Below are 57671 nucleotides of genomic sequence, written 5' to 3' on the forward strand. Positions count from 1 at the left end.
GAACGCGGGAATCGGCACCCTTTTTTGCGCCGGGGTCAGGAAATTTTTAACTTTGCCCTCCAAGGTTAAACTTTTTTGCGGCGGCATCCGTTACAGGAACAGAAGGTCGCCCGCGCGGAGCGATCCAACCTAACTCTGGCAGAAAGAGGAAGCTTATGATTCAGATCGATCATTTATCCAAAAAATATATGCGAGGCGGCTGGGCGCTTGACGACGTCACGCTGACGCTGCAGGAAGGCATGGTCGGCCTGCTCGGGCCGAACGGAGCCGGGAAATCGTCGCTGCTGCGGATATTGGCCGCGCTGACGGCCCCCACTTCCGGCGGAGCGGCCTTGTTTGGCGTTCCGCTGACCCGGGCGGAGGAGATTCGCCGCATGATCGGATATTTGCCGCAGCAGTTTCAGGCTTATCCCGGGCTGACCGGGGCGGAATTTCTCGATTTTGCCGGAGTCATGAAAGGGATCAAGGACAAAAAACGGAGGAAGGCGGAAATCGCTGCTTTGCTGGAACAGGTGAACCTGCAGAATCAAGCCGGAAAAAGAGTGCGGACCTACTCCGGCGGCATGAGGCGCCGCCTCGGCATCGCCCAGGCGCTGCTCGGTTCGCCGCGGGTGCTGATCGCCGACGAACCGACGGCCGGGCTCGACCCGGAAGAGCGCGTCCGCTTCCGCAATTTGCTGGCCCGGTTCAGCGTCGGAAGGATCGTGCTGCTGTCGACCCACATCGTCGCCGACATTGAAAGCAACTGCCGGCAAATCGCCGTCCTGAACAAAGGCCGGGTGCGCTTGTCCGGCGAGCTCGACGACCTGCAGGAGCGCGGGCGCGGCAAAGTATGGGAGGCACGCTTGTCCGAACGGGACTTCGCCCGGCTTGATCCGCTGTCCGTCGTTTGGGCCCGGCCGGCGGCGGACGGGCTGCGGTGCCGCATCGTCGGCGAGGCGCCTCCGGCTGCCGATGACGTAACGCCGGTTCAGCCGACGCTGGAAGACGGTTATTTGGCGCTGCTAAGGACGGGTCTCCCGGAAGGAGCGGCGGGACGATGAGCAGATGGCGGCGATTGTTGATGTTTGAACTGCGAATGATTTTTCGCAATCCGTGGTTTTTGGCCATGCCGGCGCTGTTCGTTTTGCTGCTGGTCTGGTTCGTCGGGCGGGTCGCGGTGCGGGAGGCTGATTTTTACCAGGAAGCCTATACGTATATGGCGCTTTTTCACACGATGACGTTAGGCCTCGTCATGCTGCTCGGCGTGCTCACGGTCCGCCGGGATATCCGGCGCCCTTCCTATGAATGGAGTACGGCATTGCCGGTGCCGTATGCGGCCAAAATTTCCGCGAAGTATGCCGCCGGCTTGCTCTATTTTTCGCTATTTACTTTACTGGCTGGGGCGGTTTACGCCTGGGCGTCCGCGCAAGTCGGCGCTGCTTCCGGGGTGACGCTGGAATTTACGGGCTATTTCGCCGCCAGCTACGAAGTGTCTTATATCGTCACACTGGCGCTGGCGATGCTGCTGGCGATTTGCATTCCGAATCGGGCCTGTTACCTGATTGCGTTTTGCGCCTGGATGTTCGGCACCTTTTTTATGGATATATTCCTGCTGGACCGGAATCACTGGTACGTGCTGCGCGCCTTTCATCTCAGTCAATTGGCGATGAACGGCGATTTGGGAATCGATACATGGGGCATGCGTTTGATCGCCGATGAGCAGGCCGCCTCCCGCCGCTTTGTGCTGGCTTTCGCGCTGCTGCTGTTAACGTCCGGAACGGTGATCCTCGACCGGCTGCGGCCGGCGGGGCGCCGGGCGTATTCCTGGATTGCGGCCGGTGTTGCGCTGCTGCTGGCGGCGGGCGCGTTCATTCCCTACGGATCGATCTGGCGGGAACGGTATGCCGAGTACGAGGCGAAGCAGCTCGACCCGAGCATCCCCACGGTTAACGAATTTCTGATCGCCCAAGCTTCCTCCGCTTCCCGGAGCGCCGGGTTTTTTGCAATTACCGGTTATGACATTGACCTAAAAAGAACTCCGGACGACCGTCTTCATTTCAATGTCCGGCTGCAAATCCCCGCGAAACGGCTGCATGGAAGCCCGGAGCTAACCTTTACCTTAAACCGGACTTTCCGCGTTGAGGACGTCCGGGTGGCCGGGGCTGCCGCAGCGTTTGTGCAGCAAGGGGAGCGGTTGACCGTTAAGCCTGCGGAACCCGCAACCGGGGAACTTCTTCGAGTGGAGATGAAATACAGCGGGGCGGTGATGGACTATATGCCCCGGAATCAGGCCCAGGAAGCTTACAACGCTTTTGTCCGGGGAAAAAACGTTGATTTGCCGTGGTACATGGCCTGGTATCCGCTGCCCGGCGACCGTCCGGTGTACCTGAAGAAGGGCGAGGCATCTACGCTGCGGCTGGCGGAAGAATTCAGGCTGATGAAAGAATCCGGGGAACACGGATTTTCGCCGATTCATGTCCGCCTGAACGTTTCCGGTTTTGAAACTCCGCTGTTTTCCAACCTGACGGAATCCGTGCGCCGCCGGGACGGGCAAACGTTTGAAAGCGACGTTTTGACCGGCGTTCGCCTAGTCGGCGGAGAATTTGTCGAGCTGGAGCATCCCGGGCTGCCGGTGCGGCTGGTCACGACTCCTTATGCCGTTCGCAGAGTGGAGAAGATGTTCGCAGAGTGTAACGAGATGTACCGATATTTTACTTCCTGGCTCCCCGATTTTCGGTCCAAGCTGGAACAAGTATTGGTGCTGCCCATGTACATTCCCAATAACCTTACGAACTTGGAAGAACGGACCCTGCTGATGAACTGGTTGAGCAGGGACCGGGAAGAAGATTCCGGAACGGATGCCGAAACTTTGATGTATCGGATGCTCCTGGGAACGGATGACGGCAAATTCGAAATTACGGATTCGTACACGGATGTGCGTCCGCAGATTCGCGCCTTGATATGGTATGTGTATTGCCGTGAACAGACGGATTATACGGAAGAGGATATGGAGAAAGGACCCCAGAGCAAAATCCTGTCCGATCTTTTTCAGAATAACGTGGGACTGCGGATGGTACGGGAGGTGGAAACCGCCCTGGATGAAGACAAATCCAAACAGGTCAAGGAAATGCTGAACTATTTCTACAGCCGGGGGTTGGAAATCCCGGACACGCAATTCAACGCGGACAAGGGCAGTATTACTTATAGGGAATGGCTGCGGAAATGGAAGAAGGCGATGCGGATGAAGGGGGAGGGATGACATGATTTCGGACCAGCTGCTGGTAGAGCGGATGGCGGCGGGGGACCGGGAAGCGTTCGAGCTGTTGGTCACGAGGTACCACGGACCGCTGCTCAGTTACGTAACCAACCGGCTCAAGGACCGAAGCAAGGCGGAGGACATCGTCCAGGAGACCTTTATCCGGCTGATCCGCCACCTGAAAAGGCACGGCGGGATGGAACATCTCCGCCCCTGGCTGTATACGGTGGCGCTGAATTTGTGCCGGGATTACTGGCGGAGCGCCTCCTACCGTTCAGAGCATGGCGGTGCGGACGAACTGCCGGACGATGTGGACCCTTCGCCGCAGGCGGAGGAATTGATCGAACGGCAAGAGACGGCGCAGCAGCTTGCCGAATCTTTGGCCCTGCTGCCGCAGGTGCAGCAGGAGGTTGTGCGCATGCGCTTTTTCCACGAACTGAAGCTGCAAGAAATTGCCGAAATGCTGGAAATGCCGCTGAGTTCGGTGAAATCGAACCTTTACAGCGCATTGCGGAAGCTGAAACGCGCACTATGCGGGCCAAAAGGCTCTTCCTCCGCCGGGTCCGGCGAGCGAATGGATACATTTACGGAAAGCGAGGTGCCGATTCATGGAACACTCCATTGATAAAGAACTGAAACGCTTGGAGCAGGAGCTGCGCGAACCGCTGCGGCAGGCTATGCAGAATGCTCCGGCACCGTCGGAAACGGCGGCGCTGATCGCGGCCCTGCAGCCGGAATTTGCCGAGCTTCAGGCGCAAAACGCCGCAAAAACGCTCGACTTCAACCCGCACGTCGAAGCGCCTTCGCTGCGCAGATTGCTGCTTAGCCAATTCCGTCTCAACCGCAAAGCGCTCGTTTTGGCCGGCGCGGCCGTATTTTTGATGCTGATTTTGCTGGTTGATCCAAACCGCCCGTTCTCCAATTATTTACTGGGCGATCGTATGCCAAGTTTATTCCCGATGATTACGCCCTTGATGCTAATCGCTTCTATGCTGTACAGCTACCGCTCCTGGGACCCGGGCATGCGTGCGGTCGAGAGCATTACGCCTTATCCTCCCGCTCTAGTCGTCTACAGCCGGATGCTTATGGTGATCGCTCTTGTGATCGGCTGGGCGCTGATCAGTTCCGTCGTTGTGGGCATTCGCGTGGAGGCGGCGGGCGAGGCAGGGATGCCCTTTGTGCCGTTTTTGCTGCAATGGCTGGGCATTTCGCTGCTGACCGGCGGGACAGCGATGTACGCATTGTTCCGTTACGGCATGAAACTGGCGCTGTTTTTCGCTTTTGCGGTTTACGTGCTTTGGTTTATGCTGGAAATCCAGGCCCAGGCGGGAGGATGGGCCGCCGGTACGCGGACGGCGCTCGACGCGCTGCTGCTGCTCATCGGGGCGCTGCTGCTGTTCCGCTCGTATTACCGCAGCCGAAGTCTGAAAATAGGTGGAGTGAGGACGGAGAATACGCATGATTACCGTTGAAAATATCGATGAGCCGTTGGACGGCTTCTCCCTGCATATCGATGCCTTGCGGCTGTATCCGGGCCTAACGCTGCTGGTCGGCGCCAACGGGGCGGGCAAAACGACGCTGCTTGAGCTGCTGGCGACCGTCAGGATGCCGCGCAGGGGGAGGATCCTGTACCGGCAGCGCTCCGTGCTTGACGATTTGCCGCTGGTGCGCAGTCAAATCGGTTATGTACCCGCGGAAATCGAATTGTACGAAGAAATGACGCCGTACAAGCTGCTGGCTTATTTGTCCGAACTTAAGGGCTTAACCGGCCCGGATCGGGCGAAGGAACTGCTGGGCGATTTTAATCTGGAATTCTGCCGGAACACCAAGATCAAACGGTTGTCGCTCGGTGTTCAGCGGCGGATTGCCCTTGCCCAATCCCTCTTGGGGGCCCCGAATTTCCTGTTTCTTGATGAGCCGTTAAACGCGATGGATTCCGCGGAGCGCAAGCTGGCGATCAACTATTTGAACCGGTACGCCGAAGGGCGGACCGTCATTGCGGCGGTGCATGAGATGAACGAATGGGCGGCCATGGCCGATTACGTGCTTTGGCTCGATCGGGGGGAAGTTCATTTTTACGACAGGAAATCGCTATGGACGGAAGACTTGCCTTGCCCGATTTGGGAAGGAGTCATTCCCCGTGAACGGTTAGGCGAGCTGCCGCCCGAGCGCCTGATCGAGATTCGGGAGGTCCGGGAGGGGGTATACGTTAAAATGGCGGCGAAATCTCCCCCGTTTCCCGGGCTCGCCGAAGGGGAACCGCTGCTGGAAGATGCCTATTTCGTACGGAAATTCAAGGGGAAGTAAATAAAATATATAATTCACATAAAAATTATCGGACTTCCTATTTTCAAACGGCTTGAGATGTGAGAGAATATGAAAAAACATCGTCATCCCATCACTTTCGAGCGATTTGAAGGAGGAATTATCCATGTCTGAAGAGCGTCAATACGCCCCCGAAACCCTGGCGATCCATGCCGGGCAGGAAATCGATCCGACTACGTATTCCCGGGCGGTCCCGTTGTACCAAACGACTTCCTACGGCTTCCGCGACACCGAGCACGCCGCCAATTTGTTCGGCCTGAAGGAATTCGGCAACATCTACACCCGCATTATGAACCCGACGACCGATGTGTTCGAGAAACGGCTGGCGGCGCTCGAGGGAGGCGTCGGCGCACTGGCAACGGCATCCGGCCAGGCGGCGATCACGTTCTCCATTTTGAATATCGCCGGGGCCGGGGATGAGATCGTGTCATCGTCCACGCTGTACGGCGGCACCTACAATTTGTTTTCAACGACGCTGCCGAAGCTTGGCATCAAGGTCAAATTCGTCGATTCCGCAAATCCCGACAACTTCCGCGCGGCCATCACGGACAAGACGAAAGCGCTTTATGCCGAAACGCTCGGCAACCCGAAGGGCGACGTGCTCGATATCGAGGCGGTGGCCGCGATCGCCCATGAGCACGGAATTCCGCTGATCGTCGACAATACGTTCCCGAGCCCGTACCTGCTGCGCCCGATCGATTTCGGCGCGGACATCGTCGTGCATTCGGCCACGAAGTTCATCGGCGGGCACGGCACGTCCATCGGCGGGATCATCGTCGACAGCGGCAAATTCGACTGGTCGGCGAGCGGGAAGTTCCCCGGCCTGACGGAGCCGGATCCGAGCTACCATGGCGTTGTCTATACGGACGCCGTCGGACCGCTGGCGTACATCATCAAGGCGCGCGTCCAATTGCAGCGCGACCTCGGCGCTCCGCTGTCGCCGTTTAACGCCTGGCTGCTGCTGCAGGGGCTGGAGACGCTGCATCTGCGCATCGAACGCCACAGCCAAAACGCGCTGAAGGTGGCGCAGTACTTGGAAGCCCACGACAAAGTGGAGTGGGTCAGCTACGCCGGGCTGCCGAGCCACGAATCCTACAAGCTGGCGCAAAAATATTTGCCGAAAGGGCAGGGCGCGATCCTTACCTTCGGCATTAAGGGCGGCGTAGAAGCCGGGCGCAAGCTGATCGAAAACGTGAAGCTGTTCTCGCACCTGGCCAATGTCGGGGATTCGAAGTCGCTCATTATCCATCCGGCGAGCACGACGCACCAGCAGCTGACGGAAGAGGAGCAATTGGCGGCCGGCGTCAATCCGGAACTGGTCCGCCTGTCCGTCGGCACCGAGTCGATCGACGACATCCTGTACGACCTGGAGCAGGCGATCGCCGCCAGCCAGGCATAATTCAACGTATTATCATTAAGCGAAAAGCCGCTGTTTCGGTGTCGGGATCACATCATCCGGCCGGACAGCGGTTTTTTGTGATCATAGAAGTGGTGGCTGGGGCCAGCTAAATGGAACGGCCAGGTCAAGATAAAGATAGCGCCTCGCTTCAAAAGCGCCCCCCTGCAAAAGCGTTTCCCTACAAAAGCGTTCCCCTGCAAAATAGCGGCACTATATGTACTTATTATCCGGAACCTAACATGTTTATCACCATTAGCAGCATTTCATGTACTTATTTTCCCACGAACAGTCCGGAACGCGGGTATTTCCTCAAGCCGAGGGAAAATAGCGACCTAGATTGACTCTATTTCTCTCAAATGGATGGATATCGCCGAAATAAAGACATTTTTTGTTCTTATTTTTTCGCCGGATTTTCTCAAGCAGCCTGGCTCCAGCAGGATGTTGCGGTTCGGTACAACACAAAAAAGTACCGCCGACTTATCGGCGGACTCCCGTTTTGAGGTTCGGCGGCGTTCTGCTCGCCTGGAGCCCAGGTGCAAGCACCATCATGCTGAAAGGCTGCACAGGTTAGGATGAAGATGAAACTATTGGCAGAGCGGCCGCGTTTAAGATTTAGACAGCGCAGAGATAACGAATCCTTAGGGTTGTTTATATACGTTTTTGAGGAGGTTGATTTTTTGAAAAAGATAAAATGGCTGCTCCCGGCTGCGGCTGCCGCCGGACTGCTGCTGGTGAGCTGCTCGCCGGCAAACCGTCCGGTTAACGGGGGAGAAAACGCTGCGCGGGACGCGTCCCAGCAGGAGTCAGGGAATGCGTCGTTGCCGGCTAGTCAGGGAGAGGCAACACGCGTAAAAGTAGCTGAGCAAGGTGGAGCACAGGAAAAGATGCCGGCGCAGAGCGTCAAGCTGGCAAAAGGTGAATTTAGCGCAAGCCGGAATGCGAAGGGAGAACTTGTCGCAGTTCCGGCCGGCCTGGCGGATTACAGCATCGACTACGAGGCGGTGGTTGAGCTGGAGGGACAAACGTTGGTGATGGCCAATGTATTTTATGGGGACGATGATGTGATCAAAGTTCTGCTGTCCCATAAAACGGGCGAAGACCAGGTGAAGACCGTCTGGAGCGAGGGGATCACGGACACGAACAACCGCTGGTATAATACGTTTATCGGGCAACTGCTCGTCAAAGCGGATGAGGAGCGGGTGCTGTTTTTGGAGCCGGAAATCATAGGGCAAGGCGGAAAGTATCATCTTTCCGAGTATAATGTGCGGACGGGGAAAATTGCACGGATCAGGGAAGATTTTTGGCCGTTGCCGGAAGGGTATGACTATATTTACCAATACCATTGGGACGGCGAGCGGATGAAAGTATTTTTGCAGAGCTACTTGGGTTTGGTGAGAGTGTTTGATTTGCAGGGCGGGAAAGATGATGCTCCGGACCGGTTGTTCCGGGTGATTCCGCACTCGACGACCGGGGCTCCGTCCTTGTTCCTGTCGCCTGATTTTGAACGGTTTGCTCATGACGATGAGAGCGGAAAGGTGACTTTCTATGATATAAAAGGCGCTGCGCTCGGGAAAATCAAGCTGTCTGAGGACAAGTATGTTCCGTCCGAAAAAATCAAGTGGAATCCGTCCGGTTCGATCGCTTGGATGGAGTCTTCTCCGGGAGAGCATAGCCGGATTAAAGACATCGATATCGACTTTTTAAGCATTGCCCCCCAGCGCATTGATTTCTACGGCAGAGACGGGGGCGCTTTGGGATCGATTAAGGCGGATGCGGGGGACGACCGCGCGCTCGATATCGCCGGCTGGCTTGATGACTCCACCGCGCTCGTCAAGTCCTACCGGTTCGAGCCGGACGGCAGCAATACTTATGGGATGGCAGAGAAGGAACCGGCCTATTTCTACTACGATGTTCACAAGAAAGAAAAACGGCCCGCGAGCGAGGCGGATCTGCCGGAAATGCTCCCGGCAAAGGCGCGCACGTCATGGTCGCGAATGGCAGAACCGCATACGTCAGAGCCGCAAACCGGGGTCGTTGTAGAACGGAAAGAAATCGTGTTTCCTAAAGAGCCCTAGTACGTACTTTTGAGGTTTCCCGTAACAGTGCAGGTTTCCGACAGGGAACACGCCTGCCGGAAATCTAACGGTTGCAGCAGCCGTTATTTGTCTTAATTTGGGCCCCAATAGCTGGTTTTTAGCGAAATAAGCGCTATGGCATCCGTTAGAGTTTGAAATCGGTGTTGTTGCAGCAAATAGCGGTTGTGGCATCCGTTAGAATGGGGGTGCCGGTTAACAAGAAGGGGCGATCTTATGCCTGACGCAGAGACAGACCGGCCCCGTCTTGTTCCTTGCCCCATTATTCCAATGTAAAATCGCCCGTTGTTGTGGCTGCCTTGACGCTATATTTACCGCTGCCGACTTTTCCCGCGATCCCCTGATCCGTCCGGCGGCTAAAATCCATGTCCGGGACATTCACCTCAGCTTCCCCGCCTACCGTGGTGAACTCCAGCGATAGCGGCTGATTCTTTTTCAAGACGATGTCGATATCCCCATGGATGGATTCGGCCGTGATGTCCCCGGCCAGATCGACCGTCTGCAAGCCGAGGTCCAGGTCTCCATTCACGGAACTGGCGGCAATTTCGCCTTTCAGGGCGGAGGCCTCGATGCTGCCGTTACCGCTGTTCAGTTCTATTTTGGCCGCTTTAGCGCGGTCTAACGTGATTTCCCCGTTTGTGGTCTCAAGCTTGATGGCCTGCTTCATCTCCAGATTGGAGGTTTCGATGTCCCCGCTGACCGTGCTAATGGACAACTTTTCAAAAGACTGCGCCGCCGGAATGGTCACGGTTAACGCCAGATCGGCGCGGAAGCTTTTGCCGTCTTTTTTCTCCCGTTCCGTTTGAATGTACAGCGTGTCGCCTTCCTTGTTTAACAAAGGGGTGAGCTCGTTGTCTTTAATGCCGCTTCTCACCTTCCCCGTCAGTTTGGCTTCAATGTCCGATGCAGCGGAGGCAGTGAGCTTTACGTCGGAGGCGGCGGTATCGATGACGATGTTGCGGATTCCTTGGGCGGCGAGATTTTCGGAGAGGGAGATGCGCCGGCTTTTGGCGTTATCGGGATCATCCGTGGAATCGCGGGACACGGCGTCGTCGACGATTTCGGAGACATTATCCAAAATTCCGCCCACCATATCGGTGGTTCCTTCCATCAAATCGGTTTGAAAATCCTCGATGATCCCGTCCGGGTCATTCGGCGTTGCCTGCCGGTCACGGTCCGGAGCGTTCCGGCTTCCGTCCTGCTCTGGGGCCGTTTCCTTGTCTTCCTGAAAAAGGCCAAACGCCTTAAGTGTATCCGCTTTGGGAAAGGTGACGATGGTTCCGGTCAGTCCGATGAGCAGCAAGCCTATGGCAAAATAGACGATTTTTTTCATAGCGAAACGCTCCCTTGAAATCCGGATTTATTTTTGACCAACCGTAAGATCACGCCGTACAGCCGCCCGGCAAGCTGTCTGAGGCCCACGGCAAGCAGGATTCCCAGGCTAAACAACGTCATGGTTGCGAACAGGTTGAAAAGAAACAACTCGAATCCGCGCTGGATCAAGGAGATGATGATCAACAGCGGACTAAGCAGCATAGCGGCGGCGATGATGCTGAGAGAGGCGGCTAGGAGCAGCAGGATCGCTACGGGCAAGGCGACGGCGAGCATATTGATAAAGCTCATTCCAGCGGCCCGCAGCACCGCGCGCATCACATTGGCTAAGCTTTTCTTGCGCTCGGCCACCGAAATACTGTAATCGAGCAGCAGTTCCTTGGCCAGCAGTGAAGGCGTCCCCAGCTTTTTAATGATTTCTTCCTCGCTTTTCCCGGCGGCTGCGCCTGCCTCGAAATGCTCCTCGTAATCGTACAAAATTTCTTTGCGCTCCTCCGGAGGTATGCCGATCAGCAACCCTTCCAGGGTGCGCATAAATTCAGTTCTCCCCATGGCTACTCGTCCCTTCTGCGATAAAGTCATCAACCGCCTTGGCAAATGGCATCCATTGCGCGATAAGCTCGGCAAGCTGCTCCCGTCCCGGCGCGGTGATCGAGTAGTATTTGCGCGGCGGCCCTTCCGAAGAATCGGACAAATAACAGGTCAGGTAGTTGTCTTTGGTCAACCTGCGCAGGATGGGGTACAGCGTTCCTTCCGCCAGTTCGATTTTTTCGCTGATTTTCTGCGCAAGCTCATAGCCGTAATAGTCCTTTTGGGAAATCAGAACGAGCACGCAGAGCTCCAGCGCTCCTTTTTTGAACTGTACATTCATTGGCAACACCTCGGTAGTTACGACAGGATGCGGATCGGATGATCCAACAAATAGATTTTGTTCAGTACTGGATATTATCGACTAGATGAGTTCAGTATAATACCCTGTACTGAATAATGCAATATAGCATTTACATACCGAAGAATTTAGTTTAAAATAAAAGCAAAGTTTCTCAAAACCAACATTATTGTACCAATACAAAAATGATTATCGTTCTCAATTGCATGCTGCTCCGGGAGATCCCGGGGCAGCATGTGCCATTTTTAGGGGGTTAACAATAGTATTCATTCTCAATTGAGGACGTTATCCGATCATGAAAGGGGATATTTTTATGAGTGCCACTCACCAAACCTTGCCTGCCGCCAAGCCATCGGCGGGCCTGCCCGATCCGGGGAAGCAGCGCCGTTTCCCGGCGCTTCGGCTGCTGCGGCACCGGGAAATGCTGCTGGCTCTGGCCAGTGGAGCGCTGATGTGTACCGCTTGGGGGCTGCACGCCTGGCTGCCTATGTTGTCGGTCGTTCTTTATATAACCGCTTATATTGTCGGCGGGTTCGTGAAAGCGCGGGAGGGGCTGGCTACTTTATTTAAGGATAGGGATTTGGACGTTAACCTGCTGATGATCGCCGCCGCGCTTGGAGCGGCATCGATCGGGTATTGGAACGAAGGCGCGATGCTTATCTTCATTTTCGCGTTAAGCGGTGCGCTGGAGTCGTTTGCCGGCGAGCAAAGCCGCAGGGACATCTCGGCGCTGGCCGCGATGAAACCGGAAACGGCCCTGCGGATCGATGCGGACGGAATGAAGGAGGTCGCGGCCGAAACGCTGCTGGTCGGGGATTTGGTCCTGGTAAAACCCGGCGAGGTGATCCCGGCGGACGGCATCGTGAGCAGCGGGGGCTCTTCCGTCAACCAATCCGCGATTACGGGCGAGTCGATGCCGGTGGACAAACGCGCCGGCGACGGCGTATACGCCGGAACGATCAACGGCGAAGGAGCGCTGTATGTGGAGGTGACCAGTCCGGCGGACGGTACGCTGTTTGCCAAAATCATCGCCCTGGTGGAGCAAGCCGAGCGGGAGGTGCCGAAGACGGAGCGCTTTATTAAGCGGCTTGAAGGCATTTATGCCAAGGCGGTGCTCCTGGTCACTGCGGCGCTTGTTCTGCTCGCCCCGCTGACTTTCGGATGGAGCTGGCCGGCGGCTTTCTATAAAGCGATGGTGTTTCTCGTCGTGGCTTCGCCCTGCGCGCTCGTATCCTCCGTGATGCCGGCGATGCTGTCGGCAATGTCCAAAAGCGCGCGAAACGGCGTGCTGTTCAAAGGCGCCGCTTATATGGACCTGCTCGGCGGCGCGCGCGTCGTCGCCTTCGACAAGACCGGCACGTTGACGGAGGGGATTCCGGAGGTTACCGAGCTGTACGTGGCCGAGGGATATGACCGGCTGCGGGTGCTGGCCGCTTGCGCGGCGGCGGAGAGTTTGTCCGAGCATCCGCTGGCCGAGGCGATCGTGCGCAAAGCCGAAGAAGAAGGCCTGACCATCCGGAGTGCGGATGAATTGCAGGCGCTGCCCGGCTGGGGCATTGAGGCCAAGATCGGCGGCGAGGTGTGGAGGGTCGGCAAGGCGGATGAAGATGATCCGAATTTGCCGCCCGAGTTCGCCGAACGGATGCGGGCCTGGATCGCGGAAGGGCATACGGTTTCCGCGATTCAGGCCAGCGGGGAATACGCCGGGCTGATCTCGCTGCGGGACCGGATTCGCCCTCAGGCCAAGGCGGCGATCGACCGCCTGCACCGGCTGGGGATCGCCGCCGCGATGCTGACCGGCGATCGCGGCGGCACCGCCCGCGCGGTCGCCAGGGAAGCGGGGATCGATCTTGTGTACGGGGACCTGCTGCCCCAGGACAAGGTGGAGCATGTGAAGGCGCTGCGCAGCCGTTACGGCAGCGTCGTCATGGTCGGCGACGGCGTCAATGACGCGCCGGCGTTGGCGGCGGCGACGGTCGGGGTGGCCATGGGCGGAGGCGGAAGCGCCGCGGCGCTGGAGGTTGCGGACGTTGTGCTGATGAACGACAGTCTGGAGCGGGTTGCCGAGGCGATCTCGCTCGCCCGCCGGGCCCGGAGAATCGTCAAGCAAAATCTTGTTTTTGCCGGCGCGGTCATCCTGCTGCTGATCGCGAGCAATTTTTTGCGCGGCATCCCTCTGCCGCTTGGTGTTGTGGGGCATGAGGGCAGCACGCTGCTCGTCATTTTGAACGGGCTGCGGCTGCTCAGGTAATTCGGGGCTGCGCAAAAAAAGCGGACGCCTCTTCATCATTCCTTCATTTAAACTTCACAGAACCGTTCCGGTACGCTTGTTGACACCATGCAGTCGTTTTAACATAATTGAAGTAGATCATAGATTTTCCATCTTGATATAAAAAAAAAACAGTGTGTCGAAGCCTTACTATATAAGTTGAACTAAAGAAAAACGAGAGTAAGGCAAGAGTGTGAAATGATTCTGAAGAAACGGCAGTGGTCGCCTTTGTGAGCGGATTTCTACCTTGTATGAATCTACGTAATCATAGAAATCTGGGGCGGGCAGCGATCGTAAGAACATTTCACACGGCTGCCCTGATCCGTATAATATTGTTCAACTTATATAGCAGATTGCCTGAAATAGAGTGCTTACTTTCTATCGATCACACTTTTAGGAGGATGCCATTATGTATAAATCGATTATTATCGGTACCGGTCCGGCCGGACTTACGGCGGCCATTTATCTGGCCCGCGCCAACTTGAACCCGCTGATCATCGAGGGACCGCAGCCGGGCGGACAACTGACGACGACGACGGAAGTGGAAAACTTCCCGGGGTTCCCGGAAGGAATCATGGGTCCGGAATTGATGGACAACATGCGCAAACAGGCCGAGCGTTTCGGCGCGGAATTCCGCACCGGCTGGGTCAACAGCGTTGATTTGAGCAAACGTCCGTTTAAGCTGCAAGTGGAAGGGATCGGCGAACTCGTTACCGAAACGCTCGTTTTGTCGACCGGCGCGACGGCCAAATATTTGGGAATCCCCGGCGAGCAGGATAACGTTGGACGCGGCGTAAGCACCTGCGCCACCTGCGACGGATTTTTCTTCCGCGGCAAGGAAATCGTCGTCGTTGGCGGCGGCGACTCCGCACTTGAGGAAGCCGGCTTCCTGACCCGCTTCGCGACGAAGGTGACGCTCGTCCATCGCCGCGATGAGCTGCGCGCTTCGAAGATCATGCAGGATCGCGCCCGCGCCAACGAGAAGATCGAAATGGCGCTGAACCGCACGCCGCTGGAAGTCATCGCCGGCGAAAACGGCGTAACCGGCCTGAAAGTGCGGAACAACGCGACCGGCGAAGAAGAGATCATCAGCGCGAGCGGGGTGTTCGTCGCGATCGGCCACCAGCCGAACACGGCGTTCCTCGGCGGGCAGATCGATACGGACGCGAACGGCTATATCGTGGTCAAACCGGGCACGTCGGAAACGAACGTACCGGGCGTATTCGCTTGCGGCGACGTGCAGGATAACCGCTATCGCCAGGCGATCACCGCCGCGGGCAGCGGCTGCATGGCCGCGATCGACTGTGAGAAATACATCGAAAACCTTGAGCATGAAACGGCCGCCGCGGCCGCAAAATAAAATCACCGGAAAAACAAATTAGTTCCGGATAGGAAGGGAGAAATCATCATGGCAAGCGTAATTGTATACACCAGCACCAATTGCCCGCATTGCAAACAAGTGAAAAGCTTTCTGAGCGACAAAGGCGTCGCTTATGAAGAGCGCAACATCGAGCAAAACGACGAATACGCACAGCAAGTTTGGGACATGGGCATGCGCGCCGTTCCGGTAACGGTCATCGGCGAGCACCGCATCTTGGGCATGAACAAAACCCAGTTCGATAAAGCGTTGGCGGAATTGGCGTAAGGCCAGCCGCCAGCCGGAACCCGAAAGAGCACCGCCCTTGCAGCCTGCACGGCCGTCAAGGACGATGCTCTTTTTTGTTCCGCCCAAATCAGCTCAACCATCCGGCGAGAAGCTGAAAGATCAGATACCCTGCCACCCCGCAGCCGAGGAGGGTAAATCCGGCTTTTTTCCGCCCCTGGAACAACCGCATAACTCCCAGGCTCACCAAGGGGGCGATCAGCAGCAAGAAGAACATGACGGCAACAAACATTTCAACGGAAATATCGGAAGTATCCACGATGGTCATGAGCAAACGCATCTCCATGTAAACAATTTATATTTTTCGGCAATGATATATATCACAAATTCTATGTTTTTTATTATACTTCTATTTTTTTAAAATTGTAATGCGCGAAAGCGGCAAAATTGGGGAGAAATTGCGTCTTTTCGCGCAACGGCCAAAGGGCAGACGGTTCGACAAAACTAGTAAGCTTTTTTAACGGGAGCTATGGTACAATAAGCCTCAAGAAGATGCTGGAACAAGCTATCAAGGCTTGATGCACCGACAACAAGCCGGATAGAGGGAAGGAGCTGTTGGTTGTGGAATGGACATCCATGAGAAAATTTGCTGCAGCGGGAATTGCCGGTACATTGTTGTTCGGCACGGCTTCGGGTGAATGGAAAACCACAATAGCTTACGCCGCGCCTGCGATATCCAGCGTAACGTCGGCCAAGGAAATACAAGACCAATTGGCGGCGGGGCTTGAAGCCCGCAAGACACAAATCAAACTGTTGTATAAAGGGAGTACGGCAAAGCTGGAAAGCCTGATGAGCACGGCTATGAGCCAAGCGCTGGATCAGGATCCCTATACGAAATACGTGGTGAATCGTTATTCCTACGAATGGGAAGGAACGTCGGAATTCGCAACGGTTTCGGTCAAATTTCAATACCGGGAGACGTTGGAGCAATCCAACTATGTTTTCGCGAAAATAAAGAGCATCGTGGCGGAAATCATTCAACCGGACATGAACGATCACCAAAAAATCAAAGCGGTTCATGACTATGTGGTGCGGTATTTGAAATATGACCAGGATCTGCAGAAATTTACGGCCTACGAAGGGTTGACGACCCGCGAAGCCGTCTGCCAGGGTTATGCGCTAATGACCTATCGGATGCTCCGGGACGCGGGGATAGACAATCTAATTATCGAGGGCAAAGTGAACAATACCGCACATGCCTGGAATCTGGTGCTGCTGGACGGCAAATGGTATCATCTCGACACGACATGGGACGATCCGGTGCCGGACGAGGGCGACCGTGTGCGATATACGTATTTTTTGCTGACGGACGATCAGATTCGGAAAGACCATAGCTGGACGCTTAGTTATCCGGCCGCCGCGACCGCTTACCGGGACGTGTTAGGTTCGCTGATTGCCGTAGGCGGAGGGAACACCGGATATTACAAGGAACTATATAAAACGCTGGAATACGATTTGTTTGATGATGGCGCGGTTGTGACGAGCAGAGAAGGAATCCGCAGCAAAGTCGTCGAAGCCCTGAACGACAATCGGTCTTCGGTCACCATCAGATACAGCGGTTCAGAGCAGAGCTTGCTCCGCCATCTCAGAGAGCTCTATACCTTAAATCTTCAAAACATCAAGTATAACGAGGAACAACTTGAAGGCACGAATGATTTGAAGGTTGAAATCGTTTGGGAGAAATAGTGTGTAATATGCAAAACCGGCTTCACGGGAGAAAAAATTCTTCCATGAAGCCGGTTTTTTGGTGAGGCGTTAACGTTGATCCGGTACTTCGAGATCGCATTTGTCCAGCGGGATCAGCTTGGACTTTTTGGTCCATTTGTACCCGAGCCACACGAGAAGGAACAACGGAACGCTGATGTAGGAAACAATGACGCCGTACCAATCAATGGTTTCGCCCGAGAAGGCGGACAGGTTTTGCCCGAGAATGACGATAAAGCAAAGGATGAAGGCGAATATCGGGCCAAACGGGAACCAGCGCGCTTTATACGGCAGATCGTTCAAGTCGCGGCCTTGGGCCATGTAGGCCCGGCGGAAACGGTAATGGCTAATGGCGATGCCAAGCCAGGTGATGAATCCGCACATGCCTGAAGCGTTCAGCAGCCAGTTGTAGACGACGCCGTCGCCGAACAGCGAAGCCAGGAAAGCCAGCATGCCGACGAGCGTCGTGAGAAGCAGGGCGTTCACCGGGATGCCGCGCCGGTTCAATTTGCCGAGGAATTTCGGCGCCTTGCCGCGCAGGGCCAGGGAATAAAGCACCCGCGAAGAGGCGTACATCCCGGAGTTGCCGGCCGACAGCACGGAAGACAAAATGACCGCGTTCATGACCGAAGCCGCAAAGGCGAGCCCGGCTTTTTCGAACACCAGGGTGAAGGGGCTGACGCCGATGCTTTCCAGACCGCTTTTGAGCAAATTCGGATTCGTATAAGGGATCAGCAAACCGATGACGAGAATAGCTAAAATGTAAAAAAGCAGAATCCGCCAAAAGACCTGCCGGATCGCCCGCGGTACATGCTCGCGCGGGTTGTTGCTTTCCCCGGCGGCCACGCCGACCATCTCCGTGCCTTGGAAGGAGAAGCCGGCGGCCATAAAGACGCCGAGGAAGGCGAAAAATCCGCCGTGGAACGGCCCGTCGCCGATCGTAAAGTTGGAAAATCCGACCGCTTCGCCGCCCATGATTCCGAAGATCATCAGGACGCCGACGACCAGGAAGATGATGACGACGGCGATTTTGATCGTCGCAAACCAGTATTCCGACTCCCCGTAGCCTTTGACCGACAAAATGTTGAGCCCGAGGATCAAGGCGAGGAACAGCACGCTCCACAGGAGCGAAGGACTGTTCGGGAACCAGTATTTGATAATGAGCGTGGCGGCCGACAGTTCGGCCGCGATCGTAATCGCCCAGTTGTACCAGAAATTCCAGCCCATCGCGAAGCCCAGCGAAGGATCGACGAAACGGGAGGCGTAGGTTTCAAAAGAGCCGGAGTCCGGCAGATACGTCGCCAGCTCCCCCAAGCTGGTCATCAGAAAATAGACCATAATGCCGACAGCCGCGTAGGCGAGCAGCGCTCCGCCCGGTCCGGCGGATGCGATCGCGCCGCCCGAGGCCAGGAACAAGCCGGTTCCGATCGAGCCGCCGAGCGCGATCATCGTCATGTGGCGGGCTTTTAAGCCCGGGTTCAGCCGCCCGTCCGTCCCTGTTTTTTTATTGCTCATGAGAAAAACACTCCTTCGGTATCCTAATATTCCCTCGGCGCGGGGCCGAAGATGCATTCAGGTACAGGCCGAGGCTTGGAGCGAGCAAAAAAGGGCCGCGGAAAGGATTCCGCGGCCTGTATATACCGTGTATCCCACCATACCATGAAGATAGCTCAACACGAAGTTCCCCGGGTGACGGGAACCATCGTGACAGTTCTGTCCCTTTCGGCAACAGCCCCAGCCTACAGCCTTAGAAGCCGGCTAATAAGCTTCGGCGACGGCGCCTTTCCATCCGGATTCTCTGGCGGCTTCTAAGCGCCTCCTCCGGTGTACTCATCGCAATCGCGACCTCTACCTCACCGTAATGATGAGGTTATTTATTCACTTTGCACTTGAACACATTTTAATAGTATAAAACAAGGTTGGACGGGCGGGCAATGCCAAAATAATGACAACCTGCCTCGCCGAAGCGAATTTTCGGTGAATTTTTTAATTTCGGGCTTCGCCGCGGTCCCGGTTCGCCATTTGCTGCCAGACGGTGCCGGCGGCTTGTTCGCCGGATTCGATCCGCTCCACGGCCATTCTCGCCTGCAGGCCGACTTCGAACTCGGGATCGTCCGCCGCCGCCCGCAGCGCTTCCAGCGCGTCGTCGGTTCCGACCTCGTACAGGAAGCGGGCGGCCCGCCAGCGGACCAGCTTGCTGCTGTCCCGCAGCGCCGCGATCATCGGCCCCGTGGCCGCGGGATCGCCGATGTCGGACAGCGTGTCGCCGGCGGTGCGCCGCACGGCGGCGGAGGAGTCGCGCAGCGCTTCATACAGCAACTCCATCGCCTCCGGCGTCCGCACGTCGCCGAGGTAGACGACGGCGAGCCGGCGGAGCTGCATCTGCGGGTCGCGCAGCGCTTGGGCCAGCAGCGGCAGAGCTTCGGGGCCCGGCTGCTGCAGCGCCTCGAGCGCGGCGTAGCGGATGCGCCAGTCGCTGTCCGCGAACCGCTCGCGGATCTCGTCCAGGCTCAGCTCGCGCCGCTGCTCGACGAACTCGGTCTCGCTGCGGCCGTGGGCGATCGCCTGGGCGACGATCCCCGCAAGCCGCTCGGGCGGGTACGCCGCTTCCAGCTCCTGCTCGACCTCGCGGGCGATCTCCGCGAGCTCCCCGTAGCGCACGCCGTAGTCGGTCAGCTTGCGCTCCTTGATCAGCGTGGCGCTGGCCACCTCCGTAACCGCGTTTACGAACCGCTCGGACAAGGAGATACGCTCTTCCTTGCTTCCCGCCTTGACCCGGATTTGCATCGGGATGCCGCGGAAAAACTGCACGAATACCTGTGCTTCCCCGTACGCGGCCGCCTCGTCGCTCTCCGGGCTCCAGGCGGATTCGACGCCTTCCTGGCCGAATTGTTTTTGCACCTCGGACAAGATGGCGGCCCAGTCAGCGCTGCCTTTCCGGTCCAAAGCGACGAAATCGAGGGTATGGAACACGCTTTTCACCCCGGGGATGCCGAGCAGATTGCGGATCCAGGCAGGGGCGGAGCGTTCATTGTCTGGGGTATATGTTTTTCGAATCCCCGGCTCCAGGCTTTCGTCCAAATGCAGCTTCATCGTATTGGGACTGGGAGTCGGTTCGATAAATACAATTTTCATAAAAGTTTCACATCTCCTTTCCCATATATTGTACCTCAACCTTTCCGTTTGCCCAAGCTTTTCGTCCGCCGCTATAGACCATCGCCTTGGCTATCCATCTATATAAGTTGAACTAAAGAAATACGAAAGTGAGGCAAGAGTGGGAAATGATTCTGAAGAAACGGTAGTGGTCGCCTTTGTGAGCGCATTTCTTCCTTGTTGGAATCTATAAAATCAATAGAAATCTGCGAACAATAGCAATCGTAAGAACATTTCACACGGCTGGCCTGATCCGTACAATCAATAGTTCAACTTATATAGGCAAAGGAATAAAAAGGTAGCCTAAGAACACAATAATCTTAGTACATGACATATATTATTGCAGCAACCGGACTTGGCGTATTTGGATTGCCTCCGGGATTGTTTTAGAATGGAAAGAAAGAAATCGGAGAGGAGCACCTGGATCCATGCCGAGAACGCGCTACAACAATCTCGATAATGTAACCACCGACAAAACGTTGAAGCAGTTCAAGCAATGGCGGGAAGAGCGCCGCAGCAAAAAGAAGGACTATTCTTACGTTATTCCCCATTCGCCGCCGGACCTCGATTATTTGCGGCAAAACCGGCGGGACACGACGGTAACCTGGATCGGTCATTCCACTTTTCTCATTCAGTATCTTGGACTTAATATCGTGACCGATCCGGTGTGGGCTTGGCGCATGGGATTGACGCGGCGGCTGACCGCGCCCGGAATCCCGATCGAAGACGTCCCGGACGTCGACGTCATTCTCATTTCGCACTCCCACTACGATCATATGCATGTCGCCTCCATTCGGCGTTTGTACGGGAGCGATACGCAGCTGCTCGTGCCGGCCGGCCTGGGGGCCAAAATGATCCGCAAAGGCTTTCGGCGGACGCGGGAGCTGAGCTGGTGGGAAGACCTGCGGGTAGGAGACGCGAAAATCACGTTTGTGCCGACCCAGCATTGGACCCGGCGCACCCCGTTCGATACGAACACGTCGCATTGGGGCGGCTTCGTCCTGGAGCCGGCGGTGCCCGGACAGGGCGGGCATGAACGGGACGGCCGCGAACAAGGCGGGTACGGACAGGGCGGCCACGAACAGGGCAGGCATGAACGGGACGGCCGCGAACTAGGCGGGCACGAACAAGGCCGGCTGGAACAAGGAGGCCAAAAACCGCAGGTTATTTATTTTGCCGGGGACAGCGGGTATTTCCGCGGTTTCCGGGAAATCGGCGAACGGTTCAATATCGACGTGGCGCTGCTGCCGATCGGAGCGTACGAGCCTGAATGGTTTATGACGAGCCAGCACACCACGCCGGAAGAGGCGCTGCAGGCTTTCGTCGACGTCAAGGGCAAGCTGATGATCCCGATGCATTACGGCACGTTTCGCTTGGCCGACGATACGGCGCGGGAAGCGCTCGACCGCCTGGAAGCGGACCGCAAACGCCGCGGCATACCTGCCGAGACGGTTCGGATTCTGCACCACGGGGAAACGTTCCGGTTGCCGGAGCGGGAGTCGTGAGGGAAAGAAGTTCACGTTTTTGTGGTCTAAAATAAAACCCACCGACCAAGGCGAAGGGCCTGCGGTGGGTTTCTATTTATCCTGGGGCATGGGCGGCGTGCGGAAATAGCGGCACAAAATGACGTTATTTTCCCTGGGTAAGGGGTTCGGCACAAATAAGGGATTTTTTTGCACTAGCGTTGCATAAAACCTAACGCGAATAATCAAATATTAGTTAAATATGGGTAATTATGATCATTTTTCATGGAAAAAGCATAAAAAATCTCCTATTGTAAAGAGGTAGGTACGTTGTCCATAACTCTCTACAAAAGGAGACCAACCATGGATAACGTTAAAGCTAAAACGGTCATTCGTCAACTGATTTCCTTACTGCCCATCGATGTGCATCAACGTTTACTCTTCGACCATTACACCAAGAAACTTACCACGATGAAAGCGATCATGCTCTTCATCAATGCTCAGTTGAAACAATGGTCATCTTACGGTGAAATGGAAATTGCACTTCGTGCTGAGCCGAAACTTCAGCAGCTTCTACAGTTGGAGAGTATCAGCGGCTCGCAATTATCCCGAAAACTCGATCAGATCCCAACGGAGCTGTTGGAGTGGATGTTTCAGCATCTGGCATCACAAACACAGCAACGTGCTTGCCACCAGGGCCAGAGCGGGAAATTGCACATCATTGATTCTTCCAGCATTCGACTGCCGCTTCAACTTGGAAGTTGGGCCAAGATGTCAAATAAGAGTAGCGGCGTCAAGATGCATCTGCGCCTCGTTGTTACAGCTCCCGACAAGCTATTTCCTGATGCCATGATCCCCAGTTCGCTCAATGTAGGGGATCGTGCGGGGGCCGTTGAACTGGTCGTCCCCTCGGATGCGATTTATGTGATGGATCGCGGTTATGATGATTATGCCCGGATGGATCAATGGGTCCAGGACAACATCCAGTTTGTGATCCGTATGCGAGATCGCGCGCTTGCCACCGTCATTGAGGAGTATCCTGTTCCGGAAGGCTCGAACATCACGCGGGACGCCAAGGTTTGCGTGGGCAGTTCCTTCCGATCCATGGAACATTCCGTTCGTTTGGTGGAGTTTTATGACGAGCAGGAACGGACTTATCGTATTTTTACATCGGTATGGGATAAGACCGCTGAAGAAATCGCGCAGATCTACAAAAATCGCTGGCTCATCGAGTTGTATTTTAAATGGCTGAAGCAACATTTGCGATTGAAGAAGCTGCACAGTCATAAACCACAGGCTATTTGGAACCAGTTATTCTTGGCTTTAATTACTGCCTTGCTCGTGGAGCACATCCGGCACAGCACCCAAACGGCAAAAACAAACTGGCAAGTGCTCCGGATTCTCCGCGAGTATTTGTACCGTTCATGGCGATCCTTTCGAACCGAACTGGATCGGAAACCCAGTCGAAGTAGTCCGGGGAGACGTCCGGGGTCAGGTCCCAAAGCGTTATCGGTGCGCACAATGGTTGGGATAATTAAGCCAAGCAAGTTCAAGGAATAATATCCATTATATACATTTAATGGGACATCGCGACCTACGCATTAGGTAACCTTGGCTTTTTGGTCTTAAGCTTAAAAAATGACTGTAAAAAAATCCATTTATAGTTTCAATAATCCAAATGTGGGTTTTGCTGAAAATTGATGTTAGTGTTCTTGCAACGCTAGTGATTTTTTTGCCGTTATTTTTGGAAAGTGAGAGCTTAGAAGGGTACTTTTCCAAGATTGGTGAAAAATAGGTACCAAAAGTGTCGCTATTTCTCTGATGAGGGGCAAAATATGCAAAATAGCGACCAAAATTGCCGTTATCTCCGAGTGGCCCCCGCAGGCCAACCATCTGTAGCTCGGCTTCCCGCAGCACGGCTCTCCATAGTTGGCTCCCCGGGGGCTCTCCGGATTGGCTCCCCGGACTGGCCCTCCGGTTTGCCCCTCCGGATTAACTCTCTGGTTCCGCTGTTGCTCTCCCGCTGCCCCCGTCGCAGTTTTCGCCGCTCCCCCCGCACTACCAAGGTTCGGCGAATAGCAACGGTCTTTGCCCACGCACTACCAAGGTTCGGCGAGTAACAGCGGCGCTTTGCCCTGCACTACCAAGGGTTCGGCGAGTAGCGGTGGCGCCTTGCCCACGCACTACCAAGGTTCTCCGGGGTAGCAGCGGCACCTTGTCCTCGCACTTTCGCGAGTTACCGCGTGTCCCCGCATCCGCTTCTTACCACGGCGTCCCGGCCTTCGCCGCTTAACGCCGCGCCTCGGCGAACCGCTGCGCGAGCTCGCGGTAATTCAGCCCGGCAGTGCCGGGCAGCACGACGTCCGCTTTCGGGAACTGCGAGCCGCTGCCGATCGCTACCGCGAACATGCCGGCCGCCTTGATCGCGTCGATGCCGGAGACGGCGTCCTCGATGCCGATGCAGGCGCCGGGCTCCACGCCCAAGGAAGCGGCCGCGGTCAGGAAAATTTCCGGATCCGGCTTGTTGTTTTTCAGCTTGGTCACGTCTACGACAGTGTCGAAGCGGCCTGAGGCACCGAGGCTGCGCAGCACCGCCGGCGCGTTTTTGCTAGCCGAAGCAATCCCCGTCTTGATTCCGGCTTCCCGCAATTCGCTCAAAAACCGGTCGATTCCCGGCAGCAGGTCGGCGGGAGTAATGCTGCCGATCAGTTCGACGTACAGCTTGTTTTTGCGGTCGGCCAGCTCGTTCATTTCCGCTTCACTGTAGTCCGCAGGCGGATTCGCTTGCCCCAGCAGAAGCTTTAGGGAATCGATCCGGGACACGCCTTTGAGATTTTCGTTAAACTCGCGCGTAAACGGGATGTTCAATTCCTCCGCGATTGCCTTCCAGGCTTGATAGTGGTATTCCGCGGTATCCGTAATGACGCCGTCCAGATCAAAAATGACCGCCTTCAAAACTTGATCCATTTGCACAAAACTCCTTCTGCTTGATCCAACCGCATAAAACTCCTTCGGTTTTGATTCCTCATTGATGATTCTGACTTGATCCCTTGTGTTGAAGGGGCAATTCAATCTCTATGCATTAAATTATTTATCTTTATGCAATCTGCTTTCAGCAGTTAGCCCTGCAACTCCCGGGTAAGCGCGGCGCCCGGCTGCAGCGTCACGTCTTCTTCGTACAGCTTAAGTCCGATCGCTTCGCCTTCGGCTAGTTCCAGAACGACGCTCTTTTGGCCGATGCGCACGTCGATCAGGCGGCTGCGGAACGTCAGGCGAAAGGCATATTGCTCCCAGTCCTGCGGAATGGCCGGGGCCAGCGAAAGGCCGGATTCCTTGAGGCGCATGCCGGCAAAGCCGTACACGATGGACATCCACGTTCCGCCCATGTTGGCCAGGTGCAGACCGTCCTTCGTATTGCCGTGCGTATTGTCGAGATCGAGCCGCGCGGTTTCGATAAAGTACTCGTACGCTTTTTCCATATTGCCGATTTTGGAGGCCATGATGCTGAAAATGCAGGAGGACAAGGACGAATCATGGGTCGTAATTTTTTCATAGTAATCGTAAGAACGGCGGATCGTTTCATAATCCTGCTCATCCTCCAGCAAAAAGTGCGCGAGCACGGTATCCGCTTGCTTGCACACCTGATAACGGTATATCGTCAGCGGGTGGTAGTGCAGCAGCAGCGGATAGTTTTCCTTTGGCGTGTTTTCGAAATCCCACACGGCTTTGCGCAGAAACGTGTCGTCCTGTGGGTTAATGCCTAGGCTGGCGTCGTACGGCAGCAGCATCGCGGCGGCGGCTTTGTCCCAAGCGGCGATTTCCGTCTCCGTTACCCCAAGGCGTTCGCAAAGCCCGCGGTAGGCGGCAGGATCGTAGTCCTGCAAAATGGCGCAGCTTTTGGCGGCCCATTTTAAATTGTGCTTGGCCATGACGTTCGTGTAATAGTTGTTGTTGACGCAGCATGTGTACTCGTCCGGCCCGGTCACCTCATCAATATGAAAAGCGCCCTGATAATAATGGCCGATGCCGGCCCACAAGCGGGCGGTTTCGATCAGCATCTCGGCTCCATAGTTCAGCAGAAAATCTTTATCCTGCGCGGCGAGATAATATTGAATGTAGCTGTAGGCGATATCCGCGCTGATATGGTACTGCGCCGTGCCCGACGGGAAAAAGGAGGAGCACTCCGTTCCCGCAATGGTGCGCCAAGGGAACAAGGCTCCCTGCTTATGCCCCATTTGGCGCGCTCTCGCTCTGGCGTCGTCCAGCTTGGAGTAGCGGTAGAGCAAGAGCTGGCGGGCGATGTCCGGCCGGGTCAGCAAAAACACCGGGAACATGTAGATTTCCGTATCCCAGAAGTAGTGTCCTTCGTAACCTTCCCCGCTCAGGCCTTTGGCGGAAATGTTGCTGTGTTCGTCGCGGCCGGCCGATTGCAGCAGCTGGTACAGGTTGAAACGGATGCCTTCCTGCAGCTTGTCGTCGTTTTGAATCATGCAGTCGGCCGATTTCCAGTAGCTGCTCATATATTCCGCCTGCTCGGCCAGCAGGTCTTCAAAGGACAGACCCGACAGCGGCTCGTGCAGCTCCAGCGCCCGCCCCAGGAAGCCGTCGCCGTGGCGCAAATTGTCGGTATATACGTTGTATTTCGTAAAATGCACCGGCCCGGTCAGGGACAAAACGGCCGTGTACGTCACTTCGCCGCTGTTCTCGCCGCTGCCGGCTTCAAGCGTGACGGAGGCTTCGCCGTCCAGCAGATGGCGCGTAACGCAGGCGGCTTTCATTTTGGACACCATCGTTTCATCGACGACGTAACCATATTGGCCTTGAACTCCGGCATCCGCGATCGTCATCCGCTTGGCATGGCCGGCGCCGACCCGGGGATCGTTCGGGTTGGTGTAATTTTCGACCTTGCCGTTTACGATGGACACGATTTTCAAGTTGCCGGTGAAGTTGACGGGCTCGATAGAAATATCAATCGCAAACAATTCGCGGCGCGTGAAAGACACCAGCCGCCGGAACGTCAATTTGACCTCTTTTCCCTGCGGGGATTTCCATTGTACGATCCGCTCCGAATACCCTTTGTCCATGTGCAGGGTCCGTTCGTATCCGGTAATCGTTCCATGATCGAGCCGGAACGGAGCAGCGTCGCCGTCGAAATAAAGCAGCACCGTTTGCGCGTCGATGTTGTTCACCAGCTTTTGCTGCGTGTCCGGAAAGGCAAACAGTTTTTCGCCGTAAGGAATTTCGATCACATCGTGAAAAGCGTTTAAATAAGTGCCGCGAATGCTGGCCATTTCCGGGCCGTACGTTTCCTCAAAATTGCCCCGCACGCCCAAATATCCGTTGCCCAGCGCAAAAACGCTTTCCAAATTGAGCAGTTCGGACTGTGTTAAGGCGGAATTGGCGATTTTCCAGGTCATGGGTTATGCTCCTCTCAGGAAGTGTTATGGTTGAATTTTAGAATCTAAAAAGGTAATGTTATACTAAATATTTTGGATTTTTATCAATATTTTTAGGTGGAGGGAGGATTATGAAGCGAATGCGGTACCTGCGGGAAAATTTCGTGCATCCCCCCGTCGATTATGAGGAAGAGCTGCTGGAAGCGATCCGGACGGGCAACGAACAGGGCGCAAAGCAAGCGCTGGCCAAAATCAACGAACTGGAGGGCGCCGTGCTGGCCGCTTATCCGCTCCGTTCGAAAAAAAATGCGCTGATCGCTTCGTGCACGCTGTTCACCCGCGCGATCATCAAAGGCGGCGTCGATCCGGAAATCGCCTTCCACCTTAGCGACAAAATCATTTTGGACATTGAAAAAATCGGGGACGTAGACCGTGCCGTTCAGTTTGAATACGAGATGCTGGTGCAATTCGTGTCGGTGGTTCGCCGGGAACAGGAAGAACTGCCTTATTCCCACCTGGTCAACCTGGCGATTTACTATATCCGGCAAAATATCTTTGAGGATCTAGCGCTGCCCCAAATCGCGGCCCATTTGAACGTACACCCCAGCTATTTGTCGGACCGCTTCGGGCGCGAGACCGGCATGTCCCTGACCCATTACGTCAACAGCCGGAAGATCGAGGAGTCGAAGCATATGCTGCTCTATACGAACCGCCCGATCTCGGAAATCGCCTTTACATTCAAATTTTGCAGCCAAAGTTATTATACGCAGCTGTTCAAAAAATTTACGGGAGTCACTCCCAGGCAGTTCAGGACAAGCCGGGCCGGGGCCGGGTTATCCGAGCAGGGGTGAAAGGCAAAGCCCATGGTTATACTTTCAAAATAAACCTAATGTGATGATGGGGGATGGTTATGGAATATCGCGTCATTAAAGAAGGAGATCTGTTTCTGCTGACGGATTTAAGCGGCGACATCGCCCCCGGCAATGAACAGGGGCACGGCTTGTATTCGCAGGATACGCGCTTTTTGAGCCGTATGGAGCTGCGCATTGACGGAGAAAAGCCGGCGGTGCTGTCGTCCGCCGGGGACAAAAGCTATGTGGCCAACTTCCGGCTGATGAAGGACGTTAAGGATGAAGGGGCTATTGAGGTTAAACGCGACTGCTTTATCTATGACGGCATTTTATATGTTCGTATTGCGATTACGAATTATTTTGTGCATGACAGCCGGTTCGGTCTGTCCGTCGCCTTTGGCGCTGATTTCCAGGACATGTTCCTGGTGCGGAAATACCGTGGCGGGGAAGTCGGCTTTATGGAGGAGCCGGTCATCGGCGATGGGGAAATCATGCTTGGTTACGTCGGCGCCGACCGGGAACGGAGACAAGCCCGGATTACCTGGGACGCGCAGGGCGGAGCGGTTCATCGGGATGGGACGGTATCGTTTCCCCTATCCCTTAAGCCGAAAGAGGAACGCGAAATCACGTTTTTTATTGCGCCGGTGTCCAAGCGGCATCCTGAGGGCAAGTTGCTCGGCTTTGAGGAAGGGCTGCGGAAGCTGGAGCAATCTTACGAGCGGTGGTATGAAGACAACGCCCGCGTGGAATCGGATTTCCCGGTATTTAACGGCCTGTACCAGCGGGGCTTGCAGGATTTGCGCATGCTGACGGCCGATATCGGCTTCGGCGAAACGACCGTGGCCGGACTGCCGTGGTTTGCCGTTCCGTTTGGCCGGGACAGCCTGATCACTTCGCTGTTTATGCTCCCGGCGAACCCGCGCCATGCATCCGGGACGCTGCGCACGCTGGCGGCTTACCAAGGGGAGAAAAGCGATCCTTGGCGCGACGAGCAGCCCGGCAAAATCATGCACGAGATCCGTTTTGGGGAACTGGTCACGACGAAGCAATCGCCGTTTTCGCCTTATTACGGGACGATCGACTCCACGCCGCTGTTCCTGGTCCTGATCGGCGAATATTACCGCTGGACGGGCGACCTTTCGCTAGTCAAGGAGCTCAGACCGAACATCCTGCGCGCCCTGGAATATATCGACGCGTCGCTGCAAGCGGGCTCCGGTTTTATGGCGTACAAGCAGGAGGCGGAAAAAGGCTTCCCGAACCAAGGGTGGAAGGATTCGGCCAACTCCGTCATCCACGAGAACGGAACGTACGCGGCATCGCCGATCGCTTTAGCGGAGGTGCAGGGCTACGTCTACCAGGCGAAGCGGTCGCTCGCTCCCTTGTTCGAGCTGATGGGCGAGCCGGAGGCGGCCCGCAGGCTGGCCGAGGAAGCCGAGGCGTTAAAGGAGCGGTTCGAGTCGGCCTTCTGGATGGATGACGAGCAAAGCTACGCGATCGCTCTTGATAAAGAGCTGCGGCAGGTGCGCAGCGTGACTTCGAACCCGGGGCATTTGTTTATGAGCGGTTTGCCGGACGGCTCCCGGGCCAAGGCCCAGGCGGAGCGGCTGCTGCGCCGGGATATGTATAACGGCTACGGTATCCGTACGATGAGTACGGATGCGGCCGGCTACTATCCGATGAGCTATCATAACGGCAGCGTCTGGCCGCACGACAATGCGATGATTTTGCTCGGCCTAGGCAAAATGGGCTTCAAAGCCCAGGCGCAGCAGGTGATCGAAGGTTTATTGAAGGCTTCCCGGTACTTCGAATATCAACGGTTCCCCGAGCTGTTCTGCGGCCACGATTCCGAGCTGGGGTATCCGGTTCCGTACCCGACGACCTGTTCCCCGCAGGCCTGGGCTGCCGGAACTTCGCTTGCTTTCCTGCAGGTGATGCTCGGTTTGTACCCGGACGCGCTGCGGAAGGAGATCCGGCTGTCGCCGTTCCTGCCGGATGGTATGAACACGTTGCGGGTGCGGCGCATCTCCATTGGAAACGGACATCTGTCCGTGAACGTATCGCGGAACGAAGACGGCGTTACGTTCCGGACCGAAATTGCGGAAAACACGACCGGATTTGCCGTCGCCGGATTATGATGCTTGAAGTCTATCAAAATGCGGACAACCCTGTTCCCGAAAAGGAGGGAATAGGGTTGTTTTTTGCGCGAAATTGTTGCCAATCCCGGGTAAATCGCGGACAAGGTTCAATTTATGTACGAATCTATGATATAATCTAAAGCCAGTAGTGATTAACAATAAAGGATGGTAATGCCTAACATGATTAGTACTAACGGTGTAACGCTCCGCTACGGAAAACGGGCACTTTTCGAAGATGTAAATATAAAATTTACGCCAGGCAACTGCTATGGACTCATCGGCGCGAACGGGGCGGGGAAATCGACGTTCCTGAAAATTTTGTCCGGGGAGATCGAACCGAACCAGGGCGAAGTGTTTATGACGCCGGGGGAAAGACTTGCCGTGCTCAAGCAGAACCATTTCGAGTATGACGAGTATCCGGTGCTGGAGACGGTTATTATGGGCCATACGCGACTCTATTCGATCATGAAAGAGAAGGACGCCCTTTACGCCAAACCGGATTTCACCGAGGAAGACGGTTTGCGGGCCGGTGAATTGGAAGGCGAGTTCGCCGAGCTGAACGGCTGGGACGCCGAGCCGGACGCCGCCGCGCTGCTGATCGGCCTCGGCATTCCGCGCGAGCTGCACGATAAGAAAATGGCCGAGCTGAGCGGCAACGAGAAGGTTCGCGTATTGCTGGCCCAAGCTTTGTTCGGCCGGCCGAACAATCTGCTGCTCGACGAACCGACGAACCACCTGGACCTCGAATCGATCCAGTGGCTGGAAAACTTCCTGATGGACTATGAAGGCACCGTTATCGTCGTATCCCACGACCGCCACTTCCTGAACAAGGTGTGCACGCATATCGCGGATATCGATTTCGGCAAAATCCAGCTGTACGTCGGCAACTACGATTTCTGGTACGAATCGAGCCAGTTGGCGCTGCAGATGCAGCGGGACGCCAACAAGAAGAAGGAAGAGAAAATCAAAGAGCTGCAGGCGTTTATTCAGCGCTTCTCCGCCAACGCTTCGAAATCGAAGCAGGCGACTTCGCGGAAGAAGCAGCTGGACAAAATCACGCTGGAGGACATCCGTCCGTCCAACCGGAAATATCCGTTCCTGCACTTTAAAGCGGAGCGGGAAGCGGGCAAGCAGCTGCTGACGGTCGACGGGCTGACGAAAACGGTGGAAGGCGAAAAAGCGCTGGATAACGTCAGCTTCGTCGTGAACAAAGGCGACAAGATCGCTTTTGTAGGTCCGAACGGCCTGCCGAAAACGACGCTGTTCCAGATCCTCATGGGCGAACTGGAAGCGGACGGCGGGGAGTATAGCTGGGGCGTAACGACTTCGCAGGCGTATTTCCCGAAAGACAACTCGGATTATTTCGACGGGGTGGAGCTCAATCTGGTGGAATGGCTGCGCCAATATTCGAAAGATCAGGACGAAACGTTCCTGCGCGGCTTCCTGGGCCGGATGCTGTTCTCGGGCGAAGAAGCGCTGAAGAAGGCGAGCGTACTGTCCGGGGGCGAAAAGGTCCGCTGCATGCTGGCGAAAATGATGCTGAACGGCGCCAACGTGCTGCTGTTCGACGAGCCGACCAACCACCTCGACCTGGAGTCGATCACCGCGCTCAACAACGGGCTGATCGATTTCGACGGGACGATTTTGTTTACATCGCATGACCACCAGTTTATCCAGACGATCGCCAACCGCATCATCGAAATTACGCCAAACGGCATCATCGACCGCGTCATGACGTACGATGAATATCTGGAAAGCGAAGAAATCCAAAACCTGCGCAAATCGATGTATCCGGAAGAGGTTAATGCTTAAACCGGAGAACTAGTTGAGTCATTCAAGCCGCATGGGGGTCCGCCGGACGCCTATGCGGCTTTTTTGCCCAGGATAGCAGAAAGGGCGGGATTGGCTGCTGGTTGCTGGTTGCTAGTTGTTGATTGCTGATTGCTGGTTACTGGTTACTGGTTTATTGGCTGGGCGAAGCGTGCAGAGAGATAGCGGCAAAAAAGGTACTTATTTCGGCTGAATGATGGGTGCTGGGCAAAATAAAGGCATTTTATGACGTTATTTTTGGGGCGTACCTGGTAAAAGGCAGTTTTTTTGGAGGTAAAGGAGAAATAAGGACCAAAATGTCCTCTATTGCCGGGGATTGGCCGAGGATTTGAAAAATAGCGGCAAAAATGTCCGCTATCTCAGTGGGGTTGAGGCGGGCGGCAAAATTTTGCGCGGGTTAGCGGGCCAAACCCGGCCTAACTAAGGCCGGCAGCCCGCGCCCGCTGGGCTGGGAGGCTGGCACCCGGATAGCCGGAATCGTGGCATCGGCATTCCAGCGCGGCGCCCGGCGGACATCCGCGGGCAACCGCAACCTGGCATGGCAGCCCGCGCCAGGAAACGGCATGCATAAAGGCACGGGCTTCCCGTGCCTTTATGCGCTGCGGCAACTTTTTGCCGGGCGAATTGCCCTAAGCGCCGCCTTACCAACCACCCTGCGAACCCGCCGGACGGTCCGCCCTACGGGCGTTCTACGACCTGCCGGAAGGGCCGTTCTACGAGCTACCGCACGGGCCGCCGTACAGCCGCCCAACGAGCTGCCGTACGATCCCGTACGAGCCGCCGTACGGACCGCCCAACGAGCTGCCGTACAGCCGCCGCAAGAGCCGCCGTACGGACCGCCCTACGCGAGCCGCCGCAAGAGCTGCCGTACGGAGGACCACCCTACGAGCCGCCCGTACGGCGGCGCTGGTTGTTGGGTTTTTTGTTGTTTTGGCTTTTCAGCGTTTTGGTTTGAAAGCCATCCTTCATTCCCGGCTTGCCTGCGGCTTGCTGCTGCTGTTTTTTCTGGGCCAGCTTTTGCCGCATCGCTTCGGCCAAATCGATTTTGCGCGGTTCATTATTTTCGGTCATGGTGATCATCTCCTCGAAATTAGGAAAGGGGCTGTCCCTATTCTATACGTTTTTAAAAGCGTGTACAACGGGAATAATGGAGGCTGGAGCGCTTTTGCCTCGGCCAACACTGTTTCTCTGGACTCACACGGGGGGTATTTGTTACGATGATTAAACGTTTTAATTCCTGACTGGTTCGGGAGAGGTCTGGAGGTGCGGGACTTGGTGGATATATATGAAGATATTCGAAAAGGGGAACGCGGGGCTTGGGTCAGCATTGCCGCTTATTTGGTGCTGTCCGCCTTTAAACTAATCAGCGGTTTTTATTTTGCCTCAAGCGCGCTGCTTGCCGACGGGTTTAATAACTTGACGGACATCGTGGCGTCGGTGGCCGTGCTGATCGGGCTTAAAATTTCGCAAAAACCGCCGGATTCCGATCACGCTTACGGCCATTTCCGGGCGGAAACGATCGCCGCGCTGGTCGCTTCTTTTATTATGGCCATGGTCGGCATTCAGGTGATCGTCGACGCGGTCCGCGCCCTGGCGGCCGGCGAACAAACAGAGCCGGATGTGCGCTCGGCGCTGATCGCCCTGGTCTGCGCCGCCGCGATGGGCGGCGTCTATTGGTTCAACCGCCGGTTGGCCAGGCAGATCAACAATCAGGCGCTGATGGCGGCGGCCAAGGACAATTTGTCCGACGCTCTGGTCAGCGTAGGGGCGGCCGTCGGCATTTTCGGGGCCCAATTCGGGCTGCCTTGGCTGGACACCGTTGCGGCTATCGCCGTCGGTATATTGATTTGCAAAACGGCCTGGGATATTTTTCGCGATTCCACTCACAATTTGACGGACGGTTTTGACGAAAAAGAATTGCGCGATTTGCGCAGTTCTATCTCGCGAATCCCCGGAGTAGAAGGGATTAAAGACTTAAAAGCCCGCGTGCACGGCAACCATGTGCTCGTGGACGTCGTCATTGAGGTGGAACCTCATCTGACGGTGATTGAAAGCCATGAAATCAGCGACCGCGTGGAGGAGCGGATGCGGCGGATCCAAAACGTGATGCATGTCCATGTGCATGTGGAGCCGAAGGGAACGGCCTAAGCGGCTTGAGCCGCCGTAAATAGATATTCTTGTTCATGCGGACAAGCGGTCGCCTCATCAAGGGATGGCCGTCAATTTAGAAGAACAGCCGGGACAGTTTTTGTATGGCAATCACCATGCGAGAACCTGTACCGGCTGTTTTTTTTGGAGGCAGCGCGCCGATAGAACTTCTTATCAGCTTGCTGGATCAAATGCAAAAGTGCATTTCTTTTTTACTGGATTTCTATTCTAGAGCGATTGAAATGTAAAAGTGCATCTGAGTTGGGGGCGTTTCGATTAAAAGGGGGTCTTGACCGGAAATGAGCTGCCCTTTCGGCTTTTGCATTTGGCGAACCGTTTTCGGGAAGTTCCGGCAAAAACCGCATGCCCTTTTGCATGTCGTGGGGGGATGCACTTCCTTGGTATTCGCAGATCGCGGTTCTCAAGCGTTCCGGATTTTTAGCAAATAGGGATGAACCCGCTTCCGTGGACTCCCAACAAACGTCCTAAAGCATAGGTCTTTTGGGAATTGATCCAAATTTACCCATGATGTATCTTCAATTTCACAATAAAACCCTCCGCAAGTCAACGCCCCCAACGATCTGCGAGATTGTTGGCGGCTTCACATCCGTTGGCTGGAACGCGGAATAAATAGGACATGTTCCTCTTTTCTTGAAGGATCATTTGGGAAATATGTCTTTGAATACGCTTTCCTATAATGCGAGAATCGACCGATTTAGACATCTTTCGACAAGGGATATAATGGGGACAAGTCCAAAAGAAAGGAGAATTGAACGAAAACTAGAGACAGCAAGAATTACACAAGGAGGCACAAAACCTATGAAACGAAGCGTCACCATTGCTTTATTGAGCGCCATTTTACTATCTTCCTATACAGCGTTACCGGATCAAGCGTCCGCATCCGCGGCGGCAACCGCTGGATCGGTCGCCAAAGGACATATCAACAGCGGGGTGAATCTGCGCACCAAACCTTCTCTTTCCGGAAAGGTGATCGGCCTGGTGAAAAAAGGCTCCCAGGTCACCGTTTTGGACCGAAGCACCAAGTACTTCTATAAGGTGAAAACGCAAGGCGGAACGGTCGGTTATGTCAGCGCAAACCCGAAATACATTACGGTTTCTTCCGGCTCTTCCGCTCCGGCGCCAAAGCCTGAGACTTCGGGGAGCGTAAGCCGGCAAATCGAGCAGGTGATTCAAACGGGGATGAAGTATCTCGGCACCCCTTACGAGTTCGGTTCGAACCGGAATACGACGACGACGTTTGACTGCTCCGATTTCGTCAGACAAGCCTATAAAGAGGCGCTTGGCATTACTCTGCCGTCCGATTCGCGCAAACAGGGGGCCTGGATCAAGGACAACGGCACGGCCGTTTATGACATCGGCAGCCTGAAGCGGGGCGATCTCGTTTTCTTTATGAGCTATAGAGGTTCGAAGGCTTCGGACTACGCGGGCATCGACAAGCAGAGCCAGCGGATAACGCATGTGGCGATGTATCTCGGCAATGGACAATTGCTTCACACCTATTCGACCAAATCGGGCGGGGTGAAGGTAGACCAGCTTGACGGGGCGTGGGTGCACCGCTTTATGTTTGGCGGAAGCGTCCTGAAATAAGCCGGCTTTAGGCCGCCTCCCCGAATTCATATATATTGTTTTCTCGGCCCTTTCTCGGAAAGGGCCGATTCGTTTTTCGGCACCATACGAGCCTGCCTTCACATGAGAATCGCCGGCGGCACATAGATTGAATTATGGCATGGCATGATGGCCCGGACCCGCGGGGGGATTTCGATCATGGGAACGAAAGCGAGGGAAACGGATATGATTTGGGAAATCAGTGTGGCGTGCATTGCGGCGGTATTTGCGGTGGTTGCGGTTTTTTTGGCGAGAGTCTTGAGGGCGGCGGAACGCTCGATGCGGCAGGCGGCAGAAACGCTAAACGTTATGCAAAACACGGTTGCCGATCTAAGTTCGGACGTCAAACGCCTTGTGCATCAGGCGAATGATCTCGCCGCCGATGCGCAGCGCCAGCTGAAGCTGCTGGAACCGGTCCTGGAAGCGGTTCACCTGGCCGGCGAAGCATGGGGTGAAACGGCGCTGACGGCCAAACAGGTGTCCGCGGCGCTGGCCGGCCTCCTTCGGAGCCGTTCCAAAACGGCCAAAGCTTCGGCGGCCGCGGCTTCCAGCGCCAAAGCGGCGGAACCGGAGCAGCGGAGAGCGGGGGATGCTTCAGCGGCCAGTCCGGCAACCGGTTCAGCAAACGATCGGGCATTAGGCCAGGCCGATCCGTCCATGAGCGAAAAGGGAACGGATGACGGCTCCGAAGCAGGCTGGGTCAAATGGGCGGATCTTGCCGCCGAGATATGGCGGAAATACCGGAGTTAACCTGGCGGAAACGGCTTCCGGAAGTTTTTTTCGGTTTCACCCCGCAGCCAAGCGGGTAATGTAAACGAGTAGTGCGCACTATAGTTCGCTTTATTTTAAGGGAGATATATATGAGAATTTTAATCGTCGACGACAACCCGACCAACATCATTATCATTCGGGAAATTCTGAAAAAAGAGAAATACCGCAACACCGTGTCCGTTTCCTCTACGAAGGAGATGTTTGAACGTTTGGGAGTGCGAAGTCTGGAGCGGATCGAGGAGTGCGGGCCGTCCGATATCGATTTGATTTTGCTGGATATGATGATGCCCGATATGGACGGGCTTGAGGCCTGCCGGCTGCTGCAGCGGTCCGAGCATTTGAAAGAGATACCGATCATCATGGTAACGGCCATCGGCGATTCGAACAAGCTGGCGGAAGCGCTGGATGCGGGGGCGAATGATTTCGTCACCAAACCCATTAACAAAGTGGAGCTGATGGCCCGAATCCGTACGGCGCTGCGGCTGAAGCTGGAAAAAGACTGGCACAGGAACCGGGACCAGCGGATCCAGGAGGAACTGAAGCTGGCGGCGCTCGTACAGAATGCGGTGCTCAGCACCCCGATCCACGATCAGCATGTTGAAATCGATGCCATCTATAAACCTTCCAATGAATTGGCCGGGGATTTGTATGCCTGGTATTCGCTTGGCGAAGGCAGGTACGGCGTTATTTTGCTCGACATGATGGGGCATGGCATTTCCTCGTCGTTGTTCTGCATGTTTATCTCCTCGGTCATGAAAGACACCGTTCATAATTTTGTCGAGCCGGAAAAAGTCATTCAGGAATTAAACCGGCAATTTAATCAATTACATATCGTAAGCAAGCTGATTCAATATTATTTTACGGCGATTTATCTTGTCGTGGACACGCGGCGGAAAAAAATCGACTACGTGAACGCGGGGCATCCGCCGGCGCTGTTCTACAAGCATGACGGATCGCTCGTCAAGATGGACCGGATCGGTCCGCCGGTCGGGTTGTTTGACGAAATGGAGGTGTATCCTCAAACGCTCTATTACGAGGAAGGCGGGCATATCGCGCTTTATACGGACGGTCTGACCGACGCGCAAAGGGGCACTTTGGAGGAGCGCCAGGCATGGCTCGAACATTCGCTGAAGGGCAGCGGCCACCGCTTCAACCGGGAGGAGATGAACCGGATGTTTTTTGACGAAGGTCTGCCGCGCGAGCGGGAAGACGATAAATGCCTCGTTTGGATCTATTTGAAATGACACAGGAGAGCGGCTTTTTTTGTTTCAGCTTCGGACATGCTGGGTTATCTTGTAGTAAGAAACTTATTTCAGGAGAGAGTAGCGATGAATACGAGAAAAAGTGAAAAGTTTTCCGCAACGCCGCAATTTGAAAACGGGGTGCGCACCGTGGTTTTGCGCGGAGAGCTGGATTTGTCCGTGGCTCCCGACCTGCGTAAAGTGCTGGAACCTTTGGTAGGAAACGAAGATGAGGACCTGATCATTAATTTGAAGGAGCTAAAATATATCGACAGTACCGGGATTGGGATTCTGCTGTCCATTTTGAAGGCAAGACAAGGGATGCCCGGCCGATTTTTCGTCAGAGAAATCCCCGATCATATTCACAAGCTGTTTGAATTGACCGGGATTGCCAAATTTTTTGCGGAATAGGAGAATTCCCATTAAGTGAGAGTTCAAAAAGTCGGGTTTTCAGCACCGAGAAGGCTGAATGAAGCTAGGGAGTGAGGAGCGGAACGTACGTTTTAGGTACGTGAGCACCGGAAGGCCCTGCTGAATTCAAGATTCGACGTCGAATCACTTCATGATCTGCTTCTTGATCAAAAGCGGACTTTTTGAACTACCTATTAAGGAAAGGATCGAGTATCATGATAGAGGAAATAGAAAGAATCGTCATCAATTTGCCGGCAACCGCGGAGTACGTGGATATTGTCAGGTTAAATTTGTATGGTGTAGCCTCGAAAATGGGTTTTTCGTACGAAGAAATTGAAGACATGAAAGTAGCCGTATCCGAAGCCTGTAACAATTCCGTGCTTTACGCCTACAAGCAGAGGGCGGGTATGATGGAAGTCACGTTCGAAGTTTTGGCCGATGCTTTGTCGATTACGGTCAGAGATGAAGGGGAGAGCTTTGAACCGTGGGACAAGCCGGAAAAGCGCGCCAGTTTGCACGATAAAAAACTGAGCGAGGTGACGGTTGGCGGATTGGGCTTCTATTTGATGCAAGCGCTGATGGATGATGTCGTTGTGGAAAACGAAGTCGGACACGGAACGAAGGTGACGATGCTGCGCCGGCTCCAAAAGAGCGAGGAGAAAGTATGACCGAAAAGCAGACTCCCCATGAGTCGTGGCAAGCAGCGGTTTGTCTGATCAGAGTTTATCAAGAAACGAAGGACAATGAAGTCGCGACGGAATTGATCCGGAAATACGATCCCATGGTCAAAACGGCCGCCAGCAAAATTGCCCGGAACCGGCCCGATTTGTATGAAGACCTGTATCAGGTGGGAGAAATGGCTCTGATCCGGCTGCTTCAGCAGTATGACACCAGCCTCGGCATTCCGTTTGAGCCTTATGCGATGAAAAGCATGATTGGGCACATGAAAAATTATTTGCGGGACAAGTCCTGGTATATCCAGGTGCCGCGCAGAATCAAGGAAAAAGGCGCGCTTGTGCAGCAGGCCATCGACGAGTTGACCGTAAAGCTCGAACGTTCGCCCAACGTCAAAGATATCGCCGAATATTTGGAGCTGTCGGTGGAGGAAACGGTCGAAGTGCTTGCCGGACGCGAATGCTATCATTATGTGTCTCTGGATTCGCCGCTTTCCCAGGAGGAAAGCGCAGCAACGCTGGGAGAACTGCTTAGCTCGGAAACGAATGACTATGAAGCATTGGAGAAAAGGATGGATTTGCAGCAGGCGCTTTCGTTTTTGAAAATGCAGGAACAGCAGGTGCTGCTGCTTGCTTTTCAGGAGGGGCAGTCGCAAAGAACGATCGCCCGCAAGCTGGGCATGTCCCAGATGAGCGTTTCCCGCATCCAGAAACGGGCGACGGAGAAGCTCAAACAAATTATGGACCAAATGAACGCGCATTAACAACCTGACATACTAACCTACGAGAATCCGCGCTGCCTTCCGGTAGGAAGGCGGCGTTTTTGGCTTTTTTATTCCACTACTGCAGGGGATCGGGCTTAAATCCGTCATTCGCATCTTCACGGCCTTTTTCCAGCTGCTTCATGTCCTCGCCGAGCTGGATCAAATCCTCCATATCGTTGACCATCGAGCCGTTTTCGGCCTCGGAAATATCCTTGTGGCCGGGAAATTCACCGGAAGCGGCGTCCTTAATTTGCTTGCTGACGTATTGCTCCTGCTTGTCTTCAGGTTTCATGGCCGATTTGCCTCCTCTGACTGAGTATGGGGTCATGACAAGTAGTTTGCGCCGATTTCACAAATCACATGTACTATATACATGTCACAAGGACGCCCTTAACCGCACATTCGTCAGGCAACTTATATTTAGAAGGATCTATAGCCTTTATGGTAACACTATACTATACTGTAGTGATGGAATCCGGATTATAAGGGGAGAACGAGCCGTATGGAAACAGTACTGGTGAACGAATACCGAGGGGGCCTTTTGGAATGCACCCACTTTGGACATATATGCATCGTGAATGGCCGGGGCGAGGTGGTGAAACGGGCTGGGAATCCTCATCAGCTTATATTCACCCGGTCGGCGGCCAAACCGATTCAGGCGATTCCGGGAATACGGGCGGGCATCGTAGAGGCGTTTGGCCTCGGCGATGCGGAGGCCGCGATCATGGCCGCGTCCCACCGGGCCGAAGCGGCGCATGTCGGAACGCTGGAGCGGCTGCTGGACAAAACCGGGCTTAAGGAAGAAGCTTTGGTATGCGCGCCAAGCCTGCCGCTGGATGAACACGCCAGGGAACGGGTGCTGCGCCAAGGCGGGAATCGGAGACGGTTATACCATAACTGCGCGGGCAAGCATTTGGGCGTGTTGGCCTACTGCAAGCTGAAAGGCTATCCCCTGGACGGCTACAATCGGCCGGAGCATCCGGTGCAGAAAGAGATTCTGGCAACGCTGGCGGAGCTCGCCGGCTGCGCGCAGGACGACATCTCGCTCGGCACGGACGGCTGCGGTTTTCCCGTTTTCGCGCTGCCGCTGTCCGCGTTGGCGGCCGCCTACGTTAAGCTGGCCCGCCCGGAATTGATTGACGATCCAAAAACGGCGAAGGCCGCCGCGTTCATCGCCTCCGCCATGAACCGGCATCCTCGGCTGGTGGCCGGTTCGGGGCGGATCGATTCAATTTTGCTGGCGGATCCGAATATCGTCGCCAAAGGCGGCTTTAAAGGCGTGTATGCCTTCGCTTTGCGCAAAGAGCGGCTTGGCGTTGCGTTTAAGGTATTGGACGGTTCGGAGGAGGAATGGGGCCTGATCGTTACGGCCATTTTGGAACAGCTCGGTTACGGCAACGAAGAAACGCTCCGCAAGCTGCGGAGCGCCTTTCCGTCTGCGATCAAAAATGATGAAGGCTGGGAGGTCGGTCATGCGGAGACGGCCTTTTCGTTGGGGAATCCGGTTTGACACCCGGCTGCCCGGCGAGAGAGCCGGCAGAACGGACGAACGAATAAACTTCAAAATGTAACGGACACCACGGGCCTTATTCGGCGTGAATGTGTCCGTTTCGTTTTTTTTGCGCAAATAGGGGCTCCCCTGTCCGTTGCTGGAAGTGAAAACTGTGTTTTTTCGGGCAAATAGGGTCGTTTGGGTCCCTTAGCCTTGGGGCGTCCATGTGGTCCGGCCTGCTGTCACCAACGTTCACGTTATTGTTCGCGCTATTGCTGGGAACCTTCCGCTAGGCCTTGCTGCGGAGCCGGCCCAACTCCTGGGCGAGCGCTTCGACCTCGGAAATGCTGAGGCGCTCCTTGCTCATCACGATATCGTAGACGTCGCGGATGTCGTCGTATTGCTCCACGCTGAACGCCGAAGCCGACATGGCCGCTCCCGAGGCCATTTTCAGCTTCGTTTTGATCGCCTCAATCATAAATTCAACATTAGCCTGGCTTTTTATGGACAAATCCATCTTCTTCATCCTTCCATAACTTTCGTAGTTCGTATGATACACGACCTCTATGAGCTATTGTATCATGCCGGGGTAAAATTCATGAACCTTTGCGGTGATCCGGCGCAATGCGTTACAATCAGGGTACATATATACGGGAGGGGGCGAGCAGGGGAACGTGGAGGTTTGGAAGGGATGGCCGCAGGCCGGTTTGGAGCCAACCAAGCTAGGCGGCGGCGAACTGGACTCTTTTTTTCAAAAAATTTATACCAGGCATCAAGGGAAAACGATCACATTTCTGTGCATCGGCACAGACCGGTCTACGGGTGACGCGTTGGGCCCGCTCGTCGGCACGAAGCTGGCGGAGCGGGGAATAAAGGAAGTCGTCGGCACGCTCCGGGAGCCTTGCGACGCGGGGAATCTGCAGGCACGCATGGCCGCCATACCGCCGGAAAATATCGTCGTGGCCATCGACGCCTGTCTGGGGGCTCCGGGATCGGTAGGTTATTACCTCGTTTCGGAACAGCCGCTGCAGCCGGCGCAATCGGTGGGAAGCAGCTTGCCTGCGGCCGGGCATTACAGCGTAGCCGCCGTCGTCAATGTGAAGGGGCCCAAGCCCTACTGGACGCTGCAGATGACCTCGCTGTACAAAGTGTTGCAAATGGCCGATGAAATCGCAGCCGCGGCGGCTGTGTCTTTTGGAAAATAAAACCAAGAAGAAAGAAGGTAGCGTCATGGACAAGATAACGGTTAACGGATTTACGATCGCCTATGAGCGGCAGGGACAAGGCGAAACGGTAGTGCTGCTGCACGGATTTTGCGGCAGTTCCGCATACTGGGAGAAGGTTCAGCCGCTGCTTGCCTTACAATATCAAGTGATTGCCCCGGATCTGAGGGGACACGGCTTCACGGATGCCCCGCTGGGGGCTTATTCCATCGATCAGATGGCCGATGACGTCGCCGGACTCATGGAGGCGCTCGGCATTCCGAAGTATACGCTGCTCGGGCATTCCATGGGCGGGTACGTAACGCTGTCTCTCGCGGAGCGTTACGCTTCGCGGCTCGATGGATTCGGGCTGATTCATTCCACGGGATTCCCGGACAGCGAGGAAGCCAAGGAGAAACGGCTGCAGGCGGTGTCGCTCATCCGCGCCGAAGGGATGACCGCGTTTGCGGACGGGCTCGTTCCGGGCCTGTTTGCCGCGGAAACGGCGGCCAAGTCTCCGTCCGACGTGAATCGGGCGAAGGAGATCGGCTACCGTACGCCGCCGCAGGGCGCGGCCGGAGCCGCCCTGGCGATGCGGGAACGCCCCGACCGCCGGGACGTGATGGCCGATACATCGCTCCCGCTGCTGCTGGTGGCCGGCGAAAACGATACGGTCGTTCCGCCGGCGCGGTTATTTACGGCGGAAGGCCCGCACGTAACCAAAGCGGTCATCCCGGGGGCCGGCCATATGAGTATGTATGAGGCGCCGGAGCAGCTTCACACGGTCATCGCCGATTTCCTGCGGCAAGTTTACGGCGGGAAATAAGCGGAAGACCGCGCTGCGCTGCCTTAAGGCCGCCGGAAAGGAATGGAGAGACATGCTGCGGAGAGATTACCTGGTTCGCATGATCGAGGATATGACGGAGATTTTGGGAAAAGTATTTGCGCTTAAACAGGAGAAAAAGACGGTGGAGGCCCGGACCGAGCTGGACGAACTGTACAAAAGGCAGTTTCGCCTGAATTCACAGCTTCTAGGAACCTTGGCGGCCAAGGATATCGTGCAAATGTTCCGGACCGGCGGAGAGATTGAAGCCGATAAGCTGCAGAGTCTTGCCCGGCTGCTTAAGGAAGAAGGCGAGTTGCTCATCTCCTCCGGGGAGCGGGACGAAGGGATTTCGCGCTGGATGAAATCGCTGCATCTGTATTTGACGTCCGCGCTTAGCGGCGCGGATCGTTCATTATGGGACTGGGAGAATAAAATCGCCGAGCTAAGGCCGCTGTTAAAAGAGTACCGTCTCCCCGCCGAAACCGGCGTTCTGGTCTTCCGTTACGAAGAACAGGAGGGCCGTTTCGACCAGGCCGAAAACGTCTTGTTCCGGCTGTTGGAGGATGGCGAACTTTCCAAAGACGAAGGAATCGCTTTCTATCAACGGCTGCTGCAGCTTCCGCCGGAACGCCTGGAGGCGGGCGGGCTGCCGCCGGACGAGGTCCGGGAAGGGCTTGCGGAATTGGAAAGCCGTTTTTAGCGGGGCCCGCGTTTGAAGCGGACGGCCGCTATTCCGGAAATAAATAAGAATAACTAAGTCAGAAAGGCAGCTGGCATCAAATATGGAATCACTGCAGAATCTCGCGGGCCAACTGGCCGGGCAGGGCAGCCTGATTACGGCGACGATCAGCGGGCGCCGCAAACCGGGCGAAACCGAATACAGCAAAGTGCAGATCAAGCCCGTGGAATTGAAGGGGCGTCTGCATTATCAGTTTGCTTATCACTATCCGAATAAAGTGACCCACCGGAATATTCCGGCCGAATCGTTTGCGGACGAGCTGATGAAATTGTTTGGGGAAACGTTCCGGCAAGGATTGCTTTGTACGGCGGAGGCCGACTATCAGGTGCTCATCAGCAAGAAATTCAAAGTGAACATTCTGAAAAAGGCCCCTTCCCGCAAGCCATTGGGTACGCTGACGCATAACCGCCGCAAACAATACGTGCTTGAAGAGGGAACGCCGGTGCCATTTCTGGTCGAGCTGGGCATCATGAACGCTGAAGGCAAAGTGCTGGCCAAAAAATACGACAAGTTCAGGCAGATCAACCGTTTCCTCGAAATGGTGCAGGACGTGCTCCCCCATCTGCCGCAAGGCCGCCCGCTGACGATCATCGATTTCGGCTGCGGTAAATCGTACCTGACGTTTGCGTTGTATCATTATTTGGCGGTGCAGCAGCAGCGGAAACTGAAAATCGTCGGGCTCGACCTGAAGGCGGACGTCATCGAGCATTGCGGGGCGCTCGCCCGCAAGCTGAACTATGACGATTTGCGGTTCCTCGTCGGCGATATTGCCGATTACGATGAATTAAGCGAAGTGGATATGGTCGTCACGCTGCATGCGTGCGATACGGCTACCGACGCGGCGCTGGAGAAAGCGGTCCGCTGGAACGCTGCGGTCATTTTGTCGGTCCCCTGCTGCCAGCACGAGCTGTATAACCAAGTGGACAGCCCCGTGTTGGAACCGCTGCTTGGACACGGCATCCTGAAGGAGCGTTTTTCGGCGCTTGCCACGGACGCGATCCGCGCCAAGCTGCTCGACGTCATGGGCTACAAGACGCAGCTGCTGGAATTTATCGACATGGAGCATACGCCGAAAAACATCCTGATCCGGGCCGTCAAATCGCCGGGCGGGAATACGGACAAGCTGTGGCAAGAGTATGCCGCTTTCCGCGATTTTTTGAGCGCCTCTCCTTATCTGGAGCGGGCGTGCCAGGATCTGCTGCCGGGGGTGGAGGTTCAAAGGGAGCGCTAATTCTGGCCGGGTAAGTTGTTGATAGTATGGATAAATATTAGGTAGGGCTAATAGGGGAGCTGCTTCATGGCTCCTTTTTTCTTTTAAATCATCACCTTGCGGGTTGCGGAGATTTTAGCGGTCTCGGCTCGGCTATGGCTCCAAGCTTTAGCTGCCAACTGCAAAAGTGCCTCTTATTTTCCGTATCTGGCCCGTTCAAGGCCATTGAAATGCAAATATGCAGTTGTTTTAGATGGATGTGGTAAAAAATGGTTGTATAGCGGAAATGAACTGCACTTTTGCATCTGAACCTCTATTGCCGGAGCCTTTTTCATTAAATGGCCTGCACTTTTGCATTTCATTGACTATTCTTTCATATTTGCTCGTGCTTATATTCGCTCGGGCTCGTATTCGCTCGTAAACATCGCTACTCCCTAGGCTCCCTCTCGATTTACGGGCAAAATCGCTTTACTCCCCCCACAATATGGCAAACCGTGTTGCTTTCATTCCAATTCCATTCCGCATCATGAGCAGAAGCACATTACTCTATTCAACCATGAAACCCGCATTTAGCAGCCTCATTATGCAACAAGTATCTAACATTACCAAATCAATGAAATTAAGAATACGCATGGACGGAATGGACAATGACTGTAGGTGTGGGCGAAGGATGCCGTGCGGAAACATGCTGTTGGAAAATGTTAGAAGGGGAGGGCAGGAATGAGTGGATTCGGGTCATCTGTGCCGGCAGCCGCGGTTTGCGGGACGGGCCTGGCGCTTTGCGGGCTGAACGGGTTGTTTTTTATGGATACGGAACCCGCCCTGCTGCTCGTTTCGGGATGGCTGGCGGTTTCGGCCGCGATGGCCGGGGGGTGGGTTTTAAGATGGAGAAAATCAGAGCGGCGGCGCTTGCTTCGCGAAAGCCCTTTGGACGGCTGGCTGCTTGCGGGTCCGTTTGTTCTGGCTGCGCTGTACGGATTAACCTTGCTTGCCGCCAAAGCCTTGTCGGTTCAAGCAACATTTGAGGCCGTTTTGGGCTGGGCTTTTTACGGCGTTGTTGGCGTTGCTGTTTACTTGGCGGCGGGAGAGAAGGGCGGCAGGCGCTTGTTGGAAACAGGCTGGCTGGCGGTCGGGGGGCTGCTGGCCGTAACGGGGCTTGCGGCCGTATACGGCTTGCTGCCGCTGCCGGGAGCTGTTTTGCGGACCGCCGACCGGGAGATCGCCGCGGCGGGGGCGAGACTTGGCGGCTTGCTGCAATATCCGAACGCCTACGGCGCGGTCATGGCCGCGTTTTTGCTGGAGCGCCTGGTCAGGCTGGCCGGCTGGAGCGCGGTGGATTTCAGCCGGGAGCGCCGTTGGCGCGGATACCGGGCGGCCGCATGGGCGCTGCTTTACGCGCTCTGCCTGCTGCTCAGCGAGTCGCGCGGGGCTTTCGCGGCCCTGCTTATCGGCTGGGCGGCGGGTTGTGCCTTGCTGCGCGGGCCCGCACGGCGGCGCTACGTGCTCCACAGCGGCGTTATCGTTGCTGCCGGAGCCGTGCTCGCCCGCCAGCTTGCCGCCGCGCAGCTGGCCCCGGCGCCGCTGCCGGGGCTGCTGGCGCTGGCCGCGGTGCTGGCGGCGGAGCTGCTGCTGGCGGGGCTGGCCGCCCGCTGGCGCGAGGTGCGCAGCAGCAGCTCCGCCCGCGTGGGCGCCGCCAATGTAGGCGTCGCAGGGCGCCGCGCCGCCGCAGAGCCGCGCCGCAGCGGGCCCGGCGGCCCGGACGCCGCTGCACGCGGCTCGGGTGCGGCCGGCTCGGGCTCGCGCCTCTGGCGGCGCCCGCGCGGCCACCGCAGCAGCGGCGCCACGCGAAGCGGCAGCCCTGCCGGCCGCTTTAGCCCGCGGCGGACCGCGCCGCTCGGGCGCGCGCTGCTTTGCGCCGCGCGCGGCCGCCCCGGCGCTCGCGCCCCGCAGGCGCCGCCTCTGCGGCCTGCGCCGTGCCCGCGCCGCTCCGCCGCCCTGCCCCGCAGCGGAGCCCTGCGCCGCGCCGCCGCCTGCGGCGGAGCCGCGCTGCTGCTCGCGGCGCCGCTAGCGGCGCTGGCGGCCGCCGGTTTCCCGGGGCGGCTGTTCCGCCCGGAAACGTGGTTCGCCCGCGCCGCGATGTACGGCGACGCCGCGTTGCTGCTGCGGCAGTCGCCGTGGCTCGGCCAGGGCGGCGATGCCTGGCGCCAGGCGTTCCGCAGCGTGCAAAGCCATCCTTACGTCGGCAATGAAGCGCACAGCGGCTACCTGGACATCGCCCTCGATCTTGGCTTGCTGGGCCTCGCCGTCATGGTGCTCTGGCTTGGCGCGGCCGCAGTCCGCCTGTTCCGGGCGAGAAGCCCCTTGCTTCCGCCCTTTGCGGCGCTGCTGCTGCATAGCGCCGTCGATTTTGATATGAGCTACGGCATCGTTTGGCTGCTCATCATCGCGATGATCGGCATGGCGAAAGCGGGAGGCGCAGCCCAAACGGAGCCCGGGAAGGAGCGCGAGCCCAATCCGCAGACTGAGGTTTTGGGGCAGATCCGGACTTTGGGAGGGCACGCTAAGGTCCGAAATAAAAAGCGCGAGCCGGATGTGACGCCGAACGCGCGCACAGCGGAGAAATTGCCGCGGCTTATGCGCGCCGTTTCCGGCTTTGTGCTCTGCGTACTGCTGCTTGCGGCAAGTACGGCCGGCTTTCTGCAGGCGGAGAGCCTTCGGCTGTACCGCTCAGCTTTGTCCTTGGAGGAAGCGGCGGGCCGGAACTCACCCTCTGCGTCGACACAATCACAAGCTGCGGCAAAAACGCAAGGAAATTCCGGCCTTTCCGGCACATCCGTCTCCATTGTCGTTTCTTCTGCGGATGCTGCGGATGATGCGAATGCTGCCCGGAACCGTCAGGCCGCGCTGCTCAAACGGTCGCTCGCCTGTTGGCCGTACCGGACACCGGCGCGGCTGGCGCTGGCCGGCTTGTCCGCTCCGCCCGAGGCGGCGGCCATTCTGCGCGCCGGGCTCGCTTACGATGCGGCCGATCCCGCTTTATGGCTGGCGCTGGGCGGCGCTTTGGCCCGCCAGGGAGACCTTGGCGCCGTCCCCGCCATGAACCGGGCGCTTGAACTGGACCGGTTCGATCCGCATCTCCAAACCGCCGCTTTGCGCGGCTTGGAGCAGCTGGCCCGGCGCCTGTCGGAGCAGGGGCGGCCGGAGCAAGCCAAGGCGGCCGCCGCGGCGGGAGCGCGGACCTACGCCCGCTACGCTGAACTGGCCGACTCGGTCAGAACGTCCGTGCAGCGAAACGACCGGCGATTTCGCCTGACCGCCGAAGCCGTCATTCTGGGCGAAGCGCTGCGGCACATGGCCGATTCCGCCGCTTCCTCCCAGGCGCGGCTGAATTAGCCCAAGCTGAACGGTTGCCCGGCGGCGTCTCTTACCGCAAGTTTGCCCGCCGCGCAGCGCGTTCGCTTAACCTCCAAAGGCCGCCCGGAACGCCGCGGCCAGCTTTTCCCGGTCGATCCGCCACAGTTCCGCCAATTCCCCGCTGACCTCCCGATCCCACCAGTCGGCGAGCACTTTCCGGTTGCTGTGGTTTTCGTGGATCCAAAGCAGGTTGCCGATCACTTTTTTGTAATACAGCGTTTCGCCCTCCCGAATCAGGTTTTCGGGAATATATACGCCAAGCCTTTTTATGGCGCGGTACAGCTCATTGTTGCAGCTCCGGCGGATTTTGCGCGGACTGGGGAGGGACTCCTGATGTTTTGCGGAGAAGTTGCCTGCCATATTGCGAGACCTCCTTTTTCACCAACATATGCACCCGCTCCCGCCTAAGTTCGCTTTGCTCCTAAGCCGAAGTAGAATGCATGTCCCCCGCTATGATAGAATAGACTTTGATCATAGGGATATTTTTGCAGGGCGGACAAGAAAACAAGAAGCGACGAGGAAAGAGGACGAAACGGTGGAGTGGATATCAAATCTAATCAGCACACTATTGGATTGGGTTCAGCAATTGGGGTACTTCGGCATTATGCTCGGTTTGATGATCGAGATCATTCCCAGCGAAATCGTGCTGGCTTACGGCGGATATTTGGTGCATATGGGCAGCATTAATTTCGTGGGGGCGGTGTTTTTCGGCGTTGTCGGCGGCGTTATCGCCCAGTTGTTCATTTACTGGATCGGCCGTTACGGCGGCAGACCGATTTTGGAAAAGTACGGGAAGTACATTTTGATTAAGAAAAAACATATCGACGTGTCCGAAGCCTGGTTTTTGAAATACGGGTCAGGCGTCATTTTTACCGCCCGGTTTATCCCGGTGGCGCGGCATGCGATTTCGATTCCGGCCGGGATGGCCAAAATGCCTGTCGGCAAGTTTTTGCTGCTGACCACGCTGGCGGTGATTCCCTGGTCGATCCTGTTCGTGTATTTGGGGATGCTGCTCGGCGAACAATGGCAGCATGTCGATGAGAAGGCCGGTCCTTACATCATGCCGATTTTGCTTTGCGCTTTGGCCTTGCTGATCGTGTACGTGGTCGTTAAAATGTTCAGCAACAGGAAAAAAGCAGCGAAATAACGCTGCGGGCGCGTTAGAGGCGCAAAGGTACCGAGAACTAACCGAGAACTAACCGAGAACAAAGGAAGAAGGCGGAAGGTATGCTGAAAATAGAAACATTTACGTTGGGGCCGCTGCAAACGAACGCTTACCTGGTCCGGGGCGACGATGAGAAGCGGGCGATCGTGATCGACCCGGGCATGAACCCGGGCCCGCTGCTGCGCGCCGTCGAAGGGCTGGAGATCGAAGCGATTTTGCTGACGCACGCGCATTTTGACCATATCGGCGGGGTCGACGAAATCCGCAAGCTGAAAAAATGCCCGGTATACGTCCACCCGCTCGAGAGCGAATGGCTGACCACGCCGAAGCTGAACGGCTCGCTCATGTGGCCGGAGGTGTCGCCGCCGATTTCGACCGATCCGGCCGAATACGATCTGGCCGAGGGGCAGAAGCTCCGGCTGATCGGGCGCGAATTTACCGTCTATCATACGCCGGGACATTCGCCGGGCAGCGTTAGTTTTTTGTGCGGGGACGAGCTGTTTTCCGGAGACGTGCTGTTTCGTTTAAGCGTCGGGCGGACCGATTTGCCGGGCGGCCGGGAAGCGGATTTGTACAATTCGATCCGCGGCAAGCTGTTCCGGATGCCGGATGAAGTTAAGGTTTACCCGGGGCATGGCCCCAAAACGGCGATCGGTTTCGAACGGGCCAACAATCCTTACGTTTCCTGAAAATTGTGTGAGAAAAACGTCTATCGACGTATTTTCAAGGAAGCCAAACCTTCGCTGTACCGGGGTTCGCGCCGCAACCTGATCGTCGCCGAGCAGATGATGCCGCGTTACCCCTATTTAACGGAAATAGAATGGTTTAAGAAGGACGACCCGGCGGGATCAGCTGCAAAAGTGCATTCTATTTTTCGGCAAATCCTCATTTTAGGCGGTTGAAGTGCAAAAGTGCATCTCATTTCGGATAGTACGACAAAAAAGTAGCTTTTGCCCGGACACGAACTGCATTTTGACATTTGAAGCGCCGGTTTAGAGGAGGTTCGACAAAAACCGCCTGCACTTTTGCATTTCGCGGGCTTCCCCCGTCAACGGCGAAATTACAACAAATTTCATGAAAAAGTGCAAAAATAGTGGACAAAAGTACATAGCTTTGGTAGGATGTACTTAATTAAAACATTGTAACTTTTGCGAAGCACGCAAGCTGTGGAATAGTCCCGGTTTGCGTTCTTTTTTGTGTTTTTTTGCCAATCATTATGTTCGCCGCTTTCTTTTGCCGTTTCGATTTTGTTAAAATAAGGATAAATGACTGCAAACCGGAGGACCTCTAATGTGGATATCGAGCTGTTATTGCGCGTCCTGATCGCAGGGATATGCGGCGTCCTGATCGGGTTTGAACGCAAGAACCGCATGAAGGAGGCGGGCGTTAGGACCCACTATGTCGTAGCGGCTGGAGCGGCGCTGATGATCATCATTTCGAAATACGGCTTTCAGGATCAGATCGGCTGGAGCAATCTGTCCCTGGACCCGTCGCGGATCGCGGCCGGCGTCGTCAGCGGGGTCGGATTTCTTGGCGCCGGCATGATATTTATGCAGAAGCAGACGGTTAAAGGTTTAACCACGGCGGCGGGCATTTGGGCGACGGCGGGAATCGGCATGGCGGTTGGAGCGGGGATGTATTTTATCGGGATCGCTGTAACGCTCCTCCTGCTGCTTGGGCAAATCATCCTGCACGGCCGCTATAGCTGGCTGACCTCTCCCAAGACCGATACGGTTACCCTTGTGCTGAAGCGGGAGGAAGGGATCATCGACCGTTTTCTGGATCGGCTGGAGGAACTGCATGTTTCCGTGCTCGGCTTTGAAGCGGAGTGCCGGGATGAGGAAATCGAGCTGGAACTGACGGTGCAATTTAAGTCGGGGGCGAATTTGGAAACCTTGCTGTCGTCCATGAATGAAGATATTAAACGGATGAAAGTAGAGTAACATGCTGTGAGGTTGCCTATCTTTCATTTTTTTAGTAGGATAATAAAATAACTTATTATTGAATGAATCAGGGAGGTAGACGATGCTTCATTTGGGAGAGAAAATTGTGATCGTCGGCGATGCCTTTGAGCAGAATCTTCCTGTTGGGGAATATGGCTACGTAATTGCTTATGACCGCAATCCGGATAACGCTTTTGACTATGTCATCAGATCTCCTAAGACGGGGCGGAATTACTTCGTTCCGCAGAGCGATATAGAATCCGAAGAACGGCTGATTGAGCAGGAAGTAGAGCGCAGAACACAGGAAGCACTGATCGATTACGCTTTGGCTACGCACAACGAGAAGCTTTTCCGGCAAATCATGAACGGCGAAAGCAACGATGCAGGCGAGCAGAACGAATCAACAAAGGAAGTAATGTCCCAGGCGGAATTCATCAAGCAGGTGAATTTGCGGGCATGGATATAAAGAGCCGGCGTTTGCCGGCTCTTTTTCTGTCCAACGCAGTCCAATTCGAAAAAACACCTCCGTCCCTTTTGAAGCTAAATGGGGAGCGGAGGTGTTTGCTTATTTATAATACGAAGCGATAAGCGGGACCATGTAGCCCGCGTTGTCACCGACTTGATTGCCATGATCATCCAGTACCCAAATATCATAGTAAAATTGAATGGACTTTTAAATAATGCATATTGAACTATTTTTGGGGTTGGAGCGGGATGGCCCGCGAATATGTAACGGATTGAATTGAGGGGGATTCTACAATATAATTTAAATCAATTGTATGGACATGGTAGAATGGAGCAATCAGGTTTTCCTGGCTTGAATAAAGGAGGGCAACAAAGTGAGTATCCAGATGAAAGACGTTGAACATGTGGCCAAGCTGGCCCGCTTGCATTTGACCGACGAGGAGCGGGAAATGTTCACGGAACAATTGAACGCTATTTTACAATATGCCGAGAAGTTAAACGAGCTGGACACCGATCAAATCGAGCCGACGACGCATGTGCTGCATCTCAGCAACGTCATGCGGGAGGACGTGGTCAAAGAGAGCCTGCCGCCGGAGAAAGTATTCCTTAACGCGCCGGACGAAGAGGACGGGCAGTTTAAAGTTCCGGCCGTGCTGGAATAGGAATAGGTCCTGCATTCGGACCGGCATTCATTTGGGCGACATTTAGCTGAAACGTGAAAATTGAAGGAGGAAATAAGCTTGGCGCTGTTTGATTTGCGTTTGCAGGAGATACATAATCAACTGCACAACAAGGAGCTGTCCGTATCCGATTTGGTCGGCGAAGCCTTCGCCAAAATTCGGGAACGCGACGAGAAGATCGGGGCGTTTTTGACGCTGAACGAAGAAGGAGCCCGGGCCGAGGCCTCGCGGCTTGACGATAAGCTGGCTTCCGGGGGGCAACGGGGACTGCTGTTCGGTTTGCCGATCGGCATCAAGGACAACATGGTGACGGAAGGGCTGCTAACAACATGCGGCAGCCAGTTTTTGAAGAACTACAATCCGATCTACGATGCAACGGTGGTCACGAAGCTGAAGCAAGCGGAAGCGGTGACGATCGGGAAACTGAACATGGACGAATTCGCCATGGGCGGCTCGAACGAGAACTCTAGCTTCCATCCCGTGCGCAATCCGTGGGATTTAAGCCGCGTTCCCGGCGGTTCAAGCGGCGGATCGGCGGCGGCGGTGGCGGCCGGGGAAGCGTTTTTTGCGCTGGGTTCCGATACCGGCGGTTCGATCCGCCAGCCGGCTTCGTACTGCGGCGTCGTCGGCCTGAAGCCGACTTACGGCCGCGTATCGAGATACGGGCTGGTGGCTTTTGCCTCCTCGCTGGATCAAATCGGTCCGATTACGAAAAATGTCGAGGATGCCGCTTACGTGCTGCAGGCGATCGCCGGACACGACCCCAAGGACTCCACTTCGGCGGATGTCGAAGTTCCGGATTACCTGTCGGCGCTGACCGGGGAAATTTCCGGGCTGAAAATCGCCGTGCCAAAGGAATACCTGGAAGGCGTCGACCCGCAGGTCAAAGCCGCGGTGCTGGAAGCTCTGCGCGTGCTGGAAAGCCTTGGCGCCGTGTGGGAAGAAGTTTCGCTGCCGCATACCGAATACGCCGTGGCGGCTTACTATCTGCTCGCGTCCTCCGAAGCGTCGTCCAACCTTTCGCGGTTTGACGGCGTCCGTTACGGCGTGCGCGCGGACCATGCCGGAAGCCTGCTCGATCTCTATTACGACTCGCGCAGCCAGGGCTTTGGTGCGGAAGTGAAGCGCCGCATCATGCTGGGGACTTACGCGCTCAGTTCGGGTTACTACGATGCCTACTACTTGAAGGCCCAGAAGGTCAGAACGCTGATCAAACAGGACTTCGACCAGACCTTTGCGAAATACGACGTCATTATCGGCCCGACGGCGCCGACGACGGCCTTCCCGTTGGGCTCGCAGGTCGACGACCCGCTGACGATGTATTTGAACGACATTTTGACGATTCCGGTCAGCTTGGCCGGCGTTCCTGCGCTGAGCGTGCCGTGCGGTTTTGCCGAGGGAATGCCGGTTGGCCTTCAGATCATCGGCAAGCCTTTTGACGAGAGCGCGATCCTGCGCGTGGCCCACGCGTTCGAAGCGAATACGGATCATCATCTGAAGCGTCCGGCGTTGTAAGATCCCCATAGAATTCATTCAAAGTTTGCAGGAGGACAGGCCATGTCAATATCCAATTATGAAACGGTGATCGGGCTGGAGGTGCACGTGGAGCTGCATACGAAAACGAAAATTTTCTGCGGCTGTTCCACCGAGTTCGGCGCACCGCCGAACACGCATACCTGCCCGGTATGTCTCGGGCATCCCGGCGTTCTGCCCGTGCTGAACCGCCAGGCCGTCGACTACGCGATGAAGGCGGCGATGGCGCTGAACTGCGAAATCGGCGATGTAAGCAAATTCGACCGCAAAAATTACTTCTACCCCGACTCGCCGAAAGCTTATCAAATTTCGCAATACGATCAGCCGATCGGCTTGAACGGATATATCGATATCGAAGTGGACGGGCGGACGAAACGGATCGGCATTACCCGCTTGCACCTGGAGGAGGATGCCGGCAAGCTGACGCATGTTGACGGCGGGTTCGCCTCGCTGGTCGACTTTAACCGCGTCGGTACGCCGCTGATTGAAATCGTGTCCGAGCCGGACATTTCCTCGCCGGAGGAAGCCAGAGCTTATCTGGAGAAGCTGCGGGCGATCATGCTGTATTGCGAAGTGTCCGACGTGAAGATGGAAGAAGGCTCGATGCGCTGCGACGCCAACATCAGCTTGCGTCCGCACGGGCAGCAGGAGTTCGGCACCCGGGCCGAACTCAAAAACATGAACTCGTTCCGCGGCGTGGTCCGCGGGCTGGAATACGAGCAGCTTCGCCAGGCCGAGATCTTGGACGAGGGCGGAGAAGTCGTACAGGAAACGCGCCGTTGGGACGAGTCCCAAGCCAAGACATTTTCGATGCGCGGCAAAGAGGAGGCGCATGACTATCGTTACTTCCCGGACCCGGATCTCGTGACTTTGCATATCGACCAAGCCTGGAAGGACCGGATCCGCGCCTCGATTCCCGAGCTGCCCGATGCGCGGAAGGCGCGGTACACTGCGGAATACGGGCTGCCGGAATATGACGCCGGCGTCATCACGTCTTCCAAGGCGCTGGCCGATCTGTTCGAGAACAGCCTGGAATATACGAAGGACGCCAAAGCGGTATCCAACTGGATCATGGGCGATTTGCTCGGCTTTTTGAACACCAACGGCCTGGAGCTGGCTGATGTGAATTTGACAGGGCAAGGGCTTGGCGAAATGATCGGGCTGCTGGAAAAAGGCACGATCAGCTCGAAGATCGCCAAAACCGTATTCAAGGAAATGCTGCAAAGCGGCAAGCTGCCGCAGCAGATCGTCGAGGAGCAGGGCCTTGTGCAAATCAGCGACGAAGGCGCGATCAAGGCGATCGTGGACGAGGTGATCGCGGCCAATCCGGCTTCCGTCGAAGACTACAAGGCGGGCAAGGAGAAGGCGATCGGCTTCCTGGTCGGCCAGGTGATGAAGCAAAGCAAAGGGAAAGCGAACCCGGGGCTTGTCAACAAGCTGCTGGTGGAAGCGCTGAAAGGATAAGCAAGCCGGATTGCGGGCGGCCGGCGGCGAGCGAAGCAAGCTGAGTCCGGAACCGCACGGCTGGGGGGGAAATTCGATGATCGCGAGATTGCCGCTGGAGGAAGCCGATATCGTGGAGCAAATCTGGAGCCTGCAGCATCAAGCCTACAGGCTGGAGACCAGAGCCGTAGGGCTTGCGGAGGCTCCGCCCCTGCCGGATACGTTCGATTCGATCCGGAGCAGCGGGGATGCTTATTACGGCGTGCTGTCGGAAGACGGGGAGCTGCTGGGGGCCGCCGCCGTTCGCAGCGAAGCTCCCGGCACATTGGATATCACCCGCCTGATGGTGCACCCCGAACGCTTGCGGCAGGGCATCGGCTCCTCCCTGGTGCGGTACGTCCTTGACAACCATCCGGAAGCGAAGCGGTTTACGGTGGCGGCCAGCTCGCAAAACGCCCCGGCGGTCGCTCTATACCGCCGCTGCGGCTTTGTGCCGGGCGAAACGGTCCGCTCCGCCGCCGGCGTGGAACTGACGCTATTCCGTTTGGAAAGATAAATGGGTTACGGCTAATTAAATATCCTGTGGCATGGGGATTGCCGGAACCTCGTCAAAGCGCGGGTGACAGGAGCTAAAGCGGCTTCTGGCACCCGGCGCTTTTTCTTTTTCTCCGCCTTTTCCGCGGGTTCTTTTCGGGCGGGCCCATTTCATCCCATGTTACAGGCAGAGGCGATATCGGTTATTATTAAAAGATAAGGGTACTCCCGTACGGATATGACAGGCTCATAGAAAGGGGGAGGGAGAGATGACGCCGGATATGATGCCGATGCAGCCGCCGGCCGGGCCTGAGCGGACAAAAGGCTACAAGCCGCGGCAGCGTAAACGCAAAGCGATCGCCTGTTTGCTGTCCGCTCTGTTTCCGGGTTTGGGCCATTTGTATTTGCGCCTGTTTTTCCGGGCTATCGCTTTTATTTATTTTGTGCTTATCGACGCGTCCGCACTGATTTACTTTTCTTCCGTGCGGATGGCGATTAACGTACCGCTGCTTGTGTTGCTGGGATTGCTGATTCCGGCCGCTTATTTTTACAGCATTTATGACGTGCTTCAATCCACCGACGCGCTGAACGCCCGTATGAGAAGAGAGCCGGAAGCGCACGGGGAGCGGCCGCCGGAAGCGGGCCGGAACCCGGGCTCGGGGCTGGGCCAGGGGATTCGCGCAAGCATCCTGCTGGTTGGCGGAGGCACCCTGATGTTTTTGCTCCGGCAAAAGCCGGTTTGGCTGCAGGATTTGATTCAATACGGCGCGGAGTATATCGTAGCGGCCGCTTTGATCATGACGGCGCTGATTATGATGGTCCGCGAAGGGCGGCGCCGTTATTGGCGTTCGGGGCGTTTGACGGCTGCTGCGCTGCTCCTGTCGGTTGCCGTTCTTTTGCTGCTCGACAAGTTTACCGGCCTGGACGATATGCTGCTCCTTCGCAAGTGGTGGCCGCTCCTGTTCGTGTTTTGGGGGCTGGAGCATATTTTGACCCTGGTCTGGAACTTTCGGAAAAAGCTCCGTCCGCAGCGCCTGCTGCGGGTGGATGCCCAGGGGCTGTTGCTCTCCATGTTTATTTCTTTTTCCGTGTTTGCCGTGACCCAGCAGGATCACTACATGCACCTCTGGAACCGGGTAAGCCTCGATTTGACGGCGGCCGGGACGGAATACAGCGCTCAGGAGGGCTACCGGGTCGAGAAGCCGGAGCTTGAAATCCCGATCGACCTGGATACCGGCAAAATCGCGATCGACGGAATCAACGGGGATATCGAAGTGAAAAAGGCGAGCATTGAAAATGTCATCGTCAAATATACGGTTTGGGTGGATCAACTGGGAACGGAGGATGCCCGGAAAATCGCCGCCGGGACGTCCGTTGCCGCGAATGAAGGGAGCACGCTGGGGCTCTCCGTGCAGGACAAGGCGTACGGGGAGAGCGGCCGGCGCCACCCGCGCGTGGATCTGACCGTCGTGCTGCCGGAAAACCGCTTTTTGGATTTGGATATTTCCACCTCCAGCGGCGGCATTACGCTGACGGGGGTTCAGGCCATGAAGCAGGTCAAGCTGCAGACCGGAAACGGGGATTTGCGCCTGTGGGACGTCATCGGCGATGTCTCGGCGAAAACGCTGAACGGCGATATTGAACTGTACC

At 56.0% G+C, this 57671-nt stretch carries 51 protein-coding genes and 1 riboswitch (1 of these 52 running past the window's edge); of the genes, 38 read left to right on the forward strand and 13 right to left on the reverse strand.

The window, feature by feature from the left end; genetic code table 11:
- Positions 1 to 155 precede the first annotated feature (155 nt).
- From NYE74_RS08695 to NYE74_RS08725, 7 genes are all read left to right on the forward strand, one after another.
- Positions 156 to 1043: an ABC transporter ATP-binding protein gene (locus tag NYE74_RS08695; RefSeq protein ID WP_036619688.1), complete on the forward strand. Its 888-nt coding sequence runs from the start codon at positions 156 to 158 to the stop codon at positions 1041 to 1043.
- A complete protein-coding gene (locus tag NYE74_RS08700) occupies positions 1040 to 3241 on the forward strand; it encodes an ABC transporter permease/M1 family aminopeptidase (protein WP_240752080.1) in 2202 nt (733 codons plus the stop codon). Before NYE74_RS08695 ends, NYE74_RS08700 begins: the two co-directional genes overlap by 4 nt.
- A 1-nt stretch (position 3242) precedes the next feature.
- Complete coding sequence (locus NYE74_RS08705) at positions 3243 to 3863, forward strand: RNA polymerase sigma factor (protein ID WP_124333455.1); 621 nt, start codon at positions 3243 to 3245, stop codon at positions 3861 to 3863.
- Positions 3847 to 4710: a membrane protein gene (locus NYE74_RS08710; RefSeq protein WP_036619690.1), complete on the forward strand. Its 864-nt coding sequence runs from the start codon at positions 3847 to 3849 to the stop codon at positions 4708 to 4710. The genes NYE74_RS08705 and NYE74_RS08710 overlap by 17 nt, the downstream gene beginning before the upstream one ends.
- Positions 4697 to 5545 (forward strand): ATP-binding cassette domain-containing protein, encoded by an 849-nt coding sequence (locus NYE74_RS08715; protein ID WP_124333456.1) that lies wholly within the window; start codon positions 4697 to 4699, stop codon positions 5543 to 5545. The genes NYE74_RS08710 and NYE74_RS08715 overlap by 14 nt, the downstream gene beginning before the upstream one ends.
- Before the next feature lie 124 nt (positions 5546 to 5669).
- Positions 5670 to 6962, forward strand: a complete 1293-nt coding sequence (locus NYE74_RS08720) for a homocysteine synthase (protein ID WP_124333457.1) — start codon at positions 5670 to 5672, stop codon at positions 6960 to 6962.
- A 677-nt stretch (positions 6963 to 7639) separates the two neighbouring features.
- Positions 7640 to 9037: a WD40 repeat domain-containing protein gene (locus NYE74_RS08725; protein ID WP_341004746.1), complete on the forward strand. Its 1398-nt coding sequence runs from the start codon at positions 7640 to 7642 to the stop codon at positions 9035 to 9037.
- A 280-nt stretch (positions 9038 to 9317) separates the two neighbouring features.
- Here NYE74_RS08725 and NYE74_RS08730 read toward each other — a convergent pair whose 3' ends face one another.
- From NYE74_RS08730 to NYE74_RS08740, 3 genes are read right to left on the reverse strand one after another with little or no spacing between them, the layout of a single operon-like run.
- Positions 9318 to 10388 (reverse strand): DUF4097 family beta strand repeat-containing protein, encoded by a 1071-nt coding sequence (locus NYE74_RS08730; protein ID WP_155620865.1) that lies wholly within the window; start codon positions 10386 to 10388, stop codon positions 9318 to 9320.
- Positions 10385 to 10939 carry an HAAS signaling domain-containing protein gene (locus tag NYE74_RS08735; protein ID WP_063836298.1) on the reverse strand — a complete coding sequence of 185 codons (555 nt, stop codon included), beginning with the start codon at positions 10937 to 10939 and terminating at the stop codon, positions 10385 to 10387. Before NYE74_RS08735 ends, NYE74_RS08730 begins: the two co-directional genes overlap by 4 nt.
- Entirely contained in the window at positions 10926 to 11258 is a 333-nt protein-coding gene (locus tag NYE74_RS08740) for a PadR family transcriptional regulator (protein WP_124333459.1), read from the reverse strand. Before NYE74_RS08740 ends, NYE74_RS08735 begins: the two co-directional genes overlap by 14 nt.
- A 331-nt stretch (positions 11259 to 11589) precedes the next feature.
- Between NYE74_RS08740 and NYE74_RS08745 the strand changes: the two genes are divergently transcribed.
- From NYE74_RS08745 to NYE74_RS08755, 3 genes are all read left to right on the forward strand, one after another.
- Positions 11590 to 13527, forward strand: a complete 1938-nt coding sequence (locus NYE74_RS08745; protein ID WP_124333460.1) for a heavy metal translocating P-type ATPase — start codon at positions 11590 to 11592, stop codon at positions 13525 to 13527.
- 427 nt (positions 13528 to 13954) lie between these two features.
- Positions 13955 to 14905, forward strand: a complete 951-nt coding sequence (gene trxB / locus NYE74_RS08750) for a thioredoxin-disulfide reductase (RefSeq protein WP_036619700.1) — start codon at positions 13955 to 13957, stop codon at positions 14903 to 14905.
- 48 nt (positions 14906 to 14953) lie between these two features.
- Positions 14954 to 15190, forward strand: coding sequence for a glutaredoxin family protein (locus NYE74_RS08755; RefSeq protein WP_036619702.1), 237 nt, complete (start codon positions 14954 to 14956; stop codon positions 15188 to 15190).
- 88 nt (positions 15191 to 15278) lie between these two features.
- Here NYE74_RS08755 and NYE74_RS08760 read toward each other — a convergent pair whose 3' ends face one another.
- Positions 15279 to 15476 (reverse strand): hypothetical protein, encoded by a 198-nt coding sequence (locus tag NYE74_RS08760; RefSeq protein ID WP_036619705.1) that lies wholly within the window; start codon positions 15474 to 15476, stop codon positions 15279 to 15281.
- 293 nt (positions 15477 to 15769) lie between these two features.
- Between NYE74_RS08760 and NYE74_RS08765 the strand changes: the two genes are divergently transcribed.
- Positions 15770 to 16894: a transglutaminase domain-containing protein gene (locus tag NYE74_RS08765; protein ID WP_124333461.1), complete on the forward strand. Its 1125-nt coding sequence runs from the start codon at positions 15770 to 15772 to the stop codon at positions 16892 to 16894.
- A gap of 69 nt (positions 16895 to 16963) precedes the next feature.
- On the opposite strand, the gene NYE74_RS08770 is transcribed toward NYE74_RS08765, so the two are convergent.
- Together NYE74_RS08770 and NYE74_RS08775 are read right to left on the reverse strand one after the other, a co-directional pair.
- On the reverse strand, positions 16964 to 18427 hold the full coding sequence (locus NYE74_RS08770) for an amino acid permease (RefSeq protein WP_036619706.1): 1464 nt from the start codon (positions 18425 to 18427) through the stop codon (positions 16964 to 16966).
- Positions 18428 to 18570: 143 nt separating this feature from the next.
- Positions 18571 to 18771, reverse strand: a riboswitch (Lysine riboswitch).
- A 127-nt stretch (positions 18772 to 18898) separates the two neighbouring features.
- Positions 18899 to 20047, reverse strand: a complete 1149-nt coding sequence (locus NYE74_RS08775; RefSeq protein WP_155620868.1) for a virulence factor — start codon at positions 20045 to 20047, stop codon at positions 18899 to 18901.
- Between the two features lie 446 nt (positions 20048 to 20493).
- On the opposite strand from NYE74_RS08775, the gene NYE74_RS08780 reads away from it, so the two are divergent.
- Together NYE74_RS08780 and NYE74_RS08785 are read left to right on the forward strand one after the other, a co-directional pair.
- Positions 20494 to 21570 carry an MBL fold metallo-hydrolase gene (locus NYE74_RS08780; RefSeq protein ID WP_036619708.1) on the forward strand — a complete coding sequence of 359 codons (1077 nt, stop codon included), beginning with the start codon at positions 20494 to 20496 and terminating at the stop codon, positions 21568 to 21570.
- A gap of 321 nt (positions 21571 to 21891) precedes the next feature.
- The gene (locus NYE74_RS08785; protein ID WP_115311341.1) at positions 21892 to 23088 is read left to right on the forward strand and encodes an IS4 family transposase; all 1197 of its coding nucleotides are present in this window, start codon (positions 21892 to 21894) and stop codon (positions 23086 to 23088) included.
- Positions 23089 to 23817: 729 nt separating this feature from the next.
- Here NYE74_RS08785 and pgmB read toward each other — a convergent pair.
- Both pgmB and NYE74_RS08795 read right to left on the reverse strand, forming a co-directional pair.
- The gene (pgmB, locus tag NYE74_RS08790; protein ID WP_036619709.1) at positions 23818 to 24495 is read right to left on the reverse strand and encodes a beta-phosphoglucomutase; all 678 of its coding nucleotides are present in this window, start codon (positions 24493 to 24495) and stop codon (positions 23818 to 23820) included.
- Between the two features lie 152 nt (positions 24496 to 24647).
- Positions 24648 to 26945, reverse strand: a complete 2298-nt coding sequence (locus NYE74_RS08795; protein ID WP_036619710.1) for a glycoside hydrolase family 65 protein — start codon at positions 26943 to 26945, stop codon at positions 24648 to 24650.
- A gap of 119 nt (positions 26946 to 27064) precedes the next feature.
- Between NYE74_RS08795 and NYE74_RS08800 the strand changes: the two genes are divergently transcribed.
- From NYE74_RS08800 to NYE74_RS08810, 3 genes are all read left to right on the forward strand, one after another.
- Positions 27065 to 27775 (forward strand): helix-turn-helix domain-containing protein, encoded by a 711-nt coding sequence (locus NYE74_RS08800; protein ID WP_082208013.1) that lies wholly within the window; start codon positions 27065 to 27067, stop codon positions 27773 to 27775.
- A 59-nt stretch (positions 27776 to 27834) separates the two neighbouring features.
- The gene (locus NYE74_RS08805) at positions 27835 to 29910 is read left to right on the forward strand and encodes an amylo-alpha-1,6-glucosidase (RefSeq protein ID WP_036619712.1); all 2076 of its coding nucleotides are present in this window, start codon (positions 27835 to 27837) and stop codon (positions 29908 to 29910) included.
- Between the two features lie 180 nt (positions 29911 to 30090).
- Positions 30091 to 31722: an ABC-F family ATP-binding cassette domain-containing protein gene (locus NYE74_RS08810; protein ID WP_036619714.1), complete on the forward strand. Its 1632-nt coding sequence runs from the start codon at positions 30091 to 30093 to the stop codon at positions 31720 to 31722.
- Between the two features lie 731 nt (positions 31723 to 32453).
- Here NYE74_RS08810 and NYE74_RS08815 read toward each other — a convergent pair.
- Both NYE74_RS08815 and NYE74_RS08820 read right to left on the reverse strand, forming a co-directional pair.
- On the reverse strand, positions 32454 to 32621 hold the full coding sequence (locus NYE74_RS08815) for a hypothetical protein (RefSeq protein ID WP_155620869.1): 168 nt from the start codon (positions 32619 to 32621) through the stop codon (positions 32454 to 32456).
- Position 32622: 1 nt separating this feature from the next.
- Positions 32623 to 32811 carry a hypothetical protein gene (locus NYE74_RS08820; RefSeq protein ID WP_036619715.1) on the reverse strand — a complete coding sequence of 63 codons (189 nt, stop codon included), beginning with the start codon at positions 32809 to 32811 and terminating at the stop codon, positions 32623 to 32625.
- Positions 32812 to 33015: 204 nt separating this feature from the next.
- On the opposite strand from NYE74_RS08820, the gene NYE74_RS08825 reads away from it, so the two are divergent.
- From NYE74_RS08825 to NYE74_RS08855, 7 genes are all read left to right on the forward strand, one after another.
- On the forward strand, positions 33016 to 33888 hold the full coding sequence (locus NYE74_RS08825) for a cation diffusion facilitator family transporter (protein WP_174719616.1): 873 nt from the start codon (positions 33016 to 33018) through the stop codon (positions 33886 to 33888).
- An 819-nt stretch (positions 33889 to 34707) separates the two neighbouring features.
- A complete protein-coding gene (locus NYE74_RS08830) occupies positions 34708 to 35496 on the forward strand; it encodes a C40 family peptidase (protein WP_124333466.1) in 789 nt (262 codons plus the stop codon).
- 177 nt (positions 35497 to 35673) lie between these two features.
- Entirely contained in the window at positions 35674 to 36264 is a 591-nt protein-coding gene (locus NYE74_RS08835) for a DUF948 domain-containing protein (protein ID WP_051985254.1), read from the forward strand.
- Between the two features lie 110 nt (positions 36265 to 36374).
- Positions 36375 to 37529, forward strand: a complete 1155-nt coding sequence (locus tag NYE74_RS08840; RefSeq protein ID WP_036619719.1) for a SpoIIE family protein phosphatase — start codon at positions 36375 to 36377, stop codon at positions 37527 to 37529.
- A gap of 84 nt (positions 37530 to 37613) precedes the next feature.
- Complete coding sequence (locus tag NYE74_RS08845) at positions 37614 to 37937, forward strand: STAS domain-containing protein (protein ID WP_036619720.1); 324 nt, start codon at positions 37614 to 37616, stop codon at positions 37935 to 37937.
- 215 nt (positions 37938 to 38152) lie between these two features.
- Positions 38153 to 38605: an anti-sigma B factor RsbW gene (gene rsbW, locus NYE74_RS08850; protein WP_124333468.1), complete on the forward strand. Its 453-nt coding sequence runs from the start codon at positions 38153 to 38155 to the stop codon at positions 38603 to 38605.
- A complete protein-coding gene (locus NYE74_RS08855) occupies positions 38602 to 39375 on the forward strand; it encodes a sigma-70 family RNA polymerase sigma factor (protein ID WP_036619724.1) in 774 nt (257 codons plus the stop codon). Before rsbW ends, NYE74_RS08855 begins: the two co-directional genes overlap by 4 nt.
- Before the next feature lie 76 nt (positions 39376 to 39451).
- Here NYE74_RS08855 and NYE74_RS08860 read toward each other — a convergent pair whose 3' ends face one another.
- On the reverse strand, positions 39452 to 39667 hold the full coding sequence (locus NYE74_RS08860) for a hypothetical protein (RefSeq protein WP_115311344.1): 216 nt from the start codon (positions 39665 to 39667) through the stop codon (positions 39452 to 39454).
- A gap of 210 nt (positions 39668 to 39877) precedes the next feature.
- Here NYE74_RS08860 and NYE74_RS08865 point away from each other — a divergent pair, with 210 nt between their 5' ends.
- Positions 39878 to 40885: an asparaginase gene (locus tag NYE74_RS08865; RefSeq protein ID WP_213510911.1), complete on the forward strand. Its 1008-nt coding sequence runs from the start codon at positions 39878 to 39880 to the stop codon at positions 40883 to 40885.
- Positions 40886 to 41156: 271 nt separating this feature from the next.
- On the opposite strand, the gene NYE74_RS08870 is transcribed toward NYE74_RS08865, so the two are convergent.
- A complete protein-coding gene (locus NYE74_RS08870; protein WP_036619730.1) occupies positions 41157 to 41384 on the reverse strand; it encodes a DUF1128 family protein in 228 nt (75 codons plus the stop codon).
- Positions 41385 to 41541: 157 nt separating this feature from the next.
- Between NYE74_RS08870 and yyaC the strand changes: the two genes are divergently transcribed.
- The 5 genes from yyaC (at position 41542) to NYE74_RS08895 (ending at position 48237) form a co-directional block, all read left to right on the forward strand.
- Positions 41542 to 42072 carry a spore protease YyaC gene (gene yyaC / locus NYE74_RS08875; RefSeq protein WP_036619732.1) on the forward strand — a complete coding sequence of 177 codons (531 nt, stop codon included), beginning with the start codon at positions 41542 to 41544 and terminating at the stop codon, positions 42070 to 42072.
- 25 nt (positions 42073 to 42097) lie between these two features.
- Positions 42098 to 42895: an alpha/beta fold hydrolase gene (locus tag NYE74_RS08880; protein WP_036619734.1), complete on the forward strand. Its 798-nt coding sequence runs from the start codon at positions 42098 to 42100 to the stop codon at positions 42893 to 42895.
- 52 nt (positions 42896 to 42947) lie between these two features.
- Entirely contained in the window at positions 42948 to 43595 is a 648-nt protein-coding gene (locus NYE74_RS08885) for a DUF6483 family protein (RefSeq protein ID WP_278739534.1), read from the forward strand.
- 82 nt (positions 43596 to 43677) lie between these two features.
- Positions 43678 to 44865: a class I SAM-dependent methyltransferase gene (locus NYE74_RS08890; RefSeq protein WP_115311345.1), complete on the forward strand. Its 1188-nt coding sequence runs from the start codon at positions 43678 to 43680 to the stop codon at positions 44863 to 44865.
- A 699-nt stretch (positions 44866 to 45564) separates the two neighbouring features.
- Complete coding sequence (locus NYE74_RS08895; protein WP_341004747.1) at positions 45565 to 48237, forward strand: O-antigen ligase family protein; 2673 nt, start codon at positions 45565 to 45567, stop codon at positions 48235 to 48237.
- Positions 48238 to 48303: 66 nt separating this feature from the next.
- Here the strand turns inward: NYE74_RS08895 and NYE74_RS08900 are convergent, their stop codons facing one another.
- Positions 48304 to 48618 carry a hypothetical protein gene (locus tag NYE74_RS08900; RefSeq protein ID WP_036619740.1) on the reverse strand — a complete coding sequence of 105 codons (315 nt, stop codon included), beginning with the start codon at positions 48616 to 48618 and terminating at the stop codon, positions 48304 to 48306.
- Positions 48619 to 48793: 175 nt separating this feature from the next.
- On the opposite strand from NYE74_RS08900, the gene NYE74_RS08905 reads away from it, so the two are divergent.
- From NYE74_RS08905 to NYE74_RS08945, 9 genes are all read left to right on the forward strand, one after another.
- Positions 48794 to 49405, forward strand: a complete 612-nt coding sequence (locus NYE74_RS08905) for a DedA family protein (protein WP_036619741.1) — start codon at positions 48794 to 48796, stop codon at positions 49403 to 49405.
- An 80-nt stretch (positions 49406 to 49485) separates the two neighbouring features.
- Positions 49486 to 50112, forward strand: coding sequence for an MBL fold metallo-hydrolase (locus tag NYE74_RS08910; protein WP_036619742.1), 627 nt, complete (start codon positions 49486 to 49488; stop codon positions 50110 to 50112).
- Between the two features lie 576 nt (positions 50113 to 50688).
- Positions 50689 to 51366, forward strand: coding sequence for an MgtC/SapB family protein (locus NYE74_RS08915; RefSeq protein WP_036619743.1), 678 nt, complete (start codon positions 50689 to 50691; stop codon positions 51364 to 51366).
- 82 nt (positions 51367 to 51448) lie between these two features.
- A complete protein-coding gene (locus tag NYE74_RS08920; protein WP_036619744.1) occupies positions 51449 to 51832 on the forward strand; it encodes a hypothetical protein in 384 nt (127 codons plus the stop codon).
- A 373-nt stretch (positions 51833 to 52205) separates the two neighbouring features.
- Positions 52206 to 52493 (forward strand): Asp-tRNA(Asn)/Glu-tRNA(Gln) amidotransferase subunit GatC, encoded by a 288-nt coding sequence (gene gatC, locus NYE74_RS08925; protein WP_036619745.1) that lies wholly within the window; start codon positions 52206 to 52208, stop codon positions 52491 to 52493.
- 78 nt (positions 52494 to 52571) lie between these two features.
- Positions 52572 to 54026 (forward strand): Asp-tRNA(Asn)/Glu-tRNA(Gln) amidotransferase subunit GatA, encoded by a 1455-nt coding sequence (gene gatA / locus NYE74_RS08930; protein ID WP_036619746.1) that lies wholly within the window; start codon positions 52572 to 52574, stop codon positions 54024 to 54026.
- A 42-nt stretch (positions 54027 to 54068) separates the two neighbouring features.
- Positions 54069 to 55508, forward strand: a complete 1440-nt coding sequence (gatB, locus tag NYE74_RS08935; protein ID WP_213510906.1) for an Asp-tRNA(Asn)/Glu-tRNA(Gln) amidotransferase subunit GatB — start codon at positions 54069 to 54071, stop codon at positions 55506 to 55508.
- 76 nt (positions 55509 to 55584) lie between these two features.
- Positions 55585 to 56043 carry a GNAT family N-acetyltransferase gene (locus tag NYE74_RS08940; protein ID WP_036627535.1) on the forward strand — a complete coding sequence of 153 codons (459 nt, stop codon included), beginning with the start codon at positions 55585 to 55587 and terminating at the stop codon, positions 56041 to 56043.
- Between the two features lie 247 nt (positions 56044 to 56290).
- Positions 56291 to 57671: the 5' portion of a DUF4097 family beta strand repeat-containing protein gene (locus NYE74_RS08945; RefSeq protein ID WP_341004748.1), read on the forward strand. It continues 443 nt past the right edge of the window; only the first 1381 of its 1824 coding nucleotides appear in the window; the start codon lies at positions 56291 to 56293; its stop codon lies beyond the right edge, outside the window.

This window comes from Paenibacillus sp. FSL P4-0127, from assembly GCF_038007325.1.
In the GTDB taxonomy this organism is placed as follows: domain Bacteria; phylum Bacillota; class Bacilli; order Paenibacillales; family Paenibacillaceae; genus Fontibacillus; species Fontibacillus macerans.

What these genes read in the sequence shown, in the direction of transcription:
- NYE74_RS08885 (WP_278739534.1), top strand. Translation starts at nt 42,948, where the DNA reads ATGCTGCGGAGAGATTACCTGGTTCGCATGATCGAGGATATGACGGAG.
- NYE74_RS08705 (WP_124333455.1), top strand. Translation starts at nt 3,243, where the DNA reads ATGATTTCGGACCAGCTGCTGGTAGAGCGGATGGCGGCGGGGGACCGG.
- NYE74_RS08845 (WP_036619720.1), top strand. Translation starts at nt 37,614, where the DNA reads ATGAATACGAGAAAAAGTGAAAAGTTTTCCGCAACGCCGCAATTTGAA.
- NYE74_RS08835 (WP_051985254.1), top strand. Translation starts at nt 35,674, where the DNA reads ATGGGAACGAAAGCGAGGGAAACGGATATGATTTGGGAAATCAGTGTG.
- NYE74_RS08915 (WP_036619743.1), top strand. Translation starts at nt 50,689, where the DNA reads ATGACTGCAAACCGGAGGACCTCTAATGTGGATATCGAGCTGTTATTG.
- NYE74_RS08895 (WP_341004747.1), top strand. Translation starts at nt 45,565, where the DNA reads ATGAGTGGATTCGGGTCATCTGTGCCGGCAGCCGCGGTTTGCGGGACG.
- NYE74_RS08795 (WP_036619710.1), bottom strand. Translation starts at nt 26,945, where the DNA reads ATGACCTGGAAAATCGCCAATTCCGCCTTAACACAGTCCGAACTGCTC.
- NYE74_RS08740 (WP_124333459.1), bottom strand. Translation starts at nt 11,258, where the DNA reads ATGAATGTACAGTTCAAAAAAGGAGCGCTGGAGCTCTGCGTGCTCGTT.
- NYE74_RS08710 (WP_036619690.1), top strand. Translation starts at nt 3,847, where the DNA reads ATGGAACACTCCATTGATAAAGAACTGAAACGCTTGGAGCAGGAGCTG.
- NYE74_RS08730 (WP_155620865.1), bottom strand. Translation starts at nt 10,388, where the DNA reads ATGAAAAAAATCGTCTATTTTGCCATAGGCTTGCTGCTCATCGGACTG.
- NYE74_RS08755 (WP_036619702.1), top strand. Translation starts at nt 14,954, where the DNA reads ATGGCAAGCGTAATTGTATACACCAGCACCAATTGCCCGCATTGCAAA.
- gatB (WP_213510906.1), top strand. Translation starts at nt 54,069, where the DNA reads ATGTCAATATCCAATTATGAAACGGTGATCGGGCTGGAGGTGCACGTG.
- NYE74_RS08865 (WP_213510911.1), top strand. Translation starts at nt 39,878, where the DNA reads ATGGAAACAGTACTGGTGAACGAATACCGAGGGGGCCTTTTGGAATGC.
- NYE74_RS08775 (WP_155620868.1), bottom strand. Translation starts at nt 20,047, where the DNA reads ATGAAAATTGTATTTATCGAACCGACTCCCAGTCCCAATACGATGAAG.
- trxB (WP_036619700.1), top strand. Translation starts at nt 13,955, where the DNA reads ATGTATAAATCGATTATTATCGGTACCGGTCCGGCCGGACTTACGGCG.
- NYE74_RS08780 (WP_036619708.1), top strand. Translation starts at nt 20,494, where the DNA reads ATGCCGAGAACGCGCTACAACAATCTCGATAATGTAACCACCGACAAA.
- NYE74_RS08860 (WP_115311344.1), bottom strand. Translation starts at nt 39,667, where the DNA reads ATGAAACCTGAAGACAAGCAGGAGCAATACGTCAGCAAGCAAATTAAG.
- NYE74_RS08760 (WP_036619705.1), bottom strand. Translation starts at nt 15,476, where the DNA reads ATGACCATCGTGGATACTTCCGATATTTCCGTTGAAATGTTTGTTGCC.
- NYE74_RS08870 (WP_036619730.1), bottom strand. Translation starts at nt 41,384, where the DNA reads ATGGATTTGTCCATAAAAAGCCAGGCTAATGTTGAATTTATGATTGAG.
- NYE74_RS08770 (WP_036619706.1), bottom strand. Translation starts at nt 18,427, where the DNA reads ATGAGCAATAAAAAAACAGGGACGGACGGGCGGCTGAACCCGGGCTTA.
- NYE74_RS08880 (WP_036619734.1), top strand. Translation starts at nt 42,098, where the DNA reads ATGGACAAGATAACGGTTAACGGATTTACGATCGCCTATGAGCGGCAG.
- NYE74_RS08800 (WP_082208013.1), top strand. Translation starts at nt 27,065, where the DNA reads ATGCGGTACCTGCGGGAAAATTTCGTGCATCCCCCCGTCGATTATGAG.
- NYE74_RS08855 (WP_036619724.1), top strand. Translation starts at nt 38,602, where the DNA reads ATGACCGAAAAGCAGACTCCCCATGAGTCGTGGCAAGCAGCGGTTTGT.
- NYE74_RS08735 (WP_063836298.1), bottom strand. Translation starts at nt 10,939, where the DNA reads ATGGGGAGAACTGAATTTATGCGCACCCTGGAAGGGTTGCTGATCGGC.
- NYE74_RS08840 (WP_036619719.1), top strand. Translation starts at nt 36,375, where the DNA reads ATGAGAATTTTAATCGTCGACGACAACCCGACCAACATCATTATCATT.
- NYE74_RS08810 (WP_036619714.1), top strand. Translation starts at nt 30,091, where the DNA reads ATGATTAGTACTAACGGTGTAACGCTCCGCTACGGAAAACGGGCACTT.
- pgmB (WP_036619709.1), bottom strand. Translation starts at nt 24,495, where the DNA reads ATGGATCAAGTTTTGAAGGCGGTCATTTTTGATCTGGACGGCGTCATT.
- NYE74_RS08910 (WP_036619742.1), top strand. Translation starts at nt 49,486, where the DNA reads ATGCTGAAAATAGAAACATTTACGTTGGGGCCGCTGCAAACGAACGCT.
- NYE74_RS08745 (WP_124333460.1), top strand. Translation starts at nt 11,590, where the DNA reads ATGAGTGCCACTCACCAAACCTTGCCTGCCGCCAAGCCATCGGCGGGC.
- NYE74_RS08805 (WP_036619712.1), top strand. Translation starts at nt 27,835, where the DNA reads ATGGAATATCGCGTCATTAAAGAAGGAGATCTGTTTCTGCTGACGGAT.
- NYE74_RS08700 (WP_240752080.1), top strand. Translation starts at nt 1,040, where the DNA reads ATGAGCAGATGGCGGCGATTGTTGATGTTTGAACTGCGAATGATTTTT.
- NYE74_RS08720 (WP_124333457.1), top strand. Translation starts at nt 5,670, where the DNA reads ATGTCTGAAGAGCGTCAATACGCCCCCGAAACCCTGGCGATCCATGCC.
- NYE74_RS08890 (WP_115311345.1), top strand. Translation starts at nt 43,678, where the DNA reads ATGGAATCACTGCAGAATCTCGCGGGCCAACTGGCCGGGCAGGGCAGC.
- NYE74_RS08695 (WP_036619688.1), top strand. Translation starts at nt 156, where the DNA reads ATGATTCAGATCGATCATTTATCCAAAAAATATATGCGAGGCGGCTGG.
- NYE74_RS08900 (WP_036619740.1), bottom strand. Translation starts at nt 48,618, where the DNA reads ATGGCAGGCAACTTCTCCGCAAAACATCAGGAGTCCCTCCCCAGTCCG.
- NYE74_RS08920 (WP_036619744.1), top strand. Translation starts at nt 51,449, where the DNA reads ATGCTTCATTTGGGAGAGAAAATTGTGATCGTCGGCGATGCCTTTGAG.
- NYE74_RS08940 (WP_036627535.1), top strand. Translation starts at nt 55,585, where the DNA reads ATGATCGCGAGATTGCCGCTGGAGGAAGCCGATATCGTGGAGCAAATC.
- rsbW (WP_124333468.1), top strand. Translation starts at nt 38,153, where the DNA reads ATGATAGAGGAAATAGAAAGAATCGTCATCAATTTGCCGGCAACCGCG.
- NYE74_RS08785 (WP_115311341.1), top strand. Translation starts at nt 21,892, where the DNA reads ATGGATAACGTTAAAGCTAAAACGGTCATTCGTCAACTGATTTCCTTA.
- NYE74_RS08830 (WP_124333466.1), top strand. Translation starts at nt 34,708, where the DNA reads ATGAAACGAAGCGTCACCATTGCTTTATTGAGCGCCATTTTACTATCT.
- NYE74_RS08715 (WP_124333456.1), top strand. Translation starts at nt 4,697, where the DNA reads ATGATTACCGTTGAAAATATCGATGAGCCGTTGGACGGCTTCTCCCTG.
- NYE74_RS08820 (WP_036619715.1), bottom strand. Translation starts at nt 32,811, where the DNA reads ATGACCGAAAATAATGAACCGCGCAAAATCGATTTGGCCGAAGCGATG.